Source organism: Streptomyces sp. NPDC006197 (assembly GCF_040613865.1).
Taxonomy (GTDB): Bacteria; Actinomycetota; Actinomycetes; order Streptomycetales; family Streptomycetaceae; genus Streptomyces.
In genome coordinates this window covers 1-41,868 of sequence record NZ_JBEXSZ010000069.1, presented here as the reverse complement: position 1 = coordinate 41,868, position 41,868 = coordinate 1, and the positions used below count along the sequence as shown (strand labels likewise).

Annotated in this window: 37 protein-coding genes and 4 pseudogenes; 15 read left to right on the top strand and 26 right to left on the bottom strand. The window is 73.1% G+C overall.

Annotated features, from left to right (window positions below):
- Nucleotides 1–351: 351 nt before the first annotated feature.
- The 4 genes from ABZ318_RS21970 to ABZ318_RS21955 form a co-directional block, all read right to left on the bottom strand.
- Nucleotides 352–684, bottom strand: a complete 333-nt coding sequence (locus ABZ318_RS21970; protein WP_356904171.1) for a hypothetical protein — start codon at nucleotides 682–684, stop codon at nucleotides 352–354.
- 213 nt (nucleotides 685–897) lie between these two features.
- Nucleotides 898–1,161: a hypothetical protein gene (locus ABZ318_RS21965; protein WP_356904170.1), complete on the bottom strand. Its 264-nt coding sequence runs from the start codon at nucleotides 1,159–1,161 to the stop codon at nucleotides 898–900.
- A 64-nt stretch (nucleotides 1,162–1,225) separates the two neighbouring features.
- Nucleotides 1,226–1,633 carry a VOC family protein gene (locus tag ABZ318_RS21960; protein WP_356904169.1) on the bottom strand — a complete coding sequence of 136 codons (408 nt, stop codon included), beginning with the start codon at nucleotides 1,631–1,633 and terminating at the stop codon, nucleotides 1,226–1,228.
- Nucleotides 1,634–2,130: 497 nt separating this feature from the next.
- Complete coding sequence (locus ABZ318_RS21955) at nucleotides 2,131–4,557, bottom strand: tetratricopeptide repeat protein (protein ID WP_356904168.1); 2,427 nt, start codon at nucleotides 4,555–4,557, stop codon at nucleotides 2,131–2,133.
- A gap of 213 nt (nucleotides 4,558–4,770) precedes the next feature.
- Here ABZ318_RS21955 and ABZ318_RS21950 point away from each other — a divergent pair, with 213 nt between their 5' ends.
- Entirely contained in the window at nucleotides 4,771–5,100 is a 330-nt protein-coding gene (locus ABZ318_RS21950) for a hypothetical protein (RefSeq protein WP_356904167.1), read from the top strand.
- 391 nt (nucleotides 5,101–5,491) lie between these two features.
- Here the strand turns inward: ABZ318_RS21950 and ABZ318_RS21945 are convergent, their stop codons facing one another.
- Both ABZ318_RS21945 and ABZ318_RS21940 read right to left on the bottom strand, forming a co-directional pair.
- Nucleotides 5,492–7,129, bottom strand: a complete 1,638-nt coding sequence (locus ABZ318_RS21945) for a hypothetical protein (RefSeq protein ID WP_356904166.1) — start codon at nucleotides 7,127–7,129, stop codon at nucleotides 5,492–5,494.
- Between the two features lie 186 nt (nucleotides 7,130–7,315).
- On the bottom strand, nucleotides 7,316–7,540 hold the full coding sequence (locus tag ABZ318_RS21940; RefSeq protein WP_093878280.1) for a DUF6458 family protein: 225 nt from the start codon (nucleotides 7,538–7,540) through the stop codon (nucleotides 7,316–7,318).
- A gap of 177 nt (nucleotides 7,541–7,717) precedes the next feature.
- Between ABZ318_RS21940 and ABZ318_RS21935 the strand changes: the two genes are divergently transcribed.
- From ABZ318_RS21935 to ABZ318_RS21925, 3 genes and pseudogenes are all read left to right on the top strand, one after another.
- On the top strand, nucleotides 7,718–8,767 hold the full coding sequence (locus tag ABZ318_RS21935) for a mechanosensitive ion channel domain-containing protein (protein WP_356904165.1): 1,050 nt from the start codon (nucleotides 7,718–7,720) through the stop codon (nucleotides 8,765–8,767).
- 67 nt (nucleotides 8,768–8,834) lie between these two features.
- Nucleotides 8,835–9,215: a nuclear transport factor 2 family protein gene (locus tag ABZ318_RS21930; protein WP_356904164.1), complete on the top strand. Its 381-nt coding sequence runs from the start codon at nucleotides 8,835–8,837 to the stop codon at nucleotides 9,213–9,215.
- A 257-nt stretch (nucleotides 9,216–9,472) separates the two neighbouring features.
- Nucleotides 9,473–9,970, top strand: a pseudogene (locus ABZ318_RS21925) (FAD-dependent oxidoreductase); the annotation flags it as partial.
- Nucleotides 9,971–10,687: 717 nt separating this feature from the next.
- On the opposite strand, the pseudogene ABZ318_RS21920 reads toward ABZ318_RS21925, so the two are convergent.
- Nucleotides 10,688–10,831 (bottom strand): annotated as a pseudogene (locus tag ABZ318_RS21920) (aldo/keto reductase); the annotation flags it as partial.
- Nucleotides 10,832–11,004: 173 nt separating this feature from the next.
- Between ABZ318_RS21920 and ABZ318_RS21915 the strand changes: the two are divergent.
- Nucleotides 11,005–11,607 (top strand): hypothetical protein, encoded by a 603-nt coding sequence (locus ABZ318_RS21915; RefSeq protein ID WP_356904163.1) that lies wholly within the window; start codon nucleotides 11,005–11,007, stop codon nucleotides 11,605–11,607.
- 38 nt (nucleotides 11,608–11,645) lie between these two features.
- On the opposite strand, the gene ABZ318_RS21910 is transcribed toward ABZ318_RS21915, so the two are convergent.
- The 3 genes from ABZ318_RS21910 to ABZ318_RS21900 all read right to left on the bottom strand — a co-directional run bounded on the left by ABZ318_RS21910 (nucleotide 11,646) and on the right by ABZ318_RS21900 (nucleotide 13,268).
- Nucleotides 11,646–12,476, bottom strand: coding sequence for a hypothetical protein (locus tag ABZ318_RS21910; protein ID WP_356904162.1), 831 nt, complete (start codon nucleotides 12,474–12,476; stop codon nucleotides 11,646–11,648).
- Nucleotides 12,477–12,651: 175 nt separating this feature from the next.
- Nucleotides 12,652–13,029, bottom strand: a complete 378-nt coding sequence (locus tag ABZ318_RS21905; RefSeq protein WP_356904161.1) for a fic family toxin-antitoxin system, toxin component — start codon at nucleotides 13,027–13,029, stop codon at nucleotides 12,652–12,654.
- On the bottom strand, nucleotides 13,029–13,268 hold the full coding sequence (locus ABZ318_RS21900; RefSeq protein ID WP_356904172.1) for a hypothetical protein: 240 nt from the start codon (nucleotides 13,266–13,268) through the stop codon (nucleotides 13,029–13,031). Before ABZ318_RS21900 ends, ABZ318_RS21905 begins: the two co-directional genes overlap by 1 nt.
- Nucleotides 13,269–14,051: 783 nt before the next feature.
- Between ABZ318_RS21900 and ABZ318_RS21895 the strand changes: the two genes are divergently transcribed.
- The gene (locus tag ABZ318_RS21895) at nucleotides 14,052–14,819 is read left to right on the top strand and encodes an SDR family oxidoreductase (protein WP_356904160.1); all 768 of its coding nucleotides are present in this window, start codon (nucleotides 14,052–14,054) and stop codon (nucleotides 14,817–14,819) included.
- A gap of 120 nt (nucleotides 14,820–14,939) precedes the next feature.
- Here the strand turns inward: ABZ318_RS21895 and ABZ318_RS21890 are convergent, their stop codons facing one another.
- Entirely contained in the window at nucleotides 14,940–16,067 is a 1,128-nt protein-coding gene (locus ABZ318_RS21890; protein WP_356904159.1) for a GNAT family N-acetyltransferase, read from the bottom strand.
- A gap of 206 nt (nucleotides 16,068–16,273) precedes the next feature.
- Here ABZ318_RS21890 and ABZ318_RS21885 point away from each other — a divergent pair, with 206 nt between their 5' ends.
- A complete protein-coding gene (locus ABZ318_RS21885) occupies nucleotides 16,274–18,109 on the top strand; it encodes an amidase (RefSeq protein WP_356904158.1) in 1,836 nt (611 codons plus the stop codon).
- Nucleotides 18,110–18,403: 294 nt separating this feature from the next.
- Complete coding sequence (locus ABZ318_RS21880; protein ID WP_356904157.1) at nucleotides 18,404–18,742, top strand: thioredoxin; 339 nt, start codon at nucleotides 18,404–18,406, stop codon at nucleotides 18,740–18,742.
- Nucleotides 18,743–18,846: 104 nt separating this feature from the next.
- On the opposite strand, the gene ABZ318_RS21875 is transcribed toward ABZ318_RS21880, so the two are convergent.
- The gene (locus tag ABZ318_RS21875) at nucleotides 18,847–19,677 is read right to left on the bottom strand and encodes an alpha/beta hydrolase (protein ID WP_356904156.1); all 831 of its coding nucleotides are present in this window, start codon (nucleotides 19,675–19,677) and stop codon (nucleotides 18,847–18,849) included.
- Between the two features lie 104 nt (nucleotides 19,678–19,781).
- On the opposite strand from ABZ318_RS21875, the gene ABZ318_RS21870 reads away from it, so the two are divergent.
- Nucleotides 19,782–20,228 carry a helix-turn-helix domain-containing protein gene (locus ABZ318_RS21870; RefSeq protein ID WP_356904155.1) on the top strand — a complete coding sequence of 149 codons (447 nt, stop codon included), beginning with the start codon at nucleotides 19,782–19,784 and terminating at the stop codon, nucleotides 20,226–20,228.
- A 41-nt stretch (nucleotides 20,229–20,269) separates the two neighbouring features.
- On the opposite strand, the gene ABZ318_RS21865 is transcribed toward ABZ318_RS21870, so the two are convergent.
- Nucleotides 20,270–21,748, bottom strand: a complete 1,479-nt coding sequence (locus ABZ318_RS21865) for a glutamate-cysteine ligase family protein (protein WP_356904154.1) — start codon at nucleotides 21,746–21,748, stop codon at nucleotides 20,270–20,272.
- Nucleotides 21,749–22,144: 396 nt separating this feature from the next.
- On the opposite strand from ABZ318_RS21865, the gene ABZ318_RS21860 reads away from it, so the two are divergent.
- Genes ABZ318_RS21860 through ABZ318_RS21850 form a run of 3 tightly spaced genes read left to right on the top strand, consistent with a single transcriptional unit; the run spans nucleotide 22,145 to nucleotide 25,360 of the window.
- Nucleotides 22,145–23,026, top strand: a complete 882-nt coding sequence (locus ABZ318_RS21860; protein WP_356904153.1) for an alkaline phosphatase family protein — start codon at nucleotides 22,145–22,147, stop codon at nucleotides 23,024–23,026.
- Between the two features lies 1 nt (nucleotide 23,027).
- A complete protein-coding gene (locus tag ABZ318_RS21855) occupies nucleotides 23,028–24,338 on the top strand; it encodes an MFS transporter (RefSeq protein ID WP_356904152.1) in 1,311 nt (436 codons plus the stop codon).
- Nucleotides 24,335–25,360, top strand: coding sequence for a TolB-like translocation protein (locus ABZ318_RS21850; protein WP_356904151.1), 1,026 nt, complete (start codon nucleotides 24,335–24,337; stop codon nucleotides 25,358–25,360). Before ABZ318_RS21855 ends, ABZ318_RS21850 begins: the two co-directional genes overlap by 4 nt.
- A 220-nt stretch (nucleotides 25,361–25,580) precedes the next feature.
- On the opposite strand, the gene ABZ318_RS21845 is transcribed toward ABZ318_RS21850, so the two are convergent.
- The 8 genes from ABZ318_RS21845 to ABZ318_RS21810 all read right to left on the bottom strand — a co-directional run bounded on the left by ABZ318_RS21845 (nucleotide 25,581) and on the right by ABZ318_RS21810 (nucleotide 33,357).
- On the bottom strand, nucleotides 25,581–27,107 hold the full coding sequence (locus tag ABZ318_RS21845) for an alpha/beta hydrolase (RefSeq protein WP_356904150.1): 1,527 nt from the start codon (nucleotides 27,105–27,107) through the stop codon (nucleotides 25,581–25,583).
- A 130-nt stretch (nucleotides 27,108–27,237) separates the two neighbouring features.
- Nucleotides 27,238–28,821, bottom strand: a complete 1,584-nt coding sequence (locus tag ABZ318_RS21840; RefSeq protein WP_356904149.1) for an NAD(P)/FAD-dependent oxidoreductase — start codon at nucleotides 28,819–28,821, stop codon at nucleotides 27,238–27,240.
- Nucleotides 28,818–29,330, bottom strand: a complete 513-nt coding sequence (locus ABZ318_RS21835) for an SRPBCC family protein (protein WP_356904148.1) — start codon at nucleotides 29,328–29,330, stop codon at nucleotides 28,818–28,820. The genes ABZ318_RS21840 and ABZ318_RS21835 overlap by 4 nt, the downstream gene beginning before the upstream one ends.
- A gap of 5 nt (nucleotides 29,331–29,335) precedes the next feature.
- Nucleotides 29,336–30,385 (bottom strand): SDR family NAD(P)-dependent oxidoreductase, encoded by a 1,050-nt coding sequence (locus ABZ318_RS21830; protein ID WP_356904147.1) that lies wholly within the window; start codon nucleotides 30,383–30,385, stop codon nucleotides 29,336–29,338.
- A gap of 264 nt (nucleotides 30,386–30,649) precedes the next feature.
- Nucleotides 30,650–31,360, bottom strand: a complete 711-nt coding sequence (locus ABZ318_RS21825) for a 2-phosphosulfolactate phosphatase (protein WP_356904146.1) — start codon at nucleotides 31,358–31,360, stop codon at nucleotides 30,650–30,652.
- A 72-nt stretch (nucleotides 31,361–31,432) separates the two neighbouring features.
- On the bottom strand, nucleotides 31,433–31,906 hold the full coding sequence (locus ABZ318_RS21820; RefSeq protein WP_356904145.1) for an SDR family oxidoreductase: 474 nt from the start codon (nucleotides 31,904–31,906) through the stop codon (nucleotides 31,433–31,435).
- 15 nt (nucleotides 31,907–31,921) lie between these two features.
- A complete protein-coding gene (locus ABZ318_RS21815) occupies nucleotides 31,922–32,455 on the bottom strand; it encodes an EF-hand domain-containing protein (protein ID WP_356904144.1) in 534 nt (177 codons plus the stop codon).
- Between the two features lie 224 nt (nucleotides 32,456–32,679).
- A complete protein-coding gene (locus ABZ318_RS21810; RefSeq protein WP_356904143.1) occupies nucleotides 32,680–33,357 on the bottom strand; it encodes a hypothetical protein in 678 nt (225 codons plus the stop codon).
- 678 nt (nucleotides 33,358–34,035) lie between these two features.
- Between ABZ318_RS21810 and ABZ318_RS21805 the strand changes: the two genes are divergently transcribed.
- Nucleotides 34,036–34,236 (top strand): hypothetical protein, encoded by a 201-nt coding sequence (locus ABZ318_RS21805; RefSeq protein ID WP_356904142.1) that lies wholly within the window; start codon nucleotides 34,036–34,038, stop codon nucleotides 34,234–34,236.
- Between the two features lie 60 nt (nucleotides 34,237–34,296).
- Here ABZ318_RS21805 and ABZ318_RS21800 read toward each other — a convergent pair whose 3' ends face one another.
- Both ABZ318_RS21800 and ABZ318_RS21795 read right to left on the bottom strand, forming a co-directional pair.
- Nucleotides 34,297–34,914, bottom strand: coding sequence for a TetR family transcriptional regulator (locus ABZ318_RS21800; RefSeq protein WP_356904141.1), 618 nt, complete (start codon nucleotides 34,912–34,914; stop codon nucleotides 34,297–34,299).
- Between the two features lie 74 nt (nucleotides 34,915–34,988).
- Nucleotides 34,989–36,242, bottom strand: a complete 1,254-nt coding sequence (locus ABZ318_RS21795) for an amino acid deaminase/aldolase (protein ID WP_356904140.1) — start codon at nucleotides 36,240–36,242, stop codon at nucleotides 34,989–34,991.
- Nucleotides 36,243–36,550: 308 nt separating this feature from the next.
- Here ABZ318_RS21795 and ABZ318_RS21790 point away from each other — a divergent pair, with 308 nt between their 5' ends.
- Nucleotides 36,551–37,897, top strand: coding sequence for a D-arabinono-1,4-lactone oxidase (locus tag ABZ318_RS21790; RefSeq protein ID WP_356904139.1), 1,347 nt, complete (start codon nucleotides 36,551–36,553; stop codon nucleotides 37,895–37,897).
- Nucleotides 37,898–38,090: 193 nt separating this feature from the next.
- On the opposite strand, the gene ABZ318_RS21785 is transcribed toward ABZ318_RS21790, so the two are convergent.
- Nucleotides 38,091–39,605 (bottom strand): SDR family oxidoreductase, encoded by a 1,515-nt coding sequence (locus ABZ318_RS21785; RefSeq protein ID WP_356904138.1) that lies wholly within the window; start codon nucleotides 39,603–39,605, stop codon nucleotides 38,091–38,093.
- 122 nt (nucleotides 39,606–39,727) lie between these two features.
- Here ABZ318_RS21785 and ABZ318_RS21780 point away from each other — a divergent pair.
- Nucleotides 39,728–39,853: pseudogene (locus ABZ318_RS21780) on the top strand (transcriptional regulator); the annotation flags it as partial.
- A 29-nt stretch (nucleotides 39,854–39,882) separates the two neighbouring features.
- Here the strand turns inward: ABZ318_RS21780 and ABZ318_RS21775 are convergent.
- A pseudogene (locus ABZ318_RS21775) lies at nucleotides 39,883–40,035 on the bottom strand (sigma factor-like helix-turn-helix DNA-binding protein); the annotation flags it as partial.
- A 186-nt stretch (nucleotides 40,036–40,221) separates the two neighbouring features.
- Complete coding sequence (locus tag ABZ318_RS21770) at nucleotides 40,222–41,595, bottom strand: deoxyribodipyrimidine photo-lyase (RefSeq protein WP_356904137.1); 1,374 nt, start codon at nucleotides 41,593–41,595, stop codon at nucleotides 40,222–40,224.
- Nucleotides 41,596–41,868: the final 273 nt, after the last annotated feature.

Here is a 41,868-nt window from a genome sequence, read left to right as displayed (position 1 = left end):
CCCCTCCCCCTGCCCTGCGGGGCGGGCGCCCGCGGGGGCTCCCCCCCGGCCGGGGCGCGGCGCCCCGGCCCGCCCCCCCCCCCCCCCCGGGTCCCTACCGACACGTGGTCCGGAGTCGCAATGGGGGTGGATCCTTGGGCGCGCCTGCCGCGTGCTGATGAGCACGGACGACCATGGAGTGCGGCTCGTCTGGGCATCACTGGCCGCAGCACCCGGAAGCAGGGCGGGCTTCCTGCGCATCTCCGATCCCGGTCACCAGAGCACTTCCGGCACGCGCCTCGTGGTGAAAGGTGAGGGCGGCCGAGCGCGGCAACCACGCCCCGCTGCCGGGCCGGACAGGGGAGGACGACATCACTCGCTGGTCTGGGTGTGTGCCGGCCCCGAATCGTAGCGGCCGAGGAACTCGTGCGCTGGGAGGTCGAGCGCATGCAGTTGGGAGAACACCTCCGTACCCGCGCCTACTTCCTCGTCGTCGTCGGAGATCCGGTAGGCCTGCACCATGTCGAGGACTTCGAGGTCGCTCTGCCCGGCGTATTCGATCGACTCCCGCTCGGCCAGTTCGATGGCTTCGTCGAGGGACCGTGCCCGGAACAGCACGACGCGCTCCTCATAGGGCTGGTTCTCCCAGGTCGGCCATCGGTAGAAGGTCCTGGCGCTGTACCACGCCTTCGGCTCTTTCTTCATTGCCGGGCCGCCCCATCCCCTCGCGCCGAACCGCCATCATCGTAAAGAAAGATCCACTGTGCAACAGAGCTTGTGTCCGGGCTCCGCCACAGGCGGTTCCGGCGGCGGGGTGGGGGTGCGGGTGACGGAGCACCCGGGCGGTCGTCCCCCAGCCCGCCGCCCGGATCGCACCCGAAAGCGCCAGGGGCGCCACGAACGGCCGGCCCGCGCCGTCTACTCCCCCTCGGCGTCGCCCCTCCGCCCGAGCGGGCGGCGCTGCTCCTCGCGGCCCAGGCCCGGAGACTGGCGCTTGGCGCTCATACCGCGTTCGTCGCCCGCGGCCTCTCCCCGGCGGCTCCGTTCCGCCTCCTCGGCCTCCCGGCGCGCCTCCGCGTCGCCGCTTTCGCCGACGGCTTCGGAGGGGGTGGTCCGTGGCGGCGTATCCGCAGGCAGTGTGCGTCGGCGCTCGTGGTGGCCCATGGTCTCCTCCTGTCTCATGCGGACATCTCGTGCGGCCGCCTCGTACGGAAGGGCCGGCACGTGGAGCGGCTGCCCCTCGGCGTCACGGTGAAACACCGCGTGCGGGGGCCAGTACGAAGGTGTGCCCGGCCGGATCCATGAAACGGCGCGCATCGGTGCGCCGGTCCGTCCGGGTGCCGTTCTGTTCGGCGGTCACCGGGCGTGCACCCAGGGAGACCGCTTCACGCTCGGCCTCGTCGAGCGCGTCGGGAGCCACGACGATCCATAGGTGGGCCTGCTGGGAGTCGTCCGGCCGGGGCCAGCTCGGCGGCGCGTGGCCGGGGTCGCGGTGGATGCCCAGGACGATTCCGGTGGTGCCGGAGACCAACAGGAGGTCGGGGTCTCCGCCGCTCGGCTCGACGGTGGCGTCGAGCAGCTCGGCGTAGAAGCGGGCGAGGGGCTCGGGATCGGTGCTGTCGAGGACGAGGACGCCGGTCTTGGAAACGGTCATAGCCTCCGTGTGCCCGCTCGGATCCATTGCAGACGAGGGGAGTCGTCGGCCGGTCGTCGAGACGTGGTCGATACGGCGGTGCCGGCCGGGTGGGCGGCGCTTTGGTGCATGGTACGGCCCGGAGAGGATGTGAATGCGTTCAGGAATTCAGGGTCCGAGCCCGGTGCGGATACGTGCGAAGGACGGGTTCGGCGCCGTCCTGACGGCTTCCGTCTCGGTGCTGTTCGTCGAAGCCGTGATTCCGCCGTCACCGCCTTCACCCTCGCCGGCATCGCCCTGTACGCCGGGGTCGGGTACGAGCCCCCACGACTGGCCGCGCAGCAGGTCGACGTCACCGTCGGCTCCTGCCCCGTCGGCACGAGCGGCTGGGGCGTCCACGGAACCCGCGAGCACCCGAAGCCGTACGTCTTCATCGGCGACCCCGACTCCGGGGACCTCTCCACCTCGCGGCACGACTCAAGCGTGTCGCGGTCCCGAGTCCGTCAGGCCGCTGCCGCTCATGCCCCTTGCTCACCCCGCTCGGTGCTCGCCGCCGCGATCTCGGCCCGCCGCGCCCTGGCCCAGGCGTAGTTCGGATCCATGCCGAGCGCCCGGTCCAGGTCCACCAGCGCCAGATCGCTCCGGCCCAGGGCGTGCTGCGCGAGGGCGCGGCTGCCGAGGGCCCAGGTGTAGCCGGGGTCGAGCTCCAGGGCGCGGTCGTACTGGGCGACGGCCTCCGCGTACCGCCCCCGTTCCCGCAGCGTCTCGCCCCGCTCGCCCACCAGCCACGGATCGTTCGGGGACAGGTCCTGCGCCCGGTCCAGGTCCACGAGCCCGCCGTCGATGTCGCCCAGCGCGCGCCTGAGCCGCGAGCGCCGTACCAGAGCCCACACATAGTCCGGCTCCAGGGACAGCGCCCGGTCGAGATCGGTCAGCGCCTCCCGCGGGCGGCCGAGCCGGCGCAGCACGTCCGCGCGGCTCGCCAGGGCCCAGGTCGTCGTGGGGGCGATGCCGAGAGCCCGGTCGAAGTCCGCCAGGGCCTCGTCCAGCCGGCCCGCCAGTCGGTACGTCTCTCCGCGGTGCCCCAGGGCCCGCTCCCCGTCGGGCGCCAGGTCACAAGCCCGGTCGTGGTCCTCCAGAGCCCTGTCGAAAGCCCCCAGATCGCGATGGGTCACCGCCCGCCCCGTGTACGGCCGGGGAGCCTCCGGCGTCAGCGCGATCGCCTGGTCGAAGTCGACGAAGGCCTCCGCGTACTCCCTGCGCAGGCGGTGCGCCTCCCCCCGCACCGACAGCGCCCTGGTCCGCTCGGAGTCGGTGAGTCCGGCCTGGCCGAGGAGCATGCCGAGCACCGCGATCGTGCCGCGCTCCTCGTCCCGCAGCGCGCCGAGCAGCCCCCTCCCCCACTCGCGCAGCACCGCCGCGTCGCCGTCCTCCCCCGCCGCCGCGACGGTGCCCGCCCAGCGGCGGGCCACCTCGGGTCCCTCGTCACAGGCGTCGATGCCGTCGCGCAGGACGGCGGGCAGCGCCTCGCGCGGGTTGGCGCACAGCAGGTGGTACGCCTCCTCCAGACGCGCCGCCCGCCAGCCCTCCTCGGACCAGCGCAGATGCCGGGTGAGGCCCCGGCTCTCGGCCTCCCGGCGGTCCGTGTAGCACTGCGCGAGCCGTTCGTGCGCGGCCCGCCAGCGGTCGGCGGACGTGGTCCGCTGCAGTCGCAGCATCGGAGCCCGTACGACGTCGTGGTACCGCGCCCGGCCGCCGAGGACGTCCACGAACGGCAGGGCCCGCAGCCAGCCGAAGAGGTCCGCGCCGGTCTCGTCGGCCACCGCCCGGAAGACGTCCTCGTCCAGGCGGCGCGGCAGCGCCCCGGCAAGGGCCGCCGACCGGCGCACCGGATCGCTCTCCCACTTCAGGAACCGCTCGACCGCCGTCGTGCTCGGGTCGTCGACGGCACCGGCCTGCGCGGCGCTCTCCGCCAGGGTGGACACCAGGACGGGCAGGCCTCGGGAGAGCCGCAGCACGTCCTGCACCACGGACTCGGCCAGTACTCCGCGACCGCTCAGGAAGCTGCGGGTCTCCGACTCGGAGAACGGGGCCAGCGGCAGGTCGACGACGAGGTCGGCCCAGTCGGCCCAGTACACCGGATCGAGGGAGCGCTGGCCGGCGAGGGTCACGACGACGTTGCCGGGCAGCGCCCCGTAACGCTCGCCGGCCAGCAGGTCGCACAGCCAGCGGTCCAGGAACGGCGCGGTCCGTTCGTACGTGTCGAGGAACAGCGCCACCCAGGGGACCTCGGCCGCGATCCGGCCCACCTCCGCCACGAACACCGGAGTGAGGACCGACAGCGGATCGAGCACGAGCTGGACGTCGTCATGGCTGCGCAGCCGGGCGCTGAGCACGGTCCGCAGCCGGTCGGCGCCCTCCGCGATCTGGCCGGGATCGAGCGCGCCGGCGAACGTCCCGACGACCGGCAGCATGCCCAGCCCGGTGAGCGCCGCCTGAGCGGTGGCGCGTGCGGCCGGAGACGGCGCGCTCGGTCCTGTCGGGTCGCCGCCGGGGGTACCGAGGGCGGACTCGGCCTCGTGCCGGCGCTGCCGGTAGGTGTGGAGCAGCCGGTCGACCGCCTTCAGCGGATGCCCGAGCTCGCCGGACCGGACGCTGACCGCCGCCATGACCTCCACGGCGCCGCCCACCGAGTCGTCGATGCGCGCGGTCACCGCACCGTGCTCGCGGGCGATCCGCTCCAGCTCGCGGACCAGGGACGACTTGCCGATGCCGGCGTTGCCCCGGACGTGGAAGAGGAAGCGGTACGCCGGGTCCTCGGTCCCCAGGGCGAAGTTCCGGCGGTACGTGTCGAGTTCGGCCCCTCGGCCCAGGAATTCGGCGCGCCTGCGACGCTGGATCAGCTCACGCATCGACGGTCTCGGGGCGTTCGGGGCAGCGGCCATGCGGCTCAGTCTGGCAGCAGCGACAGCGGCTCCGGCAGGGGCCGTCCGATGTGCGGGGTGTGCCTTGTCACGGCGGGCGAGGGGCAGGAGTGCGCGTCCTTGCTGTTGGCGACTCTTCGCCACCTCTCTCGCGTTCCGAATGATGCGCCGCCCGCGCGCCATAGATTCCCTTTGAGTGACAGTCAGTGCTCACCTCACAAGGCAGGAGTGCTCATGCATGTTCGTCAGCGCGTCGCGGGGACCGTTGCCGCTCTCGCTCTCGCGGCGAGCGGCCTGTTGGCCGCCGCGCCCACGGCGTCCGCGTCCGCGTCCGCCCCGGCGGCCTTCAGCTGTTCCGCCCGTCTGATCACCGGCAGCGGTGGTCACCGGGGAGCCGAGATCAGGTGCACCGGGTCTTCCTTCACCGGGGTCGTCGACTGCAAGCGCACCGACAACGGCTACGTGTACCGGCACTTCGGCAACCGTGTCCCGTCAGGCGGCACGTCGACCGTCTGGTGCGACCTGAACGCCACCGTCATCCAGGCCTACGGGACACCCAGCTGACCTGGACGGCCTGAGCACAGGACCGCCGGCCAGGGCCGACGGCCGAGGAGATGACGTCGTCGGAGCGGGTTCCGCTCCCCGTCGTCGCCGGTCGACGGGTTCCGTGTCCTGCCCGCCCACCGCTACAACCCGCGCGTGGATCCGGAGCGGCGCTCCACCCGGCGCCGACGCGACTGCGCGACGGGTGGGACGGGTGGGACGGGTGGGACGTCAACAGCGTCTGTCCGGTCGGGACGACCTGGCACCATGGCATCGGCTCCTTCGTGGTGCCCGACCCGGGGAGCACGCAGGCCGTGCGCCGCATCCCTGACCGGGCGGCAGACGGAACCGACTCGTCACCCGAGGACCGCGCCGCCGCGAGGTCCGGTTCGGGCCGGCCGCGGTGCCGTCGTCAGTCCCGGCAGCCGTACGCGGCGGTCACCTCCTCCAGCCCCTCCAGGCCGCCGTCCGTGCTGCCGCCCTCGCCCGGGCGGGCGAGGAAGAACACCCGGGCCGGCACGCCGGCCGCCGCGTACGCGGTGAGACGGTGATGACCGTCCAGTACCGCACCGACCAGCCACCGTTCCTCGTGCCGGGCCCCCACGTACCGGTCGTCGATCCAGCCGAGGACCACGGCGGCGGGCCGCTCACCCGCCGCTATGGCGGCCGCGTGCCGGGCGACGGTCGCGGGGTCGAGCGCCTCCGGCGGCTGCGAGGGCAGGACGGCGCCGTACGTGCGCGGCACCCGCCCGCCCGGAACGGGCGCGGTGAGCTGGAAGTGCGCGACGCCGGGCCAGTGCTCCTCGGGGCGGCCGTCGTACTCGAAGTCGTCGCCGTCCTCCTCCGCCCGGGTCGCGACACGGCGGTACCACCAGGACCGGGCCGGCTCCGTCACCCGCTCCAGCGGGAGGTCGAGCAGGAGGGCGTGGTAGTGGCCGGTCTCCAACTCGCCGAGCACGGGGCTCCATTCGAGGAACAGCGCGGTGTCGAGCCGGTCCAGGCCGGCCAGCCGCCCGCGCATACGGGCCGCGATCCGGGTCGCCTCCTCGTCCGGCCAGTCCAGCAACGTCAGGCCCAGCTCGCACGTGTCGCAGAACGAGCCGACCCGGTACAGCGGCTTTCGGTCGAACGTCAGCGACCGGTCCCAGCGCGGCCAGGAGGAGCCGGGCGACGGCGGGTCGAAGGCGATGCGGATCCGGCCCGCGCCCCCGTCGACGGAGAACCGGGCCCGTCCGTCGGACTCGATGACGAGGTCCCGCACCACTGCGGGCGCTTGCTCGGTGCGGCCGTCGGCCCAGGCTGCGCGCACGGCTGCCGCGTACGCCGGCCCGCTCGCCCGTTCCGGCAGGAGCGGGTCGCGTCCGGTGAGCCGTACGAGCGCGTGGTGGACGTCGTACACCCGCTCTTCGCCGCTCTCGGCGAGCCATCGAAGCAGGTGCGGTACGGCGGCGGGGTCGCCCATCAGCTCCAGGGCGACGGCGAACGCCGTGTGGTCGAGCCCGGTCGCCTCGGACAGCCGTCCGGCGATCGGCACCGTCCACTCACGCGCCCCGAGGCGGCCCAGCGCGAGCGCGGCGCGGCCGCGCGGGGCGGCGGGGTCCGACAGAAGGGCACCGAGGCGCGGCGCGAAAGACGGGTCGCCGGAGAGCCCCATGGCGTCGACGAGTTCGGGAGCGGGCGAGTGGTCGGCGCGGGTGTCGTCCCCGTCGGGCGCCGGAGTGTCGTCCGCGTACGCGCGCAGCAGTTCGGCCGGCAGCCGCAGCCCGCGCGTCACGGTGGCCCGCAGCAGGGCCTGGCGGTCGTCGGCGGGGAGCGCGGGCTCGGCGGGCAGGCGCAGCAGCACCGCGTCGCCGGGCTCGCCGAGGATCGTGAGGAGCCAGGTGAGGTACGCGCCGGAGGCGGCCCTGTGCGTGTCCGATCGGTAGAGCTCCTCGACCGCTTCGGCGAGGCGGTCGGGCCGGTCGGTCTTCAGTGCGTGCAGCGCGGACCACGGGTCGTCGGCGCGCAGGGCGGCGCGGAGACGTACCCGGACGGCGTCGTGTTCCCCCATGCAGGCAGTATCGGCCACGAACGGGCGGGACGGCACCGAGGCGGGGACGGCACGTGCCCAGCAGGGCATGTGCCCGATGAGACCCGTCGGGTCTCGCCCGGGCCGGGCGGGAGGACGACGCCCGCACGCCGGCGGTCCGCGTGGGCCGACGCGGCGGTCTCTCGGACCACTCGTCCTGCCACCGGCTCAGAGAAGGTCCCGGCGGTCGTCCTCGGTCACCGTCGGGGCGACCGGAGGAACGACCATCCGGCGGCGGCGCAGGATGCTCGTGTACACGGCTGTGCCGATGATGCCGACGGCCATGAAGATCAGCCCCACCAGGTCGAGATTGACCCCGTCGAGTTGCCAGTCGGTCGCGAACGTGAGGATGGCTCCTACGGCGATCAGGATGATGCAGACTCCCAGACCCACGGTTCCTCCCTTGTCGGATCGGACGGGTTCCGGCTACCCCGTCCCACCGATCTCATCCCCGGGCGGCGACGGCGGTCGCCGCCGGGTCCGTCGGCGCCACGGCGGTGGTTTGTTTGCCGGGCGGACCGGTGGTGAGGCGAGAAGGACGACCGGATTCCATTCGTCGACTGGGGAGCCATGGAAAGCTTTGTTCGACTGACGATCGTCCTCGGCGGCTCGACGCTGGCGGCCCTGACCGTCGGCCGTGCTGCGGACCTCCTCGCGCGGTACGCGGACGCCCGCCGCCCCGACAGCCCGCTCTGGGGCCTGTTGAGGCGCTGCCGCACACCGTTGTACGTCGTGCTGCTGTGCGCCCTGTTCCGGTGGTCGTACCGAGCGACGGACTGGCCCCCTCTCCTGGACCACGCCGAAGTGCTCGACCACTTCCTTCTGCTGTGCCTGATCGGCGGCGGCGCCTGGCTGACGGTCCGCTTCGTCTCGGCCGTCGTCGAGTCCTCGTACGCGCGGTACGCCGGACGCACGCGTAACGCGGCGCGGCTGCGTCGCGTCCGTACACAGGTCACGCTGCTCACCCGGGTGGTGTCGGTGGCCATAGGCGTGATCGCCGCCGCCTTCGCGCTCGTCACCTTCCCCTCCTTCCGGGGACTGGGCACGTCGCTGCTCGCCTCGGCCGGGATCATCGGCATCGTCGCCGGCGTGGCGGCGCAGTCGACCCTCGGGAACCTCTTCGCCGGCTTCCAGATCGCCTTCGGCGACATGGTCCGCATCGGCGACACGGTGGTCGTCGACGGGGAGTGGGGCACCGTGGAGGAGGTGACCCTCACCTTCCTCACCGTCCGGACCTGGGACGAACGCCGGGTCACCCTGCCCGTCTCGTACTTCACCTCCCGTCCCTTCGAGAACTGGTCGCGCGGCGGCAACGAGCTGACCGGGACGGTGTTCCTCTACTGCGACCACTCCACACCCGTCGCGCTGATGCGCGCCCACCTGCGAAAGTTCCTCGACGACTGCCCCGGCTGGGACGGCCGGGCGTGGGACCTCGCCGTCACCGACACCTCCCCGACCGGCATCACCGTGCGCGCCCTCGTGACCGCCAAGGACGCCGACGACCTGTGGACGACCCGCTGCGCCGTCCGGGAGGAGCTCGTCGCCTGGCTCACACAGGAACACCCCGCCGCCCTCCCCCGCATCGTCACCGCCCCGGCGGCCGACGCGCCACGGCCCTGATGCGCGTGCACCACCTGCTCGACGCGCCCACCGTGCCGCGTCCGGCCGACGGACCTACGGTGGCGTCATGAGCGACCCGGAGAAGAACAAGGCCACGGCCAAGGCGTTCTACGACCTGATGTTCAACCAGTGCCGCCCCGCCGAGGCCATCGACCGGTACGTCGGCGCCACCTACATCCAGCACAACCCGCACGTCGGCGACGGCAAGCAGGCTTTCGTCGACTATTTCGAGCGCATGGCCGCCGAGTACCCGGGCAAACGCGTCGAGTACAAGCGCGCCTTCGCCGAGGGCGACCACGTCGTACTGCACTGCCACCAGATCTGGCCCGACGAGGAGTACGCCGGCATCGACATCTTCCGCTTCGACGCCGATGGCAAGATCGTCGAGCACTGGGACGTCCTCCAGGTCCTCCCGCCCACCTCCAAGAACGACAACACCATGTTCTAGGCGGATTCGGCCCGCTCGCGGCGGTCTCCCGCGCCGCGGTGGGCCGCGGTGCCGGCCCCGCTCGCGTCCGTGTTCGACGCCGCCGAGCGGTGCGCTCAGCCGTGAAACCGGGCCACCGGGCGGGCCCTGCGCGTACGTGACGAACGTCCGGGTCCTGCCAGACGCGGCGCGGCACTGGGCGGTGCCATCGCCCTGTGCCGCCCCTCACGAGCCCGAACGCCCGCGCCTCATGAGCGATGTAACGCCCGTCACGTCACATGATGTCACGTCTCGGCGATGAGCGGTGTCTTGAGGGCACGCCCCAACACAACGCATTCCACAAGGTCGTGGTCATCGGCGGCGGCCACGCCGGAGCGCTCGCGGCCGATCGTCTGCGGACGCGCGACGACGTCGACACCACCCTGGTCAACCCGCGTCCGGAGTTCGTCGAACGCATCCGGCCGCACCAGTTCGCGGCCCGTACCGGCGACGCCACGATCGGCTACGGCACGCTGCTCGGCGAGGGCATCGAGCTGGTCGTCGACAGTGCCGCGCACCTCGACACCGCCGTCCGCGCGGTACAGCCGGCATCGGGACGCGTACTGGACTACGACTACGTGATCTACGCGGTCGGCAGCACCGGGGCGACCCCGGCATCGGTGCCCGGCGCGGTCGAGCACGCGGTGCCGATCGCCGAATTCGAGTCCGCGCAGCGACTGCGCGCCGGGTTGGACGAGTTGCCCCTCGCCGCGCCGGTCACCGTGGTCGGCGGCGGGTCGGTCGGCATCGAGACGGCCGCCGAGCTGGTCGGGCAGGGACGCGCGGTCACGCTGCTGTGCGGCCGTACCCTGGCGGCGGTGCGCGGGCTGCGCACCGGCGCGCTCGGCCGGCTGCTCACCGACGAGACGCTGAGCAGCGTCGACGACGACCGCATCGTCGCGGCCGGCGACGCCGCCCCACCGCCGGGCGGCTGCACGTCTCCACGGCCCGGATCAGCCAGACCATCGCCGAACTCGAGCGCCGAGCGGCAGCGCGGTGGACCTCGCGCTGGCCTCCCATCCGATGGACGAGGAGGGCGTCGTCATGGGACCGGTCCTGGTGCGGGAGGCACGGATGCTCGCCGTCCCGGCAGGGCATCCGTTCGCCCGCCGCACGACCGTCTCCGTCGCTCCCAGGGACCGGCCGTCACCCGGGCCGCCCCGGATCCCCCACGATGCCCGCCGAGCTCCTGCCCCTCGCCGAGGGCCTGCGCCACCACGGCAAGGCCGTTGGCTCCTGAGATTCGGCGCCATCATGCCGCATCCGCCTTCGATCCCAAGACGCGACAGCGCAGCGGCGCCTTCGATCGGGCGAGCCGTCGCCCTGCTGCGCTTCCCGTACGGGCTCACGCCGGAAGCCCCCGAGACCGGCAGGGCAGCAGACCTCTGAAGGCTCGCCAAGACTCCGGCACCATGACGATCGGGGAGAATGGAACCAGACCGATGCCGAGTCCAGACCCCGCGCCGGCGCAGCGGCGCCTCGCATGTCTGTCGTGCGTACGCGGCGTCGCCTCGGACCCGGGCGGGCTCACCCGGGCGGTTGGCGAAGCCGAACTTCATGGTCGGCACCACCTCGTCGCGACGCCCGGCGGCGGCCCGCGCGTGCCGAGACGACAGCAGGCACGTACCATGCCAGACTTGAAGCAAAGGGAGACGCACGAGCGAGGACCCCCGACCGGCCCCCGGCGACCTCCCCCTTTCCCTCCGGCACACCCGCCTTCGCCGGGCACGTCGTCGGCGTGCTCCCGGCTGCCACAGGGAGGAAAGCTGCGATGACCACCACCAACACCCGCATCAAGCATGGGCTCCCGCCACGGGCCAGCACCCTCATGGATCTGGGAGACGATCACGCACTGCAGATCCTCGACTTCCCCTCCGGAATGCGGGCCGTCGTGGAAGGCGGACGCGCCGTCGCCCAACTCCCCGCCGTCACCGGCGACATCGCAGCCCCGCCCGAGGCCGGAACACGATCCGCCGGCGAACGCGACGACTACGGCGGAGCGGCCATCCGCACCACGGACGAACAGATCTGGTTCAAGAACAACTTCTGCAACGGCGCCCAGGCCTGCGTCCAGGGCTGGGACTGGGCCATCTGCGGCACCGACCACGCCGTCGGCTACGGGACCGGAATCGCCATGGTCGGATCCGAGGGAACCCGTAACGCCACCCTGTTCGTCGACGTCTGGGAATGCATCTGCGTCGGCCCCTTCTGCGTGGGCGGCCACGAATGCTTCTGGGTGGAGAACTGGCACGGCGCCGTCGTCCCCGGACACTGGCTCTCCGTCGGCACCAACGCCCCCGACCGCAAATGGCTCCGCTGGCGACTCGAAGGAGCCGGAGGCGACACCCAGGTCAGCCTCGCCGCCACATACTGACCCGCCACGTACCGGCCGCTGTGACGGTGCGGCCCTCCTCAGGCCGGGTACGCGATCGAACCCAGCGGCGGGCAGGGGGTGAGCGTGGTGCCGGCGCCGGGGCGTTCGACGAAAGCCCGGGCCTCGGCGGCCCGCAGGCGCCGGGAATCCAGTGCGTCGGCGTGCCAGGCGTCGTGCCTGGCACGGGAGTAGTCCCACGAGTCGTCGATGAGACTGAGGCTGGTATTGCCGGAGCTGCGCTGGAAGTCCAGCTTCAGGGCGGCCCGCCGGAGTGCGGTCTGGGTCGCGGCGAGATCGATGCGGGTGATCAGGACGCCGGGGGTGTTCGGTTCACGGGTCGGCATGGGGGCCTGCGGGAGCAGCGACACCCCGGTGTCGAGGCGGCCGATGTTGTCGACCATCGCCCTCTTGGCGTCCTGCGACATGAGCTGCATTTCCTGGTGCAGCCAGAAGAGCTCGTCGAGGTCGGCCGCGGTGATGCGCATCCGCTGGTACAGGGCCCGGAAGCGGGGGTCGTCGTGCAGCGGGCGTATGGGGGCGGCGTGGAACGTCACGCAGTCGTTGTAACCGGCGGCCACCGCGGCGTCGAGGTGGAAGATGCCCTGGTCCGCCTGTCCGTGTGCGATGGCCAGGACGCCGAGGCCCGCGTGGCCCGCGGCGACGAGCCACGTCCCCTCGGGGCCGAGCGTCGTGGCGCGCGCGACGACGTCGTGGAAGCCCGTGGTGACGTCGACGCTCGGTGGGGCGCCGAGGAATCCGCGCGCGGGCGAGGCCCCTTGTCCCGGCACCCTCGCGTCGGCTCCCTCGGTCAGGAGCGCCACCAGCAGTTCGTGAACGCGGGCGGCCAGCGAGTTGACGGTGTCGACCATGGATCTCTCCTCGAACCTCGGTGGTGAAGAGTGAAAGGGGTGTGGAGGCTGTGGCAATCCCCGTGGAGAGGACGGGCGGACGGGGTGAGTGGTTCCTGCCCGTCCGCGTCGACGACGTCCTCTGATCCCTGCTCGTCGCCCTGCGCGGCTCCGGCCTCCCAGCCGTCACCGCGCGTCAGGTGGCCGTGGGCCAGGTGCGCAGCAGGGCGGCGATCCTCCCGGCGGTGCAGGTGGGATCGAGGAGCAGGTCCTTCAGGGCGATGGCGTCCTGGCGGGTCGGCTTGACGGGGACCCCGGCGGCTGCGAGGTACATGACGCCGGTCGCGGCGGCGACGGCCAGGTTGGAGCGCTCCAGCCAGCGGCACCGGCCCAGGGTGTGTATCAGGGCGGCGGCCTTGGCGTAGGGGCCGTCGTACACCGGCTGCTCGAGCACCTCGGCCCGGTGGCGGGCGACGGCCGACACCGGGACGCCGTAGTCGTCGGGGGCCGGGTCGTCCGCTCCGGCGGCCTCGGCGACCTGCAGGATCCAGGGAACGTCGATGTGCAGTTCCATCAGGCCGCGCGCGTTCCCCGGGGTGCCTGCTGGGCCTGCTCGGCCTCGTCGAAGACCGCCTGGTGTTCGGCCAGGAAGCGGGCGGCCGCCTCCACCGCTCGGGCGCGCAGGCCGCTGGCATCGTCCTGCACGAGCCGGGCGAGGTAGTCCCCCACGCTCAGCCCCAGGTCGGCGGCGCGCTTCTTCGCGAGTTCCGCCACGTCCTCATCCACGCGCGCGCCCAGCTGTGTCTTCGCCATACCCGCATGGTAACAGGCGTTACCATGCGGGCCAAGACACCGGGCCCCGCGATTGACGGGGGCCCGGCAGGTCTCCCCGGCACGGATGACGACCTCGGTGAAGTCGCCCTTGGGGGCGGCGAGGGTGAGGAGCGTGTCGCCCAGGTCGCCGGTGCCGTCGTCGGCGGCCACCAGGAGCAGAGTCCGGCTCGCCTCGGTCAGTCCGCCGGCCTGCGCGTGGAAGGCCGGCTGCGGCCGGTTGGTGAGGGGACGCGGGACCCGGCGTGGACACGGCCGGCGCGGTGGGGAGTTCGATCAGGGCGGGGGGCTGCCCCAGCCTCGGCGAGGACCCGTCGGCGCACCAAAGAATCCGGCAACGCCGTCTTGCCGATGCCCGGTTCACCCCGGACCACCAGGACACCGCTGGTCCCGGCACCGGCGTCATCGAACAGCCTGTTCATGACCGATCGCTCGGCATTCCTCCCGTAGAGCACGCTGGTCATCCGGCGTCGGGTCCATCTCTCCGGTCCCACGGGCGTGGCCCCGACCGGCCCGGCCCGGACGTCGGTGTGCGCACCACTCGTTCCGGTGATGTGTACGAGGCCGCCCCGAGGAGAGGGAGGAGCCGGCCGGTCTCGGCGGCGGCGAGCACGCCCCGCGGATCTCATACGCTGTGAGAGATCGACGACCTACGTGCCCGGCCGAGTTGTCTCGTCACCGCCGTACGGAAGGTCTGACCGGACACACAGGGGGCGGCAGGGGAGCCGCGGGCTCCTCCTTCGTCGCGGGTCGAAAGGAATCTCCATGAATCTGCCTGCATCAGGCAGGCGCGTCCTCGTCAGTGGCGCGTCGCGTGGCCTCGGGCGCGCGGTGGCCCAGGCGTTCGCGGCCAACGGAGACCGGGTCGCCGTTCACTTCGGCTCACGTGCCGAGGACGCACGCGTGAGCTTGGAGTCCCTCACCGGGACGGGTCATGTGCTGGTCGGCGGCGACCTCGCGAACCCGGTGCAGGCGGCTGCCGTGATGGACATGGCGGCGGAGGGTCTCGGCGGGATCGACGTGTTGGTGAACAACGCGGCGGTGAACATCCGTCACCCTCTGGCGGAGACCTCGTACGAGGAATGGGTGGCGGTGTGGCAGCAGCACGTGGCGGTCAACCTGCTCGCCACCGCGAACCTGAGTCATCTCGCCGCCCGGCTCATGATCGAGCAGGGTACGGGAGGCCGGATCGTGAACATCGGCTCCCGCGGCGCCTTCCGGGGCGAGCCCGACCATCCGGCGTACGGGGCGACGAAGGCCGCCGTGCACTCGCTGGGTCAGTCGCTCGCGGTCTCGCTCGCCCCTCACGGGATCGCCGTCGCCTCGGTCGCCCCCGGCTTCTTCGCGACCGAGCGCGTCGCGGCGCGCCTGGAAGGGCCCGAGGGCGAGTCGATCCGGGGGCAGAGCCCGTTCGGCCGGGTGGGGTCGGCCGAGGAGATCGCGGCGGCGGTGCTCTGGCTCGCCTCCCCCGCCGCCGAATGGTCCTCCGGCACGATCCTCGACCTCAACGGCGCCTCCCACCTGCGGAGTTGACGACCGCGTACGAGAGCGAGCCCGCCTCCCCGGCCCGTGCCGCCGCCGTTCCGGAGCAGCCGGCCAGGCCTGTGCGGTCCGCCCGCGCCGGACGCTCTGCCCTGCTCGCCGGCGCGCCTGCTAGTACCGGTCCAGGCGGTGCGCGTAGGGAGCGGGCAGAGACGGGCCGCCGCCTCCGGGGAACCAGGCCGTGCAGAGATCCTGGTACCGGTCGGGGATCGGCGTGCCGTGCGCGTACGCGTCATCAACGGACCAGTGGCCGAGCAGCAGCCGGATGAGCGCCTTGTCGTCGGGGATCAGGTCGCCGCGTCGGAGCGCGTCGAGCGACGCGCCGTGTGCGGTGCCGGACGGTCGGGAGGCGGCCCGGCGTCGTAGTTCCGGTTCGAGGGTGCGCACCAGGGACGAGCGGTTCAGGACGGCGGCCATCATCCCGCCGCTCGGCGGGAATCCCTGCCGGTACGTGCAGCCCATCTGACGCGCCACTCGTCCGGTGAGGCTGTCGGCCGGCTCGCGTACGGTGAAGGTGCTCAGACGCCGTTGCCAGCAGAGCCGGGCGACGGCCGCGAGCAGCCGGCGGGTCGCGGCGGCGTCCTCGGCCACCAGTTCGTCCACGGTGACCGTTCCCAGGGGATCGCCGAAGGCCCGGCCTTCCAGCACCGCGTAGCCGACGGTGGCGCCGCCCCCCTGCAGGACCAGGACCTGCGACCCGGGCTTCCACGTGGTCCGGGGGACGAGCCGGTTCCAGCCCGGGTGCCGGGCATGGGTCCAGGGGCGGTGGGCGTGGGCGGTGTTGTACAGGTGGATGAGGGCGGGGAGGTCGGCCGGCGAGCCGTCGCGGATGCCGGGAACGGCCGTACCCGGTTCGCCTCCCGTGGCCTGTTCGACGTTGCGTACGGGGATGACCAGATGCCCTTCGGCGACGGCTCCGACGAAGCCGAACCGCTCGTACACCCCCTCGATGCCGTCGGACACGAAGGCGACGTCCACCCTGTCCGCCATGCCGGTCAGCGTCCGGCGCAGGAGCCTGCCCATGTGCCCCTGACGTCGGAACTCGGGCTGCGTCTCCACACCCCCCACGCCTTCCGCGCAAACGGCCACGGCACCGAAGCGGACGCGGAAGGAGAGCACCTCCAACTCGGCGACCGGCGCGCCTTCGGCGGTCCGCAACCGGCAGTGCCGCATGCGCAGGCTGCGTACTTCCCGATCCGGGGTCTCGGTGTGGCCGACCCCTGCCTCATGATCCGACACCGCAGGTCACCAGCCTCTCGATCGCCCGGTGGTGTCCCCTGTTCTCCGGACACCAGGCATGTCCTTCACCGGCCCGCAGCCGCTGAAACCGCCGACGATCGCCGTCACCGACACGGGGCCGGACGACCGAACGTGTTTCCCCGGTGGTGTGGAGAGGCGCAGAAGTTCCTTGTGCCCGGTGCGCCTCCTGCAGTGGGCTGGCCCCCATGAAGAAGAAGAGAGGCGTCGCGTCACTGACCGCGGCCCTGACCGTGGCAGCCCTTCTGTCGGCAGGTGTGCCGGAGCAGCGTGCGGTGGCCGCCGAGCCCGGTGCCGATCGTTCCTCGTCCCGCGTCGAATCGGGGTTCCTGCGCGGGGTGGACCTGGATACGGTGACGATCCCCGAGTTGCAGGCGCGCATGAGGGGTGGTCACCTGACCTCGTCGGAGCTGACCCGGGCGTACCTCCGCCGGATCAAGGCGGTCGATCCGAAGATCAACGCGGTGCTGCGCACCGACCCGACGGCCCTGAGCCAGGCAGCCGCCAGTGATGTCAGGCACCGCCTCGGGAAGGTCCGCGGCCCGCTCGACGGCATTCCCGTCCTGCTGAAGGACAACGTGAACACCCGGGACATGCCGACGACGGCCGGCTCGCTGGCACTGGCCGGAAGTCCGCCCGACAGGGACGCCGAGTTGGTCGGAGAACTGCGTGCGGCGGGGGCGGTGATCCTCGGCAAGGCGAACATGTCCGAATGGGCCAACTTCCGCGCGGCGAAGCCGACTTCGGGCTGGTCGGCGGTCGGCGGGCAGACGCACAACCCCTACGTCCTGGACCGCAATCCGTGCGGTTCGTCCTCCGGTTCGGCCGCCGCCATCGCCGCTTCGTTGGCGCAGGTGGCCATCGGCACCGAGACGGACGGCTCCATCGTGTGCCCGGCCGGGATGAACGGAGTCGTCGGCCACAAGCCCAGCCTCGGACTGGTCAGCCGGTCGGGCGTCGTCCCGATCTCCGCCGAGCAGGACACGGCCGGCCCCCTGGCGCGCAATGTCGTCGACACGGCGATCGCCTTCTCGGTGCTCAGCGGTCACGACGCCACGGACGCCGACGGTCTCACGGAGGCGTTCCCGCGCCCCGGTTCCCTGCGCGGCAAGCGGATCGGTCTGTGGCGGCTCCCCTCGCTCGGCGCCGACGTGGACGCCCTGATGACCCGGACCGCGGCACGGCTTCGTGCTGCCGGGGCCCAGGTCGTCGAGGTGACGCCCCCGTACCAGGACAGGCTCGCCGAGCTGGAGTTCCCCGCCCTGCTGAGCGAGTTCCACCGGGACATCGACGCCTACCTCGCCTCCCGCAACGGGCCTCGCGACCTCGCCGGCCTGATCGAGTTCAACCGCACGCACCCGGCCGAACGGACCTGCTTCGCCGGTCAGGAGCTGTTCGAGCAGGCCCTCGCCGCGCCGTCGACCACGGACCCGCGCTACCGGGCCATGCGCGCGGAGCTGAAGGACCTGTCCCGGCGTTCCATCGACGAGACCATGGCCGCCCACGGCCTGGACGCCATCGCCTCTCCGGCGAACCCGCCCGCCTGGACGACCGACTGCGCGCGGGGCGACAACGACGTGATCCCCTCCTCCACCCCGGCCGCCGTCGCCGGCTACCCCTCGCTGTCCGTACCCGCCGGATTCGTCGGCGAGCTGCCGGTCGGCCTGCTCCTGATGGCCGGCGACCACCAGGACGACGACCTGCTGTCGCTGGGGGCCGCGGTCGAGCAGCGGCTCCACGCCTGGCGCGCGCCGCGGTACCTGCCCTCGGTGACGTCTCACACCGCGGGCCAGCGTCTGTCCGGCGGATCAGGGGCGGATCGCGCGGACCTGGTCGGCGGAGAGATGGAGCTCGTACGGCAGACAGCAATCGGAGCTGAGGGTCGCGACGGGGGTCCCGCAAGCGCACAGCTGGTTCATGCCGCCGTCCGGGGTCGCTCCGCAGCAGGCGGCAGACGCGTGCCGCAGCTCCAGGCCGCGCGCGTCGTCCGGGTTGATGACGATGTTGCCCCGAGGCCCCTGTGACACCAACGGCTTCCCCTCCCCGTTCCGGTGCTCCCCCTGACGCGGCATCACGGGCCCGGGTGTGTCGGTGACGACCAGGGGCGGCCCGTACGGCTCCGTCTCGATCGCGTAGCAGCCTGACGGCACGGTCGCCGGGCGGGGCGACCGGGTCCTGCGACTCACCTCACCGCGGCTCCACGCCCGTGCACATGCCACCGTCTCGCCTTGCGGACCTGACCCGCACGGGGCCGCGCGGTCCGCTCCGCGCGGGAGATGATGGGCGGGAAAAGACAGAACGCGAGATCAGGAGCTTCCATGGCGAACCGGGTTCACCGCCCCCGCGAGGACGCGGAGGTCGATTTCATCCTCAGGATGAGCGAAGTCCCGGTCCTCGCGTACTTCGTCGGAACATGGCCCAAGGCGATCGAGCCCAGTCGGACGATGGACCTCGTCGTCGGTGCCGTCACCGACGAGTACGCGGGCCGCCTGACGGCCGTCCGCATCGACATCACGCGCTGTCCGGCCGCGACCGAGCGATACGGGATCACCGGAGCCTCGTCCTACGTCCTGCTGAAGGACGGACAGGCGGTGGCGCACGGCACGGGGCCCACGAGCACCGGCGAGGTCCGGGAGTTGCTGGAGGGGCTCCTCTGAGGGCCGTTCCTCTCGGGACGGGCGACGGCCCCTGCGTCTTCGCGGGTGCACGGGGGCGCCCGCCCCCTCGCGCGCCGTCTCGCGCGCCCCGTTCGGAGGGGTCGTCACCGGCGGTGCGCGTACAGGGTGGTGCGGAGCTGTGCCGCCCAGGCCCGCGGGTGGGTGGTGTTGCCGTTGTGCCCGCCGGGGAACGTGAGGACCGGGCGTTCGAGCAGCGCGCCCAGGCGGTGCGCCGCCTGGTGGTCGAAGACCGTGGTCGGAGTGGTGCGCCCGACGGCCGGCAGGATGCGGGTCCCGGTCGCGCCGAGGCGGTCGCGGCAGCCGGGGTCGGTCCGCAGCGTGGTGAACTCCTCGGTGATGAAGCGGGCGAAGTTGCTCCGGCGTTGTTCGTCCATCGGCTGCGGGGTCAGGTCGGGCTCCGTGTCGGGGTGGGTCGGGTCGATGCCGAGGGACTTCGCGATGGCCGGGAGGGCCGCGGGCAGACCGCCCGTGGCGAACAGGTCCTGCAGTCCGGCCAGTTCGCGGCGGTGGGAGTCGGCTTCCGCGTCGAGCAGCCAGGGCGCCACGGGCTCGTGGGCGATCAGGGTGTCGAGCTGGTCGCCGTGTTCGACGGCCAGGTGCAGTCCGATCACCGCGCCGAAGCTGCAGCCGAGCATGAGGGCCGGGCTGTCGGCGACGTGCGCGAGGAGGCGGTGGGCGTCGTCGGCGTGGTCGGTCATGGCGACCGGCCGATCGGGGTCGTCGAGGGTGCTGCGGGACAGGCCACGGCGGTCGTAGGTGATCAGGGTGAAGTCGTCGGCCAGGGCGTCGACGAGGTCGGTGGTGCGTCGGGCGTCGCCTTCGCCGCTCTGCGCGATGAGCAGGAGCGGGCCGGTTCCGCGCTGCTCGAAGTGGAGCGTGGCGCCGTCGACGGGCAGCAGACCGGTGGTCGTCATGGGTTCTCCTTCGTCGGTGATGCCCCCACGCTAATGCATCACTTCAGATACATCAAGACTGATACATCTGAAGTGATGCATCCTGAGCGATGTATCTTGTTCCGATGAACGGCATGGATCTGGCCCTCCTGGGCCGCACCCTGATGAAGCTCGGCGAGGCCGCCATCCCCACCGAGGGCATCGGCGCCCACGGGACGAGCACGCAGTCGGTGATCATCGTCGCGGCCGACGTCAAGGCGCACCCGGGTACGCCCGTCAAGGACATCGCCGCGCGGACCGGTTTTCCCCAGAGCAAGGTCTCCGCCTGCGTCGCCCGTCTGCGCGAAGCCGGCGCGGTCGAGACCCGCACCGACCCCGCCGACCGTCGGCGCACCCTCATCGCCCCCTCCCCGACCGCCTCCCCCCGCGTCGCGGAAGTCCGCTCCGCCGACATCGACGACGTTCTCGTCCGCGTACTGGAGGACCCCGCGCGCCTGGAGGAGGTCAAGGCCGCGCTGGGCGTCATCGCCGAACACCTCGGCCCGAGCGCCCTCACACGCATCGGCGGCTGAACCCGCCGCCGGCGGCCCGGGGCGGACGCGACCCCTGCCGGTCACTCCACCGGCCAGGTGTGGGCCGGGGCGTTGAGGTGCATGAAGTCGATGTACTGGCTGGTCATACGGCGCAGGGCCGCGGGCCGGTCGAGGTGGGCGATGTCGTGGAGGTGGTGGAACATCTCCGCCTGCCACACGGCGCCGTTGCGGGTCGCCACGCAGCGCTGCTCGACGATCCCCAGCAGCGGTTCACGCCACCGCGCGTCCAGCCCCAGGGCCTCCAGACCCCGGTGGGCGAGCGGAAGGAGCCGGCGCAGGACCAGTTCGGTCGCGGGCACCTGGCCCGTGCCGGGCCAGAAGAGTTCGGCGTCGATGCCGCGGCGTGCCGCCGTGTGCAGGTTCTCCTCGGCGGCCGCGAACGACATCCGGGTCCATACCGGCCGGTCCTCGTCGACCAGGGCGCGGACGAGACCGTAGTAGAAGGCGCCGTTCGCCATCGCGTCGGCCACCGTCGGTCCGGCGGGTAGCACCCGGTTCTCGACGCGGAGGTGCGGGACCCCGTCGACGACCGCGTAGACGGGGCGGTTCCAGCGGTAGACCGTGCCGTTGTGCAGGGTGAGTTCGGCCAGGTGCGGGATCTCGCCGCGGTCGAGGGCCTCCTCGGGGTCCTCGTCCTCGCAGAGCGGCAGGAGCGCCGGGAAGTAGCGGGTGTTCTCCTCGAAGAGGTCGAAGACGCTGGTGATCCAGCGTTCGCCGAACCACACGCGGGGGCGTACTCCCTGGACCTTGATCTCGTCCGGCCGGGTGTCCGTGGTCTGTTCGAACAGCGGGATGCGGGTCTCGCTCCACAGTTCCTTGCCGAAGAGGAAGGGCGAGTTCGCGGCCAGCGCGACCTGGACGCCGGCGATGGCCTGGGCGGCGTTCCAGTACGCGGCGAACTGCTCGGGCGCGACCTGGAGGTGGAACTGGGTGCTGGTGCAGGCCGCTTCGGGCGTGATGGTGTCCGCGTAGGTCCGCAGCCGTTCCACCCCGTCGATCTCGATGAGGAGGTCCTCGCCCCGTGCCGCGAAGATCTGGTCGTTGAGGAGGTGGTAGCGCGGGTTCTCGGACAGCGCGCCACGGTTCACGTCCTCGCGCTCCAGGGTCGGGAGGGTCCCGATCATGACCAGGTGCGCGCCGATGGCGGCGGCCTTCTCCTCGGCGTGGTTCAGGGCGTTGCGGATCTCCTCCTCCCACGTGTCGGGGCCGCCCTCGGTGAGACGGCGGGGCGGGATGTTGATCTCCAGGTTGAACCGGCCCAGCTCGCTCGACCAGGCCGGATCGGCGATGGCCTCCAGGACCTCGGAGCTCCGCATGGCGGGTCTGGCGGTCTCGTCGACGAGGTTCAGCTCGATCTCGAGGCCGACTCTCGGCCAGTCCGCGTCGAAGCGTGCCTCGCGCAGCATCCGGGCGAAGACGTCGAGGGAGGCGCGCGTCCTGTCGCGGAAGCGGCGACGGTCGTCACGTGTGAAGGTCAGTGCCGGGACGTCGCGTCCCATCGGATCCTCCCGGGGCTCGGCGGCGCGGATCCTCCTTCCTTCAGCGTGCCACCAGGAGGCGGGCCGCGCCCGGCGCGGACCTCCCCCGCCCCTGGCCGGGGGCGGAAAGGCCAGGTGGGGGCCTGATGCCTCCGGTGCTCCGCCGGATTCCCGGACCGTCCTCGACGAGGACGTCCGGCCTCGATCACGACGGGTGCCGGCCGGCGTCCTGCGGCCGGGGCCCGTCGGGCGGAGACTGGAGGACGAGGAGCGGTCGAGCAGGTGGGCGGGGGCTTCCGCGTGGTGGCACGAGACGTTTCCCGGGTCTTCACGCGGAACACCTTCCAGGTTGACATGCTCACTCCTAACCTGCGCTTGCACCGCTCCCGTAGTCATCACCCTCAACCGGAGGTAGCCGTGTCCGGCGCGCCCAGGAAACGCCGCACCGCCCTTCTGTCCGCCCTCGGTCTCGCGGCCGCCTCGATCGGCCTGTGGGCCGGTTCCGGCGGCACGTCGCAGGCCCAGGCGGCGGCGACCGTCCCCACCCCCGACCACGTGGTCGTCGTGGTCTTCGAGAACCACGCCTACAGCCAGATCATCGGCAGCTCCAGCGCCCCGTACATCAACTCGCTGAAGAGCGGCGGCGCCAACCTCACCCAGTCGTACGCCGAGACCCACCCCAGCCAGCCCAACTACTTCGCGATGTTCTCGGGCTCCACCCAGGGCATCACGGACGACTCCTGCTACACGCCGGGCTTCTCCTCCGCGCCGAACCTGGCCTCCGAACTGATCGCCGCGGGCAAGACCTGGAAGAGCTACAACGAGACGCTGCCCAGCCAGGGATCGACCACGTGCAGCAGCGGCAAGTACGCGCGGAAGCACAACCCGTGGTTCGGCTTCTCGAACGTTCCGACCTCGTCGGCGTACACCATGGCGCAGTTCCCGACCGACTACACCACGCTGCCGCAGGTGTCGTTCGTGATCCCGAACCTGTGCAGCGACATGCACGACTGCTCCGTCGGCACCGGTGACACCTGGCTGAAGAACAACCTGGGCGCCTACGCGACCTGGGCGAAGACCCACAACAGCCTGCTCGTCGTGACCTTCGACGAGGACAACCGGCTCGCCGGCAACAAGATCGCGACCGTCCTCTACGGCCAGCAGGTGATCCCGGGCTCGACGTCCGCGACCACGTACAACCACTACAACCTGCTCCGCACGATCGAGGACATGTACGGCACGACGCACGCCGGCCAGGCCGCCAACGCGACCCCGATCACCGGCATCTGGACGCCGTGACGTGTACGTAGCGGACAGTCGCAGCAACCCCGCGACGGCCGCGACGGCCACCGCCCGGGACCTCGGTCCCGGGCGGCGGGCCGCCGTCGCACCGACCGTGCTCGCGCTCGGCACGGTCAGCCTCGTCACGGACATGTCCTCGGAGATGGTCACGGCCGTGCTGCCGCTCTACCTGGTCGCCGGTCTCGGTCTCTCACCGCTCGGATTCGGCCTCCTCGACGGTGTGTACAACGGTTTCAGCGCGCTCGTCCGGCTCGTCGGCGGCCATCTCGCCGACCGCGGCGGCCGGCACAAGACGGTGGCGGCGTTCGGCTACGGCCTCTCCGCGCTGTGCAAGCCCCTCCTCCTGGTAGTGGGTTCGCTGCCGCTGATCGGCGCCGTGCTGGCCGCCGACCGCACCGGCAAGGGCCTGCGGACCGCGCCGCGCGACGCGCTGATCTCGCTCGCCTCGCCGGAGGAGTCGCGCGGCCGCGCCTTCGGAGTGCACCGGGCGATGGACACCGCGGGCGCCCTGATCGGCCCGCTGGTCGCCTTCCTGATCCTCCGTCAGGCCGCGGACGGTTACGACGCCGTGTTCACGGTCAGCTTCTGCGTGGCCGCGGTCGGCGTGCTCGTCCTGCTGCTCTTCGTACCGTCGCGTCCCCAGCCCCCGGCCCTGCCGCCGGAAGGCGCGCCGCGCGCCTCGCCCAAGGCCGCGCTCGGCCTGCTCCGGGTGCCCGACGTGCGCCGACTCACCCTGACCGCCCTGCTGTTGGGGCTCGCCACGGTCAGCGACTCGTTCGTCTACCTGCTGCTGCAGCGGCGGCTCGGCGTCACCGACCACTGGTTCGCGCTGCTTCCGCTCGGCACCGCCGCCGCCTTCCTGCTGCTCGCCGTACCCCTGGGCCGGCTCGCCGACCGGATCGGCCGCCGCCGGGTGTTCCTCGGCGGCCACGGCGCCCTGCTGCTCGTGTACGGGGCGCTGCTCAGCGGCTGGCAGAGCCCGGCACTCCCCTGGCTGGTCCTGGCGCTGCACGGCGGGTTCTACGCGGCGACCGACGGCGTCCTGATGGCGGCCGCGGCCGGCTGCGTGCCGGCCGGACTCCGGTCGTCGGGGCTCGCGTTGGTCCAGACGGGGCAGGCGCTCGCCCGGTTCGGCTGCTCGATCGCGTTCGGTGCGGCCTGGACCGCCTGGGGCGACCGCTGGGCGCTCGGGGCGGCGACGGCCGTGCTCGCGGTGTGCGCGGTGGCGGCGTACGCCCTGCGGCCCACGGACCTGGACACGGCCACGGCCACGACCACCGGCACGGTTTCGGAGGAATCACCCGCATGACCCTGCGCAGCAAACTGTTCGTCCTGATCGCGGCGATCGCCGTGCTCGGAGGTGTGGCCGCCGCGTCGCTGCTGCACGCGGCCGACCGGGCCGCCGAGAAGGACCGACCGCGGGCGGGCGGCCCCGCGATCGCGTCCGGGCGGGTCTCGCTCGCGAGCGGTGCCGACCGCCGGATCGTCTTCCGCAACATGGCCTGGGGCCCGCACCGCGACGAGCTGGTCACCGTGCCGGCCGGCGCCCCCGCCGGTCCGCGGACCGCGTCGGGTGTGAAGTGCCTGCGGTTCCACGCGGCCGGCGGCACCGGGATCTGTCTGCAGGCCGTACGCGGCGCGGTGGAGGACAGCTACCGGGCGGTGGTCGTCGACTCGGCCCTCAAGGAGCAGGCCCACTACCCGCTGCCCGGCATCCCGACCCGCGCCCGGGTCTCGCCGTCGGGCCGGCTGGTGGCGTGGACGGTGTTCGTCGGCGGCGACTCGTACGCGAGCGCGAGCTTCTCCACCCGTACCGCGGTCCTGGACACGTCGACGGGCCGGCTCACCGCCTCCCTGGAGGAGTTCCGGGTGGTGAAGGACGGCAAGGACCACCACGCCGCCGACACCAACTTCTGGGGTGTCACCTTCTCCCGCGACGACCGGCACTTCTACGCGACCATGGCGACCGGCGGCCGGACCTACCTGGTGCGCGGCGACCTGACGGCCCGTACCGTCACCACGCTCCACCAGAACGTCGAGTGTCCGTCGCTCTCCCCCGACGAGACCCGGGTCGTCTACAAGAAGCGCGTCGCGGGCGCCCCCGCCGACGCGCCCTGGCACGAGTACGCCCTCGACCTCGCCACCCTGCGGGAGACCGCGCTCGCCGAGCCCCGCAGCGTCGACGACCAGGCCGTCTGGCTCGACGACCACACGGTCTCCTACTCCCTGCCGGGCGACTACGGCGCCGACCTCTACACCGTCCCGGCCGACGGCTCGGGCTCCCCGAAGCGCCTGCTGACGGCGGCACTGGCTCCGGCGTTCCTGGGGTGAGGGGCGGGGGCCGCCGGTGTGAGGTGGGTCCGGGCGGCGGCGCGGCCGCGTGCTCGCCCACCGCCGGCCGGGGCAACCGGCCGCGGTGCGCCGGGGCCGGACGCAGCTCCAAACGAGGAAGGCGCGGTGTGGCGACCGTCGTGACGGCACGCGCCCGTGCCGGCCGCCACGCCCGCCCCGGCCCCGGCGACGCCTTCGCCACCGGGTCTCGCCGCCGAGCTCATGCCTCGCAGACGGGGTCGTGCGTCGGGAGGCGGCCCGTGCTCAGGTAGGTGTTGACCTGTTCGTCGACGCAGGCGTTGCCGTACTCGCCGTACAGGCCGTGCTGGCGGGCGCCGTCCACGGTGAGCAGGCGGGAGCTCGGCCACTGCTCGCGCAGGGTCAGGGCGCCGGAGGAGAGGGTGCGGGGGTCGCCCGTGCCCGCGAGGAGCAGGGCCGGGACGTCGTTGTCGAGGACGGTCGGCGGCTCGACGGGGCGGTCCCAGAACTCGCAGGGGTTGATGTTGGCGGCCAGCGGCCCGGCGAGGGGGAACCGCTCGCGGGACTCCTCGACCGCCCGCCAGTAGCTGCCGACGCCGCGCCGCTCGGCCGTGTCGCCGCAGAGGATCGCGGTCATCTGGCCGGCGGGGGCCGATCCCGCCCCCGTCAGCAGGAACTCCAGCTGTCCGGCGAGTGCTTCGGACGGCTCCACCGGCTTCCGGTCCGCCGCGCGCGCCAGGACGCGGACGGTCGCGGCCAGGTCGGCGCGCCGCGCGTCGAGGTCGCTGCCGAGGCCGCCGACGAAGAGGGCCGGGACGACGTGCTCGTCCAGCAGGTACGTCTTCCCGATCCGCAGCGGTTCCTCCGCGGTGGCGGCGAGGATGTGGTTCACCGTCGCCAGGACCTCGGCGCGCGTGGCCCCCAGCCCGTAGGTGCCGTGCCGTGCGGCGGTCCACGACGCCCATGCGCGCAGGGCCGCCTCGTTGGCCGCCTCGGTGCCGCGCAGCAGGGTGGAGCCGTAGCGCTCCGGGGGCAGCACGCCGTCGAGCACCATGCGGTCGGTGCGGCCGGGGAAGAGCTGGGTGTAGACCTCGCCGAGGTAGCTGCCGTAGGAGTAGCCGAGGTAGGAGATGCGGTCCTCCCCGAGGGCGGCGCGGATGACGTCCATGTCGCGGGCGGTGTTGCGGGTGGTGACGTACGGCAGCACGTCGCCGTGGGCGTGCTCGCACTTCGCGGCCAGGTCGCGCGCGAGGGCGACCTCCTCCCGGTACGCCGTCCGGTCGGCGCCCGCGGAGCGCAGGGGGGCGGAGCCGATGTCCCAGCCGCAGTCCAGCGGGGTGCTCCGGCCGACGAAGCGCGGGTCCATGCCGATCAGGTCGTACCGGGCCGCGACCTCCCCCATCGCCTCAGCCTTGGCCAGGGGCATGTGGAGGCCGGGCCCTGCCGGTCCCCCGTCGTTGAGCAGCAGCGGGCCCACGCGGTGGGCGGTGTCGGTGGCCTTCAGCCGGGATATGGCGACGGTGATGGTCCGACCGCCGGGGTCGGTGTAGTCCAGCGGCACGGTGATGTCCGCGCAGTCGGCGCCTGCGGCGTCCAGCGTCCGACCGAGCTCGTCGTCGGCGTCGAGGGCGCAGGCGTGCCAGTCGACGTGCCGGCCGGGTAAGCGGGTCGCCGGGTCGGGGGCGGCCGCGACGGCGGTGGTCGTCGCGGTGGCGGCGAGCGCCATCGCGCAGGCGGCGAATGCCGTGGTGCGTCGGTGAGTTGACATGCCTGCACCGTAGGACGGCGGGCATCCCGGCACACTCCGGGAGAACCCGGAAAACGCCCCGGGGTGTCCCCCCAGGACGACTCGGGGTGGTCCCGGTCGCTCGGCGTGGTCCCAGTCGCTCGGGGTGGTGTCAGTCGCGTCGTGTACGGAGGGACCGGAGCGCCCCCAGAGCGGCTCGGGCCGCGTTGGCTCCCGGTGCGCCGTGGACGCCCCCGCCGGGGTGGGCGCTCGCGGAGGCGAGGTACAGGCCGCGGACCGGCGTCCGGGGGCGGCCGCTGCCGGGGAACGGGCGGAAGACGAGCTGCTGGTGGAGCGCGGTGGTGCCCTGGTTGACGGCGCCGCCGACGAGCGCGGGGTTCAGGAGCTCCAGGTCCGGGGGCGCCAGGACGCGGCGGGCCACGATCGTGTCCCGGAAGCCGGGCGCCAGGCGCTCCACGCCCGCTTCGACCCGTGCGGCGAACGCCTCCTTCTCGCGCTCGTCCCAGCGGCCCGCGAGGCCGTCCTCGCCCGCGTCGCCCCGGACGGACTGCGGCACGTGCGTGTAGCCCCACGCCGACTCGGTGCCCGCCGGGGAACGGTCCGGATCCGCCGTGGTCATCTGTCCGAGGATGGTGAAGGGGACGTCCGGCACCCGCCCCGTGGCCAGCTGGGCGGCGAAGCGGGTGAGCGCGTCGACCCCGTCGGTGACGTGGACGGTCCCGGCTTTCCGGGCCTCGGCGAAGCCCCACGGGATCGGACGGGACAGCGCCCAGTCCACCTTGAACGTCGCGAAGTCCCACTGGAACCGGCGCAGATCCGCGCGGACCGGCGCGGGCAGGTGCCGCTCGTCCACGAGCCGCCCGTACAGGACGGGCGCGGGGACGTCGGCGAGGACCGCCCGTCGTGCGGGGAACCACGCCCCGTCGTCGGTGCGCACGCCGACCGCGCGGCCTTCCCTTACCGACACCTCCGTGACCGTACGGCCGCAGTGCACTTCACCGCCCCGCTCGCGCAGGCGGGACACGAGGGCGTCGGTGAGGCCGGCCGCACCGCCCGCCGGCACCGGGAATCCCTCGTCCTGGCCGAGCATGCACATCAGCCATCCGAAGCCGCCGCCGAGGGCGGACTCCGGGCCGAGGTCGGCGTGCAGGGCGTTCCCCGTGATGAGCAGCCGTCCGCCCTCGCCCGCGAAGTGTTCCTCGCCGAAGCGGCGGGCGGGCAGCAGCATGGTCCGCAGGAGCCGGAGGACGTCCCGCGGCGCGTGCCCTGCCACAAGCCCGAGGCCGTTCCGGACCGGCGGGAAGGGGGTGAACAGGGCGCCGACGAGATCGTCGCGGTATTCGCTCCACCAGTGGTGGAGGCTTTCCCAGGCGGCGCCGTCGCCCGGCGCGAACGCGTCCAGCGAGGCGGCCGTGCGGTCGAGGTCGCGGCTGAGAAGGGCTCCCCCGCCGTCGGGCAGGGGGTGGGCCACGACGTGCGGCGCGTGGCGCCAGCGCAGGCCGTGGCGGTCGAGCCCGAGGGCCCGTATGACGGGAGAGGCCGCGGCGAGCGGGTAGAAGGCGCTGAACAGGTCGTGGACGTAGTCGGGATGGACGCCCCGGTCGCTCCGTACCGCGCCGCCGGGCACCTCCCGTGCCTCCAGGACGACGACGTGCCAGCTGGCGTCCACGAGGACGTTGGCCGCCACCAGTCCATTGGGGCCGGCGCCGACGACCACCGCGTCCGGCGCCGTCATGACCGGTCCCCGGCGCCGTTCCCGTCACCGGGGCCCGAGGACGGGCGGGCGTCGCCGGAGGCACCGGCGCGCGAGCGGGCCCGTGCGGAGACGGCAGCCTTCTCCAGCCGGGCCAGCAGGTGCCGGTGCCGCCAGCGCAGGATCAGGTCGGCTCCCGAGTTGTGCCAGCGGGCCGCCGGGCCCTTGAGCGGATGCTCGTCGACGAGGACCAGGGTCCGGCTGCCCCAGGGCTCGACGAGGAAGGAGATCCGGGCGGAGCCGAGATGCGTGATCGCCTCCAGTTCGAGTCGGCGGATCGGCTCGCACATGCGCGAGATCGTCCGCCCTCGGTACGTCCACGGGCCCAGCTTCAGGGCATAGCCGAGCTCGGCGTCCACGGCGGGCCAGTGGTCGTCCCGCTCCCACGAATCGTGGGCGCCGACCACCCAGCGCGCGTACCGCTGCCCGTCGCTGAGCACCTCCCAGACTTCCTCGGGCGTCGCTTCGACGACCCGGTTCCACTGCGCCACATTCCTCAACTCCTCCGGTGGTGCGGGACCGAGAGGCCCCTGGACGGCAGGTGCCGTGCCACTGATCGGACGGCGGCCGCCGAGGCCAGCGCGGCCGTGCATCCGGCGACGCGCCGCACGGCGGTACGGGCGCCCGCGTGCCGTCCTCCGGTGACCGACGCGGTCGCGGCCGACGGCTCGTACAGGACGCCCCGTGTGATCGGGGCCGTGCCGGGCGCGTCCAGGTAGACACGTCCGGTACGCCGCCGGATCAGGCTCCGTACGGGCCCGGGCGCGAGGGCGTGCGCCCAGGGCAGGAGCCGGGAGCCGGGGCCGACGTGGACGCGCCGGCGCGGCCGGGCAGCGGTGCGCACCACGGCCCGGGCGACCCGCTGCGGGGTGGCGACGGCAGGCAGGGAGCGGAGGCGACGTCCCGTGTGGTTGGCCGCGTGCCGGAAGAACGGCGTGTCGACGCCCGCGGGCAGGATCGTGCACACCTCGACGCCGGTGTCGCCGGTGTCGCCGCTGAGCCGCAGCTCCTGCCGCAGCGTCTCGTCGAGCGTCACCAGCGCGGCCTTGGACGCGGCGTACGCGCCCATGTACGGCGCCACCACGGCGCCGCCGAGCACCGAGGACACGTCGATCAGGATTCCGCCGCCCTGCCGGCGCATCACCGGCAGGGCGGCGCGGGCGCCGTGGAAGGCTCCCAGCACGTTCGTCTCCCACAGGCGGCGCACATCGGCCGGCGGCACCCGGTCCAGGCGTCCCAGGAGGCCCACACCGGCGGCGTTCACCCAGATGTCGATCCGGCCGAACCGGTCCACCGCGGTCCGCGCGACGCGCTCCGTCGCGGCGAAGTCCGTGACGTCGGCGGTGACGGCCACGGCCTCGGCCCGGGGATGTGCCCCCGCGCACCGACCGGCCACCTGCGCGAGGACATCGGTGCTGCGGGCGGCCAGGACGAGCCGGGCGCCGCGCGCGGCGAACGCGGCCGCCACCGCCCGTCCGATGCCGCTCGACGCGCCCGTGACCACGACGACGGTCCCGGGGCCGGGCTCACGTGTATGTCCGTTCACGGTGGGCGTGTCACCGACGTGAGCCGATTCATGCGGCGCTCCGGGATGAAGATCCCGGACCCGGGAGCACCGCATGCGACATTTTGCTCACCGTCCGCGATCGGGCAGGCACCCTCCGCTCGGCCCTTACGGGTTCCTCGGGGCCGGACGGGCTCGCCGCGGACGTACAGGACGTGCAGACGGCCCCCGGCCGGAAACCACCGGGCGGCCGTCTCCAGAGCGCGGGAGGCCGGGCCCCGTCCGCGCACTTGGGCAGCTGTCCGGTCATCCCCTTCCGCTCGAAGCCCCGTCGGTCGGCGAAAGCACGGCGCATGGGCGCAGGACCATGAGCGAGTCCTCCTGGGCCGCCGTCATGGCGAAGGGGAACCGGTCGAGTTCGAGGCAGAGGGCGACGTCGTCGGGGTGGGCTCCTCGACGCACGCCCTGCGTCAGCTCGGCGGCGGCACGCGACCGGCCCGCGCGGCGGAGGAACTCAGCCGCGTCCGTCCCGTCCCCGGTGGCCCTGCGGGCGATGTACTGAGCGCATGCCAGGTCTTCGTCGGCCTGCCCGTCCTCGCCCGTGACCACGAACGTGACGCTGTCGCACCCGTGTGTCCGCAGGAACCGAGCCGTCGCCTCCGCCACCACGAAGCTCGCGCACAGCACCAGCGACGCGTCCTTGACCGCGAGGGCGCCGACCGTCCCCGCCGTGGTCTTCTGCACGACGGTCCGTCCGCCGAGGTCGACGGACCGCAGCAGGCCGGGCGAGTTGACGGCGTCGAACCCGGGCGCCGGCGCACCGTCCTTGAGCGCGACCCAATCCGGGTGGCGAGCCTTGAGCGCCAGGGCTTCGTCCGGCGACTCGGCGAGAACGATCTTTTCCGCCCCCTGGGCGAAGGCCCACGCAGCCACCGTGAAAGCACGCATGACGTCCACCACGACCGCCACGGACGGGACTTGGGTCAGTTCGGCGATGCCGAGGAAACGAGCGTCCATCCGGTCATGATCACATATGCCCGGCCCGGAGCGCTCCGGGGTGCGTGGGATCGCCCGCGTTCCGTACTCGTCTCACCGCTTCCGCAGGCGGAGCGAGTTCCAGCTCGCGTCCGCGGTCCAGCCCCCGTCCACCGGCATCGCGACGCCGTTGACGAAACCGCTGCGGGCGGGGTCGGCGAGGAAGGCGACGGCCTGGGCGATGTCCCCGGGCGCGGCGAACCGCGCCATGGGCACCCGCTCGACGATGTCGGCGTCGGGGTAACCGCCGGAGGCCTGGTCCTCGGCGTCCATCTCGGTCTTGACCCAGCCGGGGCACACGGCGTTGACGCGAACCCCGCGCCCGCCCCACTCCGCGGCCAGGGTCCGGGTCAGGCCGATCAGACCGTGCTTGCCGGTGTTGTACGCGGCCCGGTCCGCGACCCCGTGCAGCCCCGCGATCGAGGCGACGTTGACGATCGAGCCGCCGCCAGGGTCTCCGCCGGTTCCTTCAGGTCGGACGGAGCTGCTCTCGCACCGTCCCGTCCCGTTCGGGTGCCTCGGGCACACCGCTCGGTACAGGGCTCAGTACAGGGCGGCGCCCATGGGGGAGTCCTCACCTGTGACGTACGCGCGGATCGACGCCAGGTACTCGGCGCGGCTGACGAGTCCGTCTCCGTCGCTGTCCAGCGCGTCGAAAGCCGCGTCGGCGTTGTCGGCCCGATTGCCCAGCGCCTGGCGCAGCATCGTGAACTGAGCGCGGTCCAGGGCGCCGTCCTGGTCGGCGTCGGCGAGGTCGAACAGTGCGCCCAGGGCGTACTGGCAGATGTTGTCGAACTTCTCGGCGTCCACCCAGGCGATGTACTCCTCGTAGGTCATCACGCCGTCGCCGTTGGCGTCCATCGCGGCCCAGGCCCGTTCGCCCGTGGCGCGGGCGGCGACGACCAGGGGGTCGTCATCGCCGCGTCCGGTCGCCTGCTGGGCCCGATCGATGCGGACGAAGTAGTCGTGCCTGGAGGCGACTCCGTCTCCGTCCGTGTCCAGCATCGCGTAGATGCGGGCCTTGGGCGCCGTGGGGTCGACCGGTGCGGCCTGGAGCTCGGTTCGCGGGAGTGCCATGTCGGTTCTTCTTTCGCTCGGGGGTGAGGAGCGGCCGGGCGGAGAGGCCATCGCGCCCATGATCGGCGGCCGAGCCCTTCACGGCCCGGCGACCCGCCACGAACCGGTCGACACTCACCCGACCTGACGATCCCGCCGGCCCCGACTTCCCGCCGGCGCCGGTCTCGCGTTCCCGCGCACGGAGTGACCGACGGTTCGCGCGCAGGTGACGTCGCCCCGTGGGGTCAGGGCGCGGAGACGGGCAGGCACACCACGAGCACGCATATCTCCGACGGAGAGGTCGAGGCCGGCGTCGTGTTCGGCCGAGTGGCCGGTTCCTGGCCCGGGGAGCCGGTGGCATCCGTGGTGGCAGGGGTCTGTGTCGGCGTGTCCGTCGTTTCGGTCGTACTCGTACGGGCGGGAGGCGAGGTCGGGGCCGGGGAAGCCGGTGAGGTGCTCTGCGGCTCCGGGGCCGAGGGCTCCGTCCCGTGAAGAGGGGCGGCGACACGCGCCTTGGAGATCGGCGGCGTCGTGCGCAGGGAGGTCCTCTCGTACTGCCGACGCGGCTGGTCGGGTACGGACGACTCGACCGGCGGCGTGGACGGGGCGACCGAGGCGCGCTGGGCATCAGGCCGTACAGAAGGAGGAGGCGTGCCCTGCTCCACCTGCTCCACCTGGTCCGCGACGGCGCCCGCTCCCGGGTCCTGCGGCGCCGTGGCCGCCTGGGCCCGGTCGCCGGACTGCCGGTCCATCCCGCTCATGGCCAGGCCACCGCCGACGAGCGCGACGGCGGTCGCCACCACGGCCCGGCGCTGGTTCTTCCTCCAGCGGGCGCGCTGGCGGCGCCGTGCCGCCCGCCCCTCCGCCGACCTCGACGCGCCCATGAGCTCCGCCGGTGAGCCGCTCCCCGGGGTTCCTTCCACGACGGCCTCCACGGGGATCTCGTCGAGAAGCCGACCGTCATCCCATGTGCCCGAGGAAAGGGTGGCCGACGCGGTCGCCTCTCCCGTCGCCGCCGTGGCCACCGGGGCGGGGACGATGCGACCGCCGGTGGCCACCGGAGCGATGTCCGGGGCGTAGGCGCCGCAACCAGGGCACACCAGGGCGCCGTTGAGATGTCGGCGGCACGAAGAGCAGTAGTCCATCTCCGTCTTTCGGGGTCGACATGCCTGCCGCCGACCCGGCAGGCCTGCGACCCGGTCACGTTTGCAAACGGATTCGAGCGGTCTGCAACGCTAACCAAGCTTTCGAAAGACTGTGCGCAGCCTGTGTGATGCTCCTGTGCAGGATCCCCCGGCATTCGCACAAGTTCCGACGCAGGGGCCGGCCCGACCGACCGGGGCAGGCCGGCGACCGAACGTCGTGGACCATCGCGAATTCGCCTCGCCCGCCGTCGCCGGTGTCCTCCACCACCCCGTCCCGGGCCGCTGCTACGGATCCCTCATCGCCGCCGGTCGTCACTGAACGGCACGACCGGCGAGGGAGGCCGCCCCTTCCTCGCGGGTGGGACCCATGATCAGGCACCGGCAAAGGGTTAAGGGCGCCCAACCAGGTCAGACGCACGGGTGAGCAGAGTTCTCTCAGTGGTTCAGGAGGACGCGATGAGCAAGTCCCAGCAACCCGCACAGCGGCGTAGCGGCAAGGGGGCGGCCACGCCGGAGGAGGCCGCGGCCCTCAAGGCGCGGCAGAAGCCGGGAGGCGCGGAGAAGTCCTCGGGGCGCGCCCACGGCACCGACAAGGGTGAACGAGGCGGTGGCGAAGGAGGTGGCACCCCGCCCGATCAGAAGGGCACGGGTGCGTGATCCGCGGGCGGCCCGCGCCGACCGCCAGGGCCTGTCCGACCCTGATCCGCCGGACAGGCCCTAGGGCTCCGAAACCTCGTCGGCGCGGGGGACGGCAAGCGTCGCCAGGTGCGCGGCGTACAGGTCGAGGGCGGCGAGCGCCTGGGCGTCGTCACGGTCGATCAGCCAGTGGAGGGTGAGGCCGTCGAGGAGGCCGAGGCCGTGGCGGGCGAGGACGGGGATCTCCGTGGTCCAGCGAATGCCGGCGAGGCGGGCGACGGACTGGAGGTAGTCGATGTTGACCTGCAGGTAGTGCTGGTACTGGCGGCGGGCCACGTCCGCCAGGCCCGGCTCCCGCAGGGCGTACTGGGTGAGCTCGTAGGTGAGCTGGTGCTCGTCGGGGCGTTCGCGTACGCGGTCCCAGTAACCGTGCAGGGTGGCGCGGATGAGGTCGTGCGGGGAGGCTTCGGCGGCGGCCGGCACGAGGGGGAAGGCGAGTGACCGGAGCATGATCCGTTCGATCACGCTGTGCAGCAGCTCCTGCTTGGAGCGGAAGCAGTAGTGGAACGCCCCGAGGGGGAAGCCCGCCTCGGCGACGACGGCCCGGGTGGTGGCCTTGCCGACGCCGTCACGGATCATCACGCGGATCGCGGCCTCGACGAGTCGTTCGCGGCGCTCGTCGGCCGAGTGGCGGGCCATGCGGACTCCCTGGGACGGCTCTGGGCAGTGGGTCTGGGCAGTGGGTCTGGTCGACGTACGCGGGTGACCGGCGGTCACAGGAAGGCGTGGCCCTCGCCTCGGTAGGTGGGGACGACGTCGACGATCCGATCCCCCTCGACCAGGTGCAGCTCGTTCACCCGCTCGCACAGTTCACCCGCTTTGGCGTGCCGGAACCACACGCGGTCGCCCAGGCGCAGGGCATCGGCCACTTGGCCGGTGAGAGGGGTCTGGACCTCGCCCGCGCCTTCGCGGGGCAGCAGTCGCAGCCCGGCCGGCCGGACCGGTCGGGGCAGCCGGTCCGCACCCGCGGGCCCGGAAGCGGCCCAGCCGCCGCCGAGGACGGTCACGTGACGGGTCCCGGGCCTGCGGACGACGGGCAGCACGAAGTGGGCGGCAGGCGACGGGCGGAAGCGACGGTAGTGGTCGAAGAGCCCGGGGGCGTACAGACCGGAGCCGGCCCCGAGTTCGGTCACGGCCGGTTCGGCGGAGGTGGTCTCCAGGCTGCCCGTTCCACCGCCGTTGACGAACTCCAGGGGCGCCAGGGCCCGTACGGCCCCGACGGCGGCGGCGCGGCGCTCGCGCAGTTCGCGCGTGGAGACGCGCTGCATGAGCCGGACGGCCGCGCGGGCCAGGGCGGGGCCGGGCTGGTCGTCGCCGACGCCGGCGATCTGCCCCTCGTACGCCATGACGCCGACGAGCCGGAACCGCGGCCGGGCGAGCACGGCGAGGGCGAGGTCACGGGTCTGCTCGGGCGAGTGCAGGGGCGAGCGGCGCATCCCGAGGTGGACCCGTCCGTCGGCCAGGCGGAGGGAGGCGTCGAGGTCGAGACAGACGCGCAGGGGCGGACCGTCCGGGCCGACGGCCGAGCCGATGAAGTCCAGGTGCTCCACGGAGTCGACCATCAGGGTGACGCGCTCCGCGATCCGCCGGTCGCCCGCCAGGCGCCGCAGGGCGGGGGCGTCCGTCGTCGGGTAGCCGACCAGGACGTCCTCGTGGTCCGCCGCGAGCCACACGGCCTCGGGAAGGGTGAAGGCCAGGACGCCGGAGAAGCCGGGCAGGTGCAGGACGTCACCGATCAGGCGACGGCAGCGCAGTGACTTGCTGGCCAGGCGGATCGGTTTGCCGCCGGCCCTGCGCACCATCTGGGCGGCGTTGGCGCGCAGGGCCCCGAGGTCGACGACGGCGAACGGCGGCTGGAGGCCGGCGGTGGCGCGTTGCAGTTCGGTGGAGCTCGCGGGCCGCGGCGCCGGGTGCGCGCTCCGGTTCGCGAGGTGCGTGGTTTCCGTGGCGGGGGTGGGACGTCCCATAGGGTGCGTGCCTTTCTCGGGACCGGGACCGGGACCGGGGCCAAGGCCGGGGCCGATGCCGGGGCCGGGGCCGAGGCCGGGGCCGGCTCGGGTGGCGCCCACCTTGTCTTGGTCGGCCGTCCAGGTCAAGTGTCCTGAAGCCTTGACTTGGACGACCGGCCCAGTTCAGGCTTCCGGGGACCGCGACCCCGGTCGTATGCCATCGAGCGTGCCGGCGAGCACCGTCGGCCCTGCTTCCCCCGTCGACCCATCGATCCCGCCGATCCCGCCGATCGTCGATCGCCGATCCCGTCGAGAGGACTTCCCGCATGACCGAGGTGTGGCGCAACTGGTCCGGCAGCGAGCGGGCCCACCCCGTTCGAATCCTGCGTCCGACGCGTACGGAGGAGGTGGCCGCCTCCGTCACGGAAGCGGTACGGGACGGGCTGAGGGTCAAGGCGGTCGGCTCCGGGCACTCGTTCAGCGGCGCCGCCGTGGCGCCCGGCGTCCAGTTGCGGCTGGACCGCCTGGCCGGTCTGAGCTCCGTGGACAGGGAGAGCGGGCTGGTCACGGTGGGGGCCGGGATGCCGCTGTGGCGGCTCGGTCCACTGCTCGCCTCCCACGGACTGGCCCTGGAGATCATGGGCGACATCGACCGGCAGACCGTCTCCGGTGCCGTCTCGACCGGGACGCACGGTTCGGGGCTGCGCTTCGGCGGCATCGCCACCCAGGTCAGGGCGCTGCAACTGGTCCTGGCCGACGGCTCGGTCGTCCGCTGCTCCGCCGACGAGCGGCCCGAGCTGTTCCGGGCCGCTCGGGTCGGCATCGGGGCGCTCGGCGTGGTCACCGAGGTCACGCTCCAGTGCGTCGACCAGTTCGCCCTGCACGCCCGGGACACCGCGATGCCGGTCGCCGAGGTCCTGGACCGCGTCGACGAACTCACGGAGGACAACGACCACTTCGAGTTCTTCTGGTTCCCGCACAGCGAGACCGCGCTGACCCGGCGTTTTCGCCGGCTGCCGGCGGACACGCCGCTGAGGCCGATCGGCGCCCTGACCCGCCGTGTCGACGAGACGGTCAGCGGCCTCGGCTTCGAGGGCCTGTGCCGGCTCGGCACGGCGGTCCCGGCCCTGGTGCCGCCGATCGCCCGGTTCGCGGCGCGGGCGATGTCCGCGCGCGAGTGGACGGACCTGTCCCCCAGGGTCTTCGCCTCGCCGCGCGACGTCCGCTTCCAGGAGGGCGAGTTCGCCGTCCCCCGCGAGCACGCCGTCGACGCGCTCCGGGAGATCAAGCGGTGGATCGACACCGCCGGGGAGCGGGTGTCCTTTCCGCTGGAGGTGCGGTTCTCGGCCGCCGACGACATCTGGCTGTCCACCGCGCAGGGGCGGGAGAGCTGCTACATCGCCTTCCACCAGTACCACCGGATGCCGTACCGCCGTTACTTCGAGGCGTGCGAGGACATCCTCGGCTCCTATGGCGGCCGCCCGCACTGGGGCAAGATGCACACGCTCGACGCCGATGCCCTCCGCCCCCGCTACGAACGCTTCGACGACTTCGTCGCCCTGCGCGACGCCCTCGACCCGACCGGGGTCTTCGCCAACCCCTACCTCGACCGCGTCCTGGGGCTCGCCCCCGAGGCCGTACCTGTCCACGACCGCGTCGGTCACCCTGCCTGACCCCGCCGCCGTCGGGGCCCGGTCGCCCGCACCGTGAGCGACGTGGCCCTGCTGCTCTCGGTGATGGCCGGGCCGAATCCTCACCGCCCCGTCTCCATCGACCAGGACCCGGCCGTCTTCGCCGCCCGGGGGAAAGAGGGGGTGTCCGGATGTGCGGGGCCGCGTTCGTCCGGGGCCGGCGATCAGCCGTCGTTCACGGTGTGTCCCGTCGCTTGCCCTCCGCCTCGGCGGTCCGGGCGATGTTCCTGGCCATGCCGCCGAAGACCACGGCGTGGAACGGGGCCACGCTCCACCAGTACGTCTGCCCCGCGAGGCCCCGGGGGTGGAAGAGCGCCCTCTGCCGGTACGACGTCCGGCCCCGCTCGTCCCGGTCGACGGCCATCTCCAGCCACGCGAGACCCGGCAGGCGCATCTCCGCCCGGAGGCGCAGCAGGCGTCCGCGGTCGATCTCCTCGACGCGCCAGAAGTCCAGCGCGTCACCGACCCGGAGACGCGCCGCGTCCCGGCGTCCCCGGCGCAGCCCCACTCCCCCGACGAGCCGGTCCGCCCACCCCCGGACGGCCCAGGCGAGCGGGAAGGAGTACCAGCCGTTCTCCCCGCCCACCCCCTCGATGACCCGCCACAGCGACTCCGGGCTCGAGTCGACGGTGCGCGACCGTTCGTCCGTGTAGAGGCTGCCGCCCGCCCAGTCCGGGTCGGTCGGCAGCGGGTCGCTCGGCGCCCCGGGCGGCGAGGCGGAGGACCAGCGGGTGGTGACCCGGGCCTCGCGCACGCGGCGGAGGGCCAGCCGGAGGGACTCCTCGAAGGGGACGGGTGCTCCGGGGCCGTCCGGGACGTACCGCGTGATGTCGTCCTCGGTGCGGACCACCTCGTGCCGAAGCGATTCGGTGAGGGGCCGGGCCAGGGAGGCGGGGACGGGTGTGACGAGACCGATCCACTGGCTGGACAGCCGGGGCGTGAGGACCGGTACGGAGACGATCAGGCGCTTGCGGAGCCCGGCGACCTTCGCGTACCGCTCCATCATCTCCCGGTACGTGAGCACGTCGGGGCCGCCGATGTCGAAGGTCCGGTTGACGTCCGGGGGCATGTCGGCGCTTCCCACCAGGTACCGCAGCACGTCGCGGACCGCGATGGGCTGGACCCGGCTGTCGACCCAGCTGGGCGTGACCATGACCGGCAGCCGTTCGGTCAGGTACCGGAGCATCTCGAAGGAGGCCGATCCGGAGCCGATGACGACGGCGGCCCGCAGGACGGTGGTGGGGACGCCCGAGTCGAGGAGGATGCGGCCCACCTCGGTACGGGAGCGCAGGTGGGGCGAGAGCTCGTCCTCCGGCACTCCGCGCGGGACCAGACCGCCCAGGTAGACGATACGGCGCACCCCGGCGGAGCGGGCCTCGGCGGCGAAGGTACGGGCGGCGAGCCGGTCGGTGTCCTCGAAGTCCGCCGTCGAGCTCATGGAGTGGACGAGGTAGTAGGCGACGTCGACGCCGGCGAGGGCCTCGCGGAGGCTCGCGGCGTCGGTGACGTCCCCGCGCGCGGTCTCCGCGCGGTCGGTCCAGGGGAAGTCGCGGAGCTTGTCCGGGTGCCGGGCGAGACAGCGCACGCGACGGCCGCTGTCGAGCAGCTCCGGCACGAGGCGGCCCCCGATGTAGCCGCTCGCGCCGGTGACCAGGCAGCGGGTGCCCTCGGACGGGGTGGGAGTGTCCATGCGCTGATCCGTTTCACCGACGGCCGTGACGTACACGCCCTGCGCCCCTTCTTCGTCGCCTTGGGGGCACGCGGATGCGGGGCCCGCCCTGTCCCCGGTTCGCCGACGAGGTGTGCCTTCCGGAGGCCCTGGACGCGGCGGTGCGGCGGTCCGGGCCGGCTGCCGTCGCCCTCTGGTCCCAGGCGAGATCCACCGCGAGTCGCTCCCCGGTCCGGCGCGTGGCGGCCACGGCCTTCGGGGTGCGGGGAGTGGCGAGCGCGAGGCTGTGGCGCATGCGCTGGGAGCCGCGCCGCGCGTGGTTCTTGACCGTGCCCAGGGGGATGCCGGTGCGGTCGGCGATCTGTGTCCGGGTCAGATCGGCGAAGTAGGCGGGTTCCAGGACGTCGCGCTGGACGCGGGGCAGCCTGGCCGGTTCTTCGGTGGCGACCATCCGGTCGAGGACCCGATCGGGCTGCTCGGCCGTCCGGGTCTCGTGCTCCAGGGCGGCGCCGAGGGTCGCCGCGAGCTCGGTGCGGCGGGTACGGGCGGTCAGCGCGTCGGCGGTCTTCCGGCGGGTGATGCCGGTGAGTCGGGCCGGCAGGGTGTCGCGCGCCTGGTGCGGGGCGAGGGGGCCGGATCAGGCCGTGCCCCGGGCCTGCCGGAAGCGCGCCAGGGCCTCGGAGAGATCGACCAGCGGGTCCGGGTAGTCGAAGGACGCCCGGTCGGCCCCGGTGAGCCGCCAGGGTTCGTGGACGGCCGGTCCGTCGAGGGCGGCGAGCTCAGGAACCCAGCGGCGGACGTAGCTGCCGTCGGGGTCGTACCGTCTGGCCTGCCGCACCGGGTTGAGGACGCGCTGCGGCCTGGTGTCCGTGCCCGTGCCCGCCACCCACTGCCAGTTGAGCTGGTTGTTCGCGACGTCACCGTCCACCAGCAGGTCGAGGAAGTGGCGCGCCCCCTCCCTCCAGTCGATGTAGAGCGTCTTCACCAGGAAGGAGGCGGTGATCAGCCGGCCGCGGTTGTGCATCCATCCCTCGTGGGCGAGTTGCCGCATGGCGGCGTCGACGACGGGGTAGCCGGTGCGTCCCTCCCGCCAGGCGGCGAGGTCTTCTTCGGCGTCGGCACCCCGTCTCCAACGATCCTGACGCGGTCGGTAGTCCGTGCCTGCCGCCTCGGGGCGCGCGGCCAGGACCTGGTGGTGGAAGTCGCGCCAGCACATCTGTCGCACGAAGGCGTCGGCCCCCGCGCCGCCCCGCCTCCTCGCCCTGTGCACCGCCTCGGTCGCGGAGACCGCCCCGAAGTGGAGATGGGGCGAGAGGCGGGACGTGACGTCACCCGCCAGGTCGTCGTGGCGCTCCCCGTACGTGTCGGCCTGATCCGCCAGCCAGGAACCGAGCAGCTTGCGCCCCTCGCTCTCCCCTCCCACGGCGAGGGCCGGCGACACACCGGTGACCGCGGAACGCCGCGGAACGCGCTCGGACCGCACCCCCGAGGGGACGCGCAGCGCTCCGGGGGCGGGCAGCGGTGTCCGCGGCGGCTCGGCGGTCCAGCGCTTGTAGTAGGGCGTGAACACGGCGAAGTGGTCCTTTCCGTGGGGAAGGACGTCGCCGGGTGGAACGACGGTGACGACGCCGTCGTGCACGTACAGCCGACGGCCGTCTTCCTCCAGTGCCTCGCGCAGCCGCGCCTCCCGCGCCCTGGCGAACGCCGTCACGCCGGCGGCCATGTGCACCTCGTCGGCGTCCGTCTGCCGCACCAGGGCCCGTACCTCGGACACCGTGTCGCCCTCTCGCACCACGAGGCGACCGCCGCGGTCCCGCAGTCCCCGGTCCAGATCCGCGAGGCAGTCGGCGAGGAAGGCCAGCCGATTGGGGGCCGCGAACCCCGCGCGGTCCACGGCCGGGTCACGGACGAACAGCGGAACCACTTCCCGTGCCCCTTCGACCGCGGCCCTGAGGGGTGGATGGTCGTGGACCCGTAGGTCAGAGGTGTACAGAACGACGGAGACGGTCATCGCGCCCTCCCTGTTCGGCCGCCGATCGCGAGCGCGCCGCGTCGGTGTACTGGATTTTCGCACTCCTGTGTCCGCGGTTCCCCCGTGCCTCGGGCGGTGGATGCACGCGGGCGCGGTTCCCTGGCCGGGCCGGAAGGACGCCGGGGCCGCACTCTTCGGGAGAAGAGCGAACGGGCCCGCGCGGGCGCGGGCAGCGGGCGGACCATCTGCACGATCGCAAAGACGATCAGGAGGAGCAGGACCAGCGGGGTCCAGATCCGCAGCCGGCGCAGG

Excerpts from the sequence above, each read along its gene's own strand:
- ABZ318_RS21970 (WP_356904171.1), bottom strand. The coding sequence starts at position 684 with ATGAAGAAAGAGCCGAAGGCGTGGTACAGCGCCAGGACCTTCTACCGA.
- ABZ318_RS21965 (WP_356904170.1), bottom strand. The coding sequence starts at position 1,161 with ATGAGACAGGAGGAGACCATGGGCCACCACGAGCGCCGACGCACACTG.
- ABZ318_RS21960 (WP_356904169.1), bottom strand. The coding sequence starts at position 1,633 with ATGACCGTTTCCAAGACCGGCGTCCTCGTCCTCGACAGCACCGATCCC.
- ABZ318_RS21955 (WP_356904168.1), bottom strand. The coding sequence starts at position 4,557 with ATGGCCGCTGCCCCGAACGCCCCGAGACCGTCGATGCGTGAGCTGATC.
- ABZ318_RS21950 (WP_356904167.1), top strand. The coding sequence starts at position 4,771 with ATGCATGTTCGTCAGCGCGTCGCGGGGACCGTTGCCGCTCTCGCTCTC.
- ABZ318_RS21945 (WP_356904166.1), bottom strand. The coding sequence starts at position 7,129 with ATGGGGGAACACGACGCCGTCCGGGTACGTCTCCGCGCCGCCCTGCGC.
- ABZ318_RS21935 (WP_356904165.1), top strand. The coding sequence starts at position 7,718 with ATGGAAAGCTTTGTTCGACTGACGATCGTCCTCGGCGGCTCGACGCTG.
- ABZ318_RS21930 (WP_356904164.1), top strand. The coding sequence starts at position 8,835 with ATGAGCGACCCGGAGAAGAACAAGGCCACGGCCAAGGCGTTCTACGAC.
- ABZ318_RS21915 (WP_356904163.1), top strand. The coding sequence starts at position 11,005 with ATGACCACCACCAACACCCGCATCAAGCATGGGCTCCCGCCACGGGCC.
- ABZ318_RS21910 (WP_356904162.1), bottom strand. The coding sequence starts at position 12,476 with ATGGTCGACACCGTCAACTCGCTGGCCGCCCGCGTTCACGAACTGCTG.
- ABZ318_RS21905 (WP_356904161.1), bottom strand. The coding sequence starts at position 13,029 with ATGGAACTGCACATCGACGTTCCCTGGATCCTGCAGGTCGCCGAGGCC.
- ABZ318_RS21900 (WP_356904172.1), bottom strand. The coding sequence starts at position 13,268 with ATGGCGAAGACACAGCTGGGCGCGCGCGTGGATGAGGACGTGGCGGAA.
- ABZ318_RS21895 (WP_356904160.1), top strand. The coding sequence starts at position 14,052 with ATGAATCTGCCTGCATCAGGCAGGCGCGTCCTCGTCAGTGGCGCGTCG.
- ABZ318_RS21885 (WP_356904158.1), top strand. The coding sequence starts at position 16,274 with ATGAAGAAGAAGAGAGGCGTCGCGTCACTGACCGCGGCCCTGACCGTG.
- ABZ318_RS21880 (WP_356904157.1), top strand. The coding sequence starts at position 18,404 with ATGGCGAACCGGGTTCACCGCCCCCGCGAGGACGCGGAGGTCGATTTC.
- ABZ318_RS21875 (WP_356904156.1), bottom strand. The coding sequence starts at position 19,677 with ATGACGACCACCGGTCTGCTGCCCGTCGACGGCGCCACGCTCCACTTC.
- ABZ318_RS21870 (WP_356904155.1), top strand. The coding sequence starts at position 19,782 with ATGAACGGCATGGATCTGGCCCTCCTGGGCCGCACCCTGATGAAGCTC.
- ABZ318_RS21865 (WP_356904154.1), bottom strand. The coding sequence starts at position 21,748 with ATGGGACGCGACGTCCCGGCACTGACCTTCACACGTGACGACCGTCGC.
- ABZ318_RS21850 (WP_356904151.1), top strand. The coding sequence starts at position 24,335 with ATGACCCTGCGCAGCAAACTGTTCGTCCTGATCGCGGCGATCGCCGTG.
- ABZ318_RS21845 (WP_356904150.1), bottom strand. The coding sequence starts at position 27,107 with ATGTCAACTCACCGACGCACCACGGCATTCGCCGCCTGCGCGATGGCG.
- ABZ318_RS21840 (WP_356904149.1), bottom strand. The coding sequence starts at position 28,821 with ATGACGGCGCCGGACGCGGTGGTCGTCGGCGCCGGCCCCAATGGACTG.
- ABZ318_RS21825 (WP_356904146.1), bottom strand. The coding sequence starts at position 31,360 with ATGGACGCTCGTTTCCTCGGCATCGCCGAACTGACCCAAGTCCCGTCC.
- ABZ318_RS21815 (WP_356904144.1), bottom strand. The coding sequence starts at position 32,455 with ATGGCACTCCCGCGAACCGAGCTCCAGGCCGCACCGGTCGACCCCACG.
- ABZ318_RS21805 (WP_356904142.1), top strand. The coding sequence starts at position 34,036 with ATGAGCAAGTCCCAGCAACCCGCACAGCGGCGTAGCGGCAAGGGGGCG.
- ABZ318_RS21800 (WP_356904141.1), bottom strand. The coding sequence starts at position 34,914 with ATGGCCCGCCACTCGGCCGACGAGCGCCGCGAACGACTCGTCGAGGCC.
- ABZ318_RS21795 (WP_356904140.1), bottom strand. The coding sequence starts at position 36,242 with ATGGGACGTCCCACCCCCGCCACGGAAACCACGCACCTCGCGAACCGG.
- ABZ318_RS21790 (WP_356904139.1), top strand. The coding sequence starts at position 36,551 with ATGACCGAGGTGTGGCGCAACTGGTCCGGCAGCGAGCGGGCCCACCCC.
- ABZ318_RS21785 (WP_356904138.1), bottom strand. The coding sequence starts at position 39,605 with ATGGACACTCCCACCCCGTCCGAGGGCACCCGCTGCCTGGTCACCGGC.
- ABZ318_RS21770 (WP_356904137.1), bottom strand. The coding sequence starts at position 41,595 with ATGACCGTCTCCGTCGTTCTGTACACCTCTGACCTACGGGTCCACGAC.